Below are 54,152 nucleotides of genomic sequence, written 5' to 3' on the forward strand. Positions count from 1 at the left end.
CTGCGATAGGATCGCCTCGGTGGACCTGCGAGACCGCAGCGCCTGCATCGCAGCCTCGCTGAAGCTCGACAGCTTCCACAAAAGCCCGATCAGTGATCGGGTTTTTTTATGCCCGCCATTCAGTGCGCCACCCTTACAGTTTTTTCTATCACTGCCGCCCGCGCTCGACTATTGTGGCAACTGTCCCCGTACACTTCTAAACTGTGCCGGTATGTTTCACACAAAAATAAAATACCCGTGAAATCGAGTGCTGCGTCATGACCAATCTGTTGCTTTACCAACGTATCGCCCAGCAACTGGCTGAGGATATCCGCCGCGGTGTCTATCAACCGGGCGAGCGCGTGCCTTCGGTGCGCAAGATGAGCTCCCAGCTCAATGTCAGCCACGCCACCGTGTTGCAGGCCTACGCGAACCTGGAAGACCAGGGTTTGATTCGCGCGCGGCCGCAGTCCGGGTATTACGTGCACCAGACACCGGCGCTCACCGCGCCTACGCCGGATATTGCCCGGGTCGAGCGTCCAGGGTTGGTCACCCGCAGCAGCATTATTCAACAGGTGTTGGTCGAATCCCGTCGCGAAGGCGTGTTTCCGCTGGGGGCTGCCGTGCCGAGTGTCGACTACTTGCCGGTGCGTGCATTGCACCAGCAACTGGCCAAGGTCACGCGCTTCCAGAGCCCGCGGGCGTTCAGCTACATGTTCAGCCCGGGTTTTGAACCGCTGCGGCGCCAGGTGGCGATCCGTATGCGGGATGCCGGGGTGGTGGTGGACCCGTCCGAAGTGGTGATCACCCACGGGTGTGTCGACGCATTGCAGATGTCGCTACGGGTCCTGACCCGTCCCGGTGACTTGATCGCCGCCGAATCGCCGACCTATTACGGCTTGCTGCAACTGGCGGATTTGCTCGGGCTGAAGGTCATCGAAATCCCCAGCGACCCGGCCACCGGCATGAGCCTGGAAGCCCTGCAACTGGCGGCCAACCAATGGTCGATCAAGGCCCTGGTGCTGACCACGCGCCTGAGCAATCCCCTGGGCGGCACCATGCCCGAAGAGCGGCAGAAACAGTTGCTGCGCTTGGCGTCGGATTTCGATATCCAGGTGGTCGAGGACGATATCTACGGCGAACTGATGTTCGAACTGGGTCGCACCAAGGCACTCAAAGCCTACGACCGCCTGGACCGGGTTATCTATTGCTCGAGTTTCTCCAAGACCTTGTCACCGGGCATCCGCATCGGCTGGATGATCGCCGGCAAGTACCAGCAGGAAATCCAGCGCCTGCAAATGTTCAGCACCCATTCGGCCTGCAGCGTGACCCAGATGGGCACGGCGGCGTACCTGGAAAACGGCGGTTACGACCGGCATTTGCGCTATATCCGCCAGGAATACCGCAAGAACCTCAGCGCGTTCCAGCTGGCAGTGCAACAGTATTTCCCCGAAGGCACCCAGATGACCCGGCCGACCGGCGGCTTTATCCTGTGGGTCAGTTTGCCGGGACGGGTCAATACCCAGGAACTGCACGTGCGTGCCTTGCAGCAAGGCATCAGCATTGCACCGGGGCTGATCTTCAGTAATACGGAACAGTTCAACCACTGTATTCGCCTGAACTGCGGCACACCGTGGAACCGCGAGGCCGAACGCGCGCTGATGACCCTCGGCATGCTGGCGAGCCAGCTGTGTCAGGAGACTGCGGCGGGTTTCTAAGGCATGGAAAGGGGACACGAAGGGTAGCTGGCTAATTACCATGCTTGTCATACCGCCCTCAACAAGCGAGCATATGGCCTTCTGCCGTTAATGCTGCTGGCGATATGACTTATACCTTTCCTGCTGCGCTGCTGATCTGCGTGTTAAGCCTGTGTAACGCTGGCGCCGTCCTGGCGGCTCCCGCCGGTGAAACGGCACCTGCTGCCAGCACCCCGCAGAAGGCACCGGCGAAGAAAGCCGCTGCGGTAAAGAAGACACCGGTGGCGAAGAAAGCGCCCGTAAAGAAAGCAGCACCGGCTAAAAAGCGTGCGCCTATTGCCAGCAAGTCAAAATCAGCCCATGAAGTGGCCAAGACTCAATTGCCGCCTGCGGAACTGGATTTGAGCCTGCCGTCGAACATGGTTCGCCACCTGCAACCTCTCGGCACCATGCCGCAGCCGAAGAACGTGCCGCTGCTGCCGCCGATGTTTGCCGAGAAGCCCACCGATAACAGTGCGTTCCAGATCAACGGGCGCCTGCTCAGCAATGAAATGCAGCTGCAACTGCGCAACGAAGAGCGCCGCGAGGTAGAAGGCGCGGCGCTGGATTTCCAGTTCAAGCAATAAACCCGACGACTGAAAGTGACGCGCCCCTCTGACCTTCTGTCGCAGACTGGTCAGTCACTTTTGTTTTCGGTGAAAAACCCCTATTAGGCCAATTTAAAACGTCTGTTTAAGCGCGTAGTCTTACGTGGCCATCAACACTGAGCTGTCGAGGATCCGTTCGTCATGAAATGCCGTGAAGGCTGTGGCGCTTGCTGCATTGCCCCATCCATCAGTTCTCCGTTGCCGGGAATGCCTGCCGGCAAACCGGCGGGCGAACGCTGCCTGCATCTTTCGGTCGAACAACTGTGCCAGTTGTTTGGCCAGCCTGAGCGGCCAGCGGTGTGCAGTTCGTTCCAGCCGGATATCGAAGTGTGTGGCAACAGCCAGGCAGAAGCGATCAAGTTGATCGGCTGGTGGGAACAGATGACGGCGGCTTAGTGGGCTGTTCAAAGTACTGAACTTCAACAATAAGGAATAAGACCATGGGTTCACTGAAACGAATTGCGGTGTTGTGCGGTTTTACCGTGTTGTTTGCCGGCGCAGCGCACGCTGAAGATTGGCAGATTGCCAAGGATGAGGACGGCATCAAAGTCTCCTTGAGTGACATCGCAGGCTCCAAGTACAAAGCCTATCGCGGCGTTACCGTGATCAAGGCGCCAATCGCCAAGGTGCTGGCCTTGCAAGAGGATGCTGCCGGGGCCTGCAAATGGATCCACGAGTGCAAATCACAAAAATCACTGAAGCAGGACGGTGACCAGAACTGGACCTACACCCAGTTTAACGCTCCGTTCCCGGTGTCTAACCGTGATTCGATCCTGCATATCACCACCAGCAAGGCGGCGGACGGTACGGTCACCCGCAAGCTGGAAGAAGTGCCGACTTACTTGCCGGAAGAGAAGGGCTTCGTTCGCGTCGCCCAGGTCGACGGCTTCTGGAAACTGGTGCCCAAGGGCGATAACCAGACCGAAGTCACTTACCAGGTCCACACCGAGCCAGGCGGCAGCGTGCCTTCGTGGTTGGCCAACAAGTTCGTGGTGGAGGCTCCCTTCAATACGTTGAAAGCCTTGCGCGAACGCGCCGAGCAGTAAGCGCAATTCATCCGGTGCCTCCTGCCTCGAGTGGAACGATTTCCTAGCCCTCAAGGTCCAGATAGAGGTAAGCCCACCCATGGGTTTTATCGAGGAGGCTCTGATGCCAAAGTGGAACGTTTCCTTCACTGATGATCATGGTGAGTCGGTAGTCGAGCAATTCGAATGTGAGCAAAAACCGACCCTTGAAGAGGCTGCGCGCCTGGTTCGCGCTCGCGTGTCCCCGGTGCTGAAGGAATTGGATCTCAACGATCTCGAAGGGCGTGTTGCCGAACCCACAGTGAAGATCCTGAAAGATCAAAACAGCATTAAAGACCTCAAGGTCGACCCCGCCGCCTGAACATTCCCTGTATACCCTTAAACAGACGCTGGTGGAGCTGAAAACTTCGCGTTACTCTGCAATGGAGATCAGCGAATGAATCGCTAAGGTCTGGTCTTGTCAGCTACATGCTTGTCTCCCAGCGGCGACTTCATTGCCGTAACCCCCGCGCCCTTGCAGCGCGGGCCTTGGGAAGCACGGAAAGTCTATCCATCGGTGTGAGGAGGACGTTTCATGAGCACAGCCTATCAAGAAGACATCAGCACCAACGTGTTGCGCCGCATGAAAGAGGGCGGCTTTGACTTCTCACGTTTCCACCCCATCGAGTTCTACGCCATTTTCCCGGATGAGGAACGTGCGCGCCGGGCTGCGGGTCGGTTTCGTGGGGAATCCCTGAATGCCCAGGTCAGCGCGCGGGATGACGGCGCCTGGTACCTGGAACTGAGCAAAATCATGTTCGCCACCTACGACGGCATAGGAGACTTCGAGCAGGACTTTGAGGCCGTGGTCGAGCCTTTGGGCGGGATCATTGAGGGATGGGGCGTGAAACAGGAGGTGCGTGGGTTACCCATGTAGCGGCATGAGCATCAACACAGCGTATCGGCTGACCTTTGGGTCGGCCGTTTTTGTTTCTGGCTTGGGAAAAATCCGGCGCAAAAAAAACCACCCGAGCAGGGTGGCCAAAGGGAAGATCGGAGCGAAGGGGAACCGATCGGTACATGCCGTATCACGTTACCCATCAAGCAAAGGTTCAGGCTGTAGGACATGTCCTGTTCAGCCGATGGAGGTGATTATCCGCAGGGTTTGCCGCGCGATGAAATCAACTCTGACTATGCTGGTGATAGTCATGGCCTGCATTGCAATGAGGCGCTGCCCATGACAGCGGGCATTTGCTGCACCGGGACGGTGCGGTGAGACCTGCGCCTATCTTCAACTGATTGATACTTAAGTGTTTATGCCGCTGGCACGGGCCTTGCGATGGTTCTGGCGTCCGGGTGACAAGGAGTACGGCATGATCCGCACTTATTACGATGAGATGTACGACGGGGCAGGGCAGGTGCGCCCCCATTACCGCGAGTTCGCCCGCTGGTTGGCCGAGACGCCTGCCGAGCTGCTGGCTCAGCGCCGCCGTGAAGCCGATTTGCTGTTTCACCGTGCCGGCATCACCTTCACGCTGTACGGCGATGAGCAAGGCACCGAACGCCTGATTCCCTTCGACACGATTCCCCGCAGCATTCCGGCCAGTGAGTGGCGGATCGTCGAGCGCGGCTGCATCCAGCGGGTCAAGGCGCTGAACATGTTCCTCGCCGACCTGTACCACGAACAACGGATCATCAAGGCCGGGATCATCCCCGCCGAGCAAGTGCTGGCCAACGAGCAATACCAGTTGGCGATGCAGGGCCTGGACCTGCACCGCGATATCTATTCCCATATCTCCGGCGTCGACCTCGTACGCGATGGCGACGGTACTTACTACGTTCTCGAAGACAACCTGCGCACCCCCAGCGGTGTCAGCTACATGCTCGAAGACCGCAAGATGATGATGCGCCTGTTCCCCGAACTGTTCGCCGCCCAGCGCATCGCGCCCATCGACCACTACCCCAACCTGTTGCTCGACACCCTGAAAAGCTCCAGCCCGCTGGATAACCCCAGCGTGGTGGTACTCACCCCGGGGCGTTTCAACAGTGCGTTCTTCGAGCATGCGTTTCTGGCCCGGGAAATGGGCGTGGAACTGGTGGAAGGTGCCGACCTCTTTGTGCGCGATGACCGAGTGTTCATGCGCACCACGGACGGCCCCAAGGCGGTGGATGTGATCTACCGCCGCCTCGACGACGCCTTCCTCGACCCGCTGGCGTTCAACCCGGACTCCATGCTCGGGGTGCCAGGCCTGCTGGCGGCGTACCGCTCGGGCAATGTGGTGCTGGCGAATGCCATCGGTACCGGGGTGGCGGATGACAAGTCGGTGTACCCCTTCGTCACCGAGATGATCCGTTTTTACCTGGATGAGGAACCGATCCTGAAGAATGTTCCGACGTTCCAGTGCCGTAATCCCAGTGAACTGTCCCACGTGCTGGCCAACCTTCCGGAGCTGGTGGTGAAGGAAACCCAGGGCTCCGGTGGCTACGGCATGTTGGTCGGCCCGGCGGCCTCGGCGGCGGAAATCGAAGCCTTCCGCGCACGCATCAAGGCCAAGCCCCACGCCTATATCGCGCAGCCAACCCTGTGCCTGTCCACCTGCCCGACCTTCGTTGAAAACGGCATCGCCCCACGCCACATCGACCTGCGCCCGTTCGTGCTGCAAGGCAAGGAAACCCGTGTGGTGCCCGGTGGCCTGACCCGCGTGGCGCTGCGGGAGGGTTCGCTGGTGGTCAACTCGTCCCAGGGCGGCGGCACCAAAGACACCTGGGTGGTTGAGGATTGAAATATGTTGAGTAGAACTGCCTCGGATTTGTATTGGATGTCGCGCTATCTGGAGCGTGCGGAAAACCTCGCGCGGATGCTCGATGTCAGTTATTCGCTGTCGCTGATGCCCCAGGACGGGCGTGGCGATGGCCTGCATGAACTGGCGATGCCGCTGTTGATCACCGGCACCCTCGACGATTACCGCGAGCGTCACGGTGAGCTGCACGCCGAGCGCCTGCTGCACTTCTTCGCCCTGGAGGCGGCCAACCCCGCCAGCATCTACAGCTGCCTCGGTGCGGCCCGGGCCAGTGCCCACGCCGTACGTGGGCGAATCACCGCCGACATGTGGGAAAACATCAACGCCACCTGGCTGGAAATTCGCGACATCGCCCAGCAGGGCCTGAGCCGTTATGGCATGAGCCGGTTCTGCGAGTGGGTCAAGGAACGCTCCCACCTGTTCCGTGGCGCCACCTACGGCACCATCATGCGTAACGACGCCTTCCGTTTTATCCGCCTCGGTACCTTTATCGAACGCGCCGACAACACCCTGCGCCTGCTGGATGCCCGCTATGAAATGGCCGGTGACCAGGCCGAAGCGGTCACCGATGGCACCGCCCACGCCTACTATCAGTGGAGTGCGTTGCTGCGCGCCTTGTCGTCGTTCGAGGCCTACACCGAGATCTACCGTGACGCCCCGGGCGCTCGGCAAGTCGCCGAGCTGTTGCTGCTGCGCGCCGACGTCCCGCGTTCGCTGCGGGCGTGCAGTGAGGAGATTGATCAGATCCTTGGCAGCCTGCCCGGCATCAACGGTCGCCCGGCCCAGCGCCTGGCAGCCGAGATGGACGCACGGCTGCGTTATACCGCCATCGACGAAATTCTCGAGGAAGGCCTGCACGCTTGGCTGACCGACTTCATCCCGCTCGTGCGCGAGCTGGGCGATGCTATTTACAGTTCCTACCTGGAGGCGGCATGAGACTTTCCATCAGCCACGAAACCACCTACCACTACGAAGACCAAGTGCGTGCCAGCATCCAGTACCTGCGTCTTACGCCCCACGACAGCGAGCGCCAGCACGTCCTCAGTTGGCAGTTGGACTTGCCACGGCCGGTGCGGGCGCAACTGGACCCCTTCGGCAACATCCTGCACGTGCTGACCCTGGATGAGCCCCACGAAGCCATCATCATCGGCGCCCGTGGCCAGGTGGATATCGATGAATTGCGCGAGGCGGAACATGAAAGCCAGTCGGCATTTCCGTTCCTGCGCTGCACCCGTTTGACCGAGCCGGACGATGCCCTGCGCAGCTTTGCCGAAAAGCATTGCCACCAGCGCCGCGACCGCAGTGCGTTGATTGATCTGATGCATGCGCTGAACCAGTACATGACCTACTCACCCGGCTCTACCGAGGTCGACACTTGTGCGGCCAAGGCGTTTGCCGGGCGTGCCGGGGTGTGCCAGGACCACACCCACGCCTTCCTCGCCTGTGCCCGTAGCCTGGGGATTCCGGCGCGGTATGTGTCGGGGTATTTGTACAGCGAAGACTGCGAGCACCTGGCCAGCCACGCCTGGGCCGAAGCCTGGCTGGATGACGCCTGGTACAGCTTTGATGTGACCAACCAACTGGCCCGGCCGGAACGGCATCTGAAGCTGGCGGTGGGCCTGGATTACCTGGACGCCTGCCCGGTGCGGGGCATGCGCCGTGGGGGAGGGCATGAGCAGATGCATGCCAAGGTATTTGTGGCGCCGACACCGGTGATTTCGGTGCAGCAGCAGTAGGATTCCGGGAGAGAGGCAGCTGTGTGTAGCAGGAAAGCTCTCTGTGGCAGGAACGCTTTTTGTGGCGAGGGAGCAAGCTCCCTCGCCACAGGTTTACCCGAGCCTTAAGGCTGCTTTCTGCCTGCCATATGCTTCAAGTACCCCACCAGCAGATCCAGGTCCGCATCCGGCAGCACGCTGGCCGCAAATGCCGGCATCTTCGCCTGTGGCCAATGCCGCATGCTTTGCGGATCACGGATGTAGCGCTTGAGGAAATCCCCGGCGAAATATTCAGTGGGGTTGTAGGGAATATTCAAGTCCGGCCCCACCTGCGCATCGCCAGCACCGTTGAGGCGATGACACGCAAGGCAGTTCTTCTGGAACAGCGCGAAGCCTTGATTCACTGGATCGTCCGCCGCCAGTTTCGGGTCCGGTAACAACGCCGGAAAGCGCTCCGCCACCGTCTTCATCTGTTTGATGCCGGAGATCTGAAACGGCCATTGCTCAGGGCTGATAGGCCCGGCCTGCGGGTCCGTCCACACCAGATAAAACGGCCCGGCACTGGGCTTGCCGTCTGCCAGTGGCGGCCACGGATGCGCCGGGTCTTCCACCGCCAACCAGGCCTGCGCGCCGCGTTTTGACAACAGCGGCGCCGCCGTCAGTTCCGCGGCAAAGCCGTCAAGCGCCACCGCCTGCAGATGATTTTCCGGCGTGATGCCCGGCAACAGCGCTGCCAACGGTACCGCGCGATACGTCATGTTGCGCTTGTAGGAAACGTCATCAACGATCTGCACCGTCTGTGCATCCGGGCGCTTGAGCAGCTCGGCGGTTTCCCAGGTTTTACGGGTGTGATCCAACTCGATGGTCAGCTGTGCGGCAGACGCCGGCAAGGCGAGCAGCAGGCTCAGGAGGACGATGATCTGTTTCAAGGAAGGGCCCGTGTTTGAGTGGCGATGCGGGTTCACGATACCGCAAAACTAGCTGAAACCGGCACGCAAAACGGCAGCCCCTGACGGGATCGCTATGCGCAATATCCCGAAAGGTGCTGCCAAAGGCTTCGATCCTGGCGCTGTGTCTGCGCAGAATGTGGGGTGTGAGAGGTCACCCAATGACCTTGGTGAGGTTGGGCAAGATCAGAATCAGTGTGGTGGCGAAAAGAATAAGTCCCGCCTGACGAACTTTCGAATGCTTGAACATGGCTGACTGCCTTTTGTTGTTATTCCTGAGCGTCAAATGCGTGCCGGTCGATTCAACTATGACGGTGCTACATGACTCTTTTCTTACAGTTCTTACAGGTGCCCCAGCAAAACCCGGCGGCAACCATTTACTTCTCCTACAGATTCAACCTTAGAGCCCTGGTTCTGCTTGACTTAGATCCATTTCATCTCATTACCTGGAGAAAACTTATTAAAAAGGCATGAGGCCAATTGCCAGCCAGACGCCAGCCCTAGGGCTAGACAGCTAAAACGATTAATCAGCCGAATCCCGTAGCCTCCTACCGTTCGTCTGAGCGTGTGCGTCAAGGTCAATGAGCGGTTCGGTCATTGAATCCGCCGCCCCGGCGCCTAAGGTAAGGGCACGATCCGTTGCCCAGTAATTCGAGGACGTCATGACCCAAGCTTTGATCTTTGATGCGATACGCACGCCCCGTGGCAAAGGCAAGCCGGATGGCGCCTTGCACAGCGTCAAGCCGGTGAACCTGGTGGCCGGGTTGTTGACTGCGCTGCAACAGCGCACTGACCTCGATACCCGGCAAGTGGATGACATCGTCCTCGGCTGTGTCACACCGATTGGCGACCAAGGTGCCGACATCGCCAAGACCGCCGCATTGGTGGCGGACTGGGATATCAGCGTCGCCGGTGTGCAGATCAACCGGTTTTGCGCGTCGGGCCTGGAGGCCGTGAACCTCGGCGCGATGAAAGTGCGCTCCGGCTTTGAAGACCTGGTGGTGGTCGGCGGCGTCGAGTCCATGTCCCGCGTGCCCATGGGTAGCGACGGCGGCGCCTGGGTACTCGACCCGCAAACCAATATGCACAGCCACTTCACCCCACAGGGCATCGGCGCCGACCTGATTGCCACGCTGGAAGGCTTCACCCGCCAGGATGTCGATGCCTTTGCCTTGCACTCACAGCAGAAAGCCGCGCGGGCCAGATCAGACGGTTCCTTCAGCAAGTCGCTGATCGCCGTGCAGGACCAGAACGGCATCGTGCTGCTGGATCAGGACGAGTTCATCCGGGCCGACTCTACCCTCGAAGGCCTGGGCAAGCTCAAGCCCAGCTTTGAAATGATGGGCCAGATGGGCTTCGATGCCACCGCCTTGCGCGTCTACAGCCACGTCGAGCGTATTAACCACGTGCACACACCGGGCAACAGTTCCGGGATCGTCGACGGCGCGGCGTTGATGCTGATCGGCTCTTCCGCCCGTGGCCGCGAACTCGGCCTGCAACCCCGGGCGCGCATCGTCGCCACGGCGGTCACCAGCACTGACCCCACCATCATGCTGACTGGCCCCGCACCGGCTACCCGCAAGGCCTTGGCCAAGGCTGGCCTGCGGGTAGAAGACATCGACCTGTTCGAGGTTAACGAGGCGTTTGCGTCGGTGGTGCTCAAATTCATCAAGGACATGGGCATCGACGCCGCCCGGGTCAACGTCAACGGCGGCTCCATCGCCATGGGCCATCCGCTGGGCGCCACCGGCTGCGCGATTCTCGGCACCTTGCTCGACGAACTGGAGGTGCGCCAGCAGCGGTATGGCCTGGCCACCCTGTGTGTCGGCGGCGGCATGGGTATCGCCACCCTCATCGAACGCCTCTGAGCCTAAGGAATCAGTCATGACCGATGCCATTCGTTACGAAAAAGGCCAGGACCAGATCGTGGTGCTGACCATCGACATGCCCGGCCAGAGCGCCAACACCATGAACGGGGTGTACCGCGAGGCCATGGCGGCCACCGTTGCCCGCCTGGAGGCCGAGAAGGATTCGATTGCGGGCGTGATCATCACCTCGGCGAAAAAGACCTTTTTTGCCGGCGGTGACCTCAATGAACTGATCAAGGTCGACCAGCCCCACGCCAAGGACTTCTACGACAGCGTGCTGGTGCTGAAGGCGCAACTGCGCACCCTGGAAACCCTCGGCAAACCGGTGGTGGCCGCCATCAACGGCGCGGCACTGGGCGGTGGTTGGGAGATTTGCCTGGCGTGCCAGCACCGCGTGGCGCTGGACCACAAGTCGGTACAGATTGGCTTGCCGGAAGTCACCCTTGGCCTGCTGCCGGGTGGCGGCGGCGTGGTGCGCATGGTGCGGATGCTGGGCCTGGAAAAGGCCTTGCCCTACTTGCTGGAAGGCAAAAAGATTACGCCGCAACAGGCGCTGCAAGCCGGGTTGATTGACGAGCTGGCGGCAGATCGTGACGAGCTGCTGGCCAAGTCCCGGGCGTGGATTCTGGCCAACCCCGAGGCGAAACAGCGTTGGGACATCAAGGGTTATCAGATCCCTGGCGGCACGCCGTCCAACCCGAAAGTCGCGCAAATGCTCGCCATTGCGCCATCGATCCTGCGCGCCAAAACCAACGGCTGCTTCCCGGCCCCGGAGAAAATCCTCTGCGCCGCCGTGGAAGGTGCCCAAGTGGATTTCGACACCGCCCACCTGATCGAGACCCGCTACTTCACCGAGCTGGTTACCGGGCAAGTGGCAAAAAACATGATGGGTACCTTCTGGTTCCAACTTAATGAAATCAATGCCGGCAGCTCGCGACCCCAGGGTTTTGCGCCGTATGTGACACGCAAGGTCGGCGTGCTTGGCGCCGGGATGATGGGCGCGGGCATTGCTTATGTCAGCGCCTCGGCGGGCGTTGAGGTGGTGCTGAAGGACGTCAACCTGGCGGCGGCGGAGAAGGGCAAGGCCCACTCGGCAACGTTGCTCGACAAGAAGGTCGGCCGTGGGCAATTGACCACTGAGCAGCGGGAAACCATCCTCGCGCGGATTATTCCTACCGAATCCGATGCCGACCTCGCCGGCTGCGACCTGATCATCGAAGCCGTCTTCGAAGACCGGGAACTCAAGGCCAAGGTCTCCGCCGCTGCGCAGAGCGTGGTGGGGGCCGACGCAGTCATCGCCTCCAACACCTCCACCTTGCCCATCAGCGGCCTGGCCACGGCGGTGCCCGACCAGGGCAAGTTTATCGGACTGCACTTTTTCAGCCCGGTGGACAAAATGCCCTTGGTGGAAATCATCAAAGGTACCCAAACCAGCGACGAAACCCTGGCCCGAGGTTTCGATTTCGTCCTGCAAATCAAGAAAACCCCGATTGTGGTCAACGACAGTCGCGGCTTCTTCACCTCACGGGTGTTCGGCACCTTCACCAACGAAGGCATCGCCATGCTCGGCGAAGGCGTGGCGGCGCCGATGATCGAGACCGAGGCACGCAAGGCCGGCATGCCTGTGGGACCGTTGGCGGTCTCTGACGAAGTTTCCCTCAGCCTGATGAGCCATATCCGCCAGCAGACGGCCAAGGACCTACAGGCCGAGGGCAAGCCGTTACCCCAGCACCCGGCATTTGCCTTAATCGACCTGTTGCTCAACGAATACAAACGCCCGGGCAAGGCCGCGGGGGGTGGCTTCTACGATTACCCGGCGGGCGGGCAGAAACACCTGTGGCCTGAGCTGAAAAACCGCTTTGAAAAGCCTGAGCAACGGATCTCGGCCCAGGACGTGCGTGACCGCTTGCTGTTCATCCAGGCCATTGAAACCGTGCGCTGTGTGGAAGAGGGCGTGTTGATGTCGACGGCCGATGCCAACGTCGGCTCGATCTTCGGTATCGGTTTTGCCGCCTGGAGTGGCGGGGCGCTGCAATTCATCAACCAGTACGGCCTGAACGACTTCATCGCCCGCGCCCGTTACCTGGCCGAGCAATACGGTGAGCGCTTCACGCCACCAGCGCTGCTGTTGGAGAAAGCCGCACAGGGTGAAGCGTTTCGGTGATCAAAATGTGGGAGCGGGCTTGCTCGCGAAAGCGGTGTGTCAGTCACCACACTCGTTAACTGATCCACCGCATTCGCGAGCAAGTCGAATCGTCGCACCGCCGCTCCCACATTGAGCATGGTGATGGGGCTTGCCTTGGAAGGGTATTTCAAGGCAGGCTCTGGGGTGTTCATTATTCCCATCGCCGTGTCAGGTATTTTTTATGTCGTTACGCGTGTGCATCCTGGAAACCGATATCCTGCGTCCTGGACTGATCGATCAGTACCAAGGGTACGGGCAGATGTTCAAGCGCCTGTTTTCCAAACAGCCGATTGCTGCCGAATTCGTCATCTATAACGTGGTGCAGGGTGAATACCCGGCGGATGACGAAGTGTTCGACGCGTACCTCGTGACGGGCAGCAAGGCCGACTCCTTTGGCACCGATCCCTGGATCCAGACCCTCAAGACCTACCTGCTGGACCGCCATGCCCGCGGCGACAAACTGATCGGCATCTGCTTCGGCCACCAGTTGCTGGCGCTGCTGTTGGGCGGCAAGACCGAGCGGGCGACCAAGGGCTGGGGCATGGGCATCCATGACTACAAACTGAACGCCAAGGCACCGTGGATGAGCCCGGTGGTGGAAGAATTAACGCTGTTGATCAGCCACCAGGACCAGGTCACCACCTTGCCGGAAAACGCCACAGTGATCGCTTCCAGCGAATTTTGCCCGTATGCGGCGTATCACATCGAAGACCAGGTGCTGTGCTTCCAGGGCCACCCGGAATTTATCCACGACTATTCCCGCGAGCTGCTGGAGATTCTTCAGACAACCCTGGGGGAGAAGGTCTACACCAATGGTGTGGCCAGTCTGGAAAGAGACCACCACGGCGTGACCGTGGCGGAATGGATGATGCGGTTTGTGGCGCACAAACCCGAAACAGGCGCTGCCTGAAACCGTCCAGGGCAAGAAGCACGGTCTTCAAGGCAAAGCGGATTAATGTGGGAGCTGGCTTGCCTGCGATAGCATCACCTTGGTGTCACTGACAAACCGAGGTGCCTGCATCGCAGGCAAGCCAGCTCCCACACTGTTGATCTTCAGCAAATTGAGCCGGGTTTGTTACAGCCAGCCTGAACGCTTGAAACTCGCCCACAAACTCGTACACCCCACCGCAATAAACCCCAGCACCGCAAAATAGCCGTAGTGCCATTGCAGCTCCGGCATGTTCTGGAAGTTCATCCCGTAGATCCCGGCCACCGCCGTCGGGAACGCCAGAATCGCTGCCCATGCGGCAAACTTGCGTTGCACCACACTCTGGCGCGACGCTTCCAGCAACACCCCAATCTCGATGGTCTGGCTGGCGATATCCCGCAGGGTGGTCAGGTCTTCCATCTGCCGGGTGACGTGAATCTGCACATCGCGAAAGTACGGACGCATGTTCTTGTCGATAAACGGGAAGCTCAGTTTCTGCAACTCCTGACTGATCTCCACCATCGGCGCCACGTAGCGCTTCAGCCGCAGCACATCGCGGCGCAGGCCGTGGAGCTTCTGGATATCCGCTTCACTCAGGGAGTTGCACAACACGTTGCGCTCCAGCTCATCGACCTCGGCATGAATCGCCTCGCTCACTGGCTGGTAGTTCTCGGTAACAAAGTCCAGCAGCGCATAGAGTACGAAATCTTCCCCATGCTCCAGTAACAGAGGCCGCGCCTCACACCGCTGGCGTACGTAGCCGTAGGACGCCGAGTGGCCGTTGCGGGCGGTGATGATGTAGCCGCTGCCGGCAAAGATATGGGTTTCGATAAACTCCAGCTTGCCGTTATCGCGCACCGGCGAATAGGTCACGATAAACAGCGCGTCGCCGAAGGTTTCAAGCTTGGGACGGCTGTGTTTTTCCAGGGCGTCTTCGATGGCCAGTTCGTGCAGGTTGAACTGGCGTTGCAGGTTGGCCAGCTCCAGGGCGCTGGGCTCTTCCAGGCCGATCCACACAAAGTGGTCGGGCTTGGCGGCCCAGGCGGCGCCTTCGTCGAGGGTGATATCGGTGACTTTCTTTCCGGCGCTATAGACGGCGGCCGCAACAACTCTACCCATAGTGCTGATCGCTTCTTCTTGAATGGCAGATGACAAGTGTCAGGCAGCTTAGCCTGCCCTGCCCAATCAGAGTCAGCAAATTCGGCGGGGTTCACCAGCGATTGCGGGCGCGGTTTGCAACTCGCGATCCATCGCTTCGATGCAATCGCGCATTTGCTCGCGGCAGGTCTGCATTAGCAGTGGCATGTCATCCATCGTCAGCCCCTTCGTAGAAATTGGCGGCAGCGAGCGAATCAGAATATCGCCACTGTTCCAGCGGCTGAGCTTCATCTGCTTCACATAGGTGCTGACACACACCTGCACAATCGGCACGCCCGCGGCGATCGCCATCTGGAACGCGCCTTTCTTGAACGGCAGCAGGGTTTCGCCGAAATTGCGCGTGCCTTCCGGGAACACCCAGATCGAGGTGTCTGCATGCTGCAAGGTGTGGGTGGTGGTCAGCATCGAGCGCCGCGCCTTGTGGGCGTTGCCCCGGTCAATCAACACATTGCCCGCCAGCCAGAACAGTTGCCCAAACAACGGCACCCACTTCAGGCTCTTCTTGCCGATACACACCGTGCGATAGGGCACCACGGTGCCGAACACAAAGAGGTCGTAGTTGGATTGATGGTTGGCGATGATCACGCAACTGCTGGGCTTGTTGCGCAGCGAGTCGACCTCAGCCTTCACCCGCAGGCGCAACAGCCACATCGCCGGCACGGCATACAGGCGTGCGCAGTAACGGCTGTTGTCGGGATTGAACGGCCGACAGATCCCGAGCAGCACGCCCAGTACACCCGCAATCATAAAGTGCAGCCCCATCAACAACATGCGTAACAAAAAAAGCATCGACACAGCCCATCGGGACAAAAGGTGGCGCAGTGTACGGATGTGCACTGTATTCGGCAATTGCCCCTATAGAGTCGGAAGATAGGCGATGTTTAAGCGCATGTTTCAACGCGCCGTGACAGACACCGCCTAGAGCGGTTGTAGGCAATCCGGAATTCTTTGTAAGAAAAAGCCCGACTCAAGGTCGGGCTTCGATTCAGCAGGCGTAGGTTTGATTAACCCAAGTGGCCCTGGTCCTGAATGATCGCGTCATCCAGGGCTTCCAGCAGCGCCTTACGCACCTTCAGCTTGGTGTGCTTGTGGGCATTCATATTGATCTTCTTCAGTTGGCGAGCGGCTTCCAGCGCGGCTGCCTGCAATTCTTCCGGCGCGACCACCTTATCCAGGAACCCGGCGCTCAATGCGTCCTGCGGGTTAAACATCTCGGCATTGATCACCGAACGGTGGAAGGCCGACTTACGCAGACGATCCCGCGCCAGTTCGATCCCGGCGTGGTGCATGGTCATGCCGATCATCACTTCATTCAGGCCAATGCTGAAAGGCCCGTCCACACCGATCCGGTAATCTGCCGACAGCAACAGGAACGCGCCCTTGGCCACCGCGTGCCCGGGGCACGCCACGATCACCGGGAACGGGTGCGACAACAGGCGACGGGCCAGGGTCGAACCCGACGTCACCAGGCTCACCGCTTCTTTAGGGCCGGCGGTCATCACCTTCAAATCATAGCCACCGGACAAAATCCCCGGCGTGCCCGTGATGATCACCACCGCCCGATCTTTCTCGGCCTGATCCAGCGCTTCATTAAACGCACTGACCACTGCCGGCGAAATGGCATTCACCTTGCCGTTGCTCAGGGTCAGGGTCGCGATACCGTCTTCGAGGTGGTAGGCAATCAACTCACTCATGACGCGATTCCTTGTAATGCTTGTAATAGAAGGACAGACGGCAGACGTTACCCACCGCGCCCGCCCCGGTAAAGCGCCGTGACTGACTACCCAGTCAGACTTTTCCCCCACGCCCGCCCGCAGGCGGCCTTCGGCAAGGCGCAGCAGCTACTATAGACAAGCGCCGCGAGTGCCCGAGAATGGCAGAATTGCCTTGGTGTGCATGACGCCGCAGAGGTCTGGAACGGCATAACCGCCTAAGCGCATGAAAATTCTGAAAAAAACCTTTGCCATCGGAAAAGCTTTCGACTACATTAGCGCGCCTCGACAGACTGAATCAGTTTGACGAGATACGGTGAAGTGTCCGAGTGGCTTAAGGAGCACGCCTGGAAAGTGTGTATACAAGAAATTGTATCGAGAGTTCGAATCTCTCCTTCACCGCCAAATTGAAAAAACACAAATCCTTGATTTTCTTAGAGAAAGTCGGGGATTTGTGATTTTTGGCGTCTGAAAAATGGACTCATGGGACCACCATGGGACTGGCGCTCTATTTTGGTGCGCTAGGATGAGGCCTGCTGATAATTAGCAAGGACGGCTAGAATGTGGCTAAGACGCTGCATCGTTGCTGATGAGACGTTGCCCCGGCTCGTGGGGGATGCGGCGATGCGTTTGGGACCGTGCGCAGTGGTCAAATTCGATTCGTTTCATTGCTTGCCCAATCGCCTTGTATCGGTATGCCGTTCCTGTGGCTAGTAACCTCAGTTCCATGAAGAAGCTCTCCAGGATTAACGATGTAATTAAACGTTATTTACCGCATTGCTTACAACGCGGCGCTACCGAGTTTGTTTGAGATTAAAGTTGGCTAGTTGATATCTAGATTTTGCGGGGGGGGTAGGTTGAAAGCCTCAAGCTTTCGCAAAAAAAAGCATTGGCTTTCAACTAAATAGCTTAACTAGTCTGGTTTTTAATCTATGGCAGGGGGCTTTGCTTTGAGGGTTTAGTGCTCGCCATAGCTATCCACTTCATTGATTGAGGCGTTGATTTTGGTGTTAGAGTGTTTATTTCCAGGTCAGCGCTGATTTCAACTACAAAGTTTTTTATGTAGTCGAAAAATTCTTGGCCTTGCCCATGAACTGCCATGTTGACAGTAATGCCATTTTTTATCCCAAGAATCATCGTGTCTTTCAGGCTGATATTTTGATCTAGAATTTTGATCTTGTCTTTAAGCTCAAGAATCTCCTTTTCGTGACTTTTTTTCAGGCTCTCAAGTTCTGTTGTGAGCTTGTGAAGCTTACTCGATGGATCCTTTTCCGAGATTTTGTCTTTTAAATGGTTAAGTATCAATGTTGCGGCGATTATGCACGGAACACCTATGTTGAGTGCCCATTCTTGTGTTTTTGAAAGGTCCTTAAAGTAACTAAAAACGAAATAAGAGATTACTGAGGAGAGTAGAGCGTAAATGATACTGATAATGCTCATTTGTCAGGCTCACTTATCGCTAATAGTTATCTTCTTTTCATTTAAGAAATCAATGAAGTCGCTTGGGCTGGGTGCCATGATATTTACTACTGGTATAAGTAGTGCGCTTTTGATTTGAGAGTCTTCACATATGAAGTCTGAACTAAATAAAACTTCGACGTTTTTCCCTTTGATTGCTAGAAGTGTGAGCTTCATGATCGGGCGTGATGTGTTGTAATCGTTGATAGCGTCTAGAATCGCTGCTCTTGTGGTTGCCTTTTTTAACGTGTACCTGAATGGGAGGTTGAATTTGTTTAATGTGAATAGTGGGCTGGAGATTTGTGTGCCCATAAATCTCATTGAAGAAAATTTAAATGTAAAGTTTTGATGGTATATCTCTCCGTCTTGTTCGTAAGAGTTACGCTCTTCAAACTCATTAACTCCCTCGATATCCGTTAAAGCTCTATAGATCGTTCTTTCAGTCATGACTTTCTCTGAGGTTATGTGCATTGGGTAGATTTGGTAATTGGTTAGATATGTGGTACAGCTTCTAGGCAACCAGTCAAGATTGCCATGAATTTTTCGGCAGAGTAAACCAAGATCCGGCGCTTGCCCATACCATACGAATGGGCGTCCTTAAAATTTCTAGTTAGATACGAGTGTTTGTTTGCGGTGGACAATGCAGCTGATTTCTGAAAGTAGAATCCTAGTTTTTCCAACCCGCCGTGGCGATATGAATTTCACGTCGCAATCACATCCGTCTTGTATATCCTCTACTCAGAATCTCAAGGCTAGCTGCAACATTCCTATCACATCAGGCCCGTCCTCGTTGATCCAGGTCCCATAGTGCTGACGGATCATATTGCCGTTGGTGTGTCCCATTTGTTCGGCGATCCAATCGATTGAAGCAATGCCTGTGGTCAGCAACTGGCTGGCGTAGGTATGCCGGCACTGGCCAGGCCCACGGTAACGGACCCCGGCCGCAAGCAAATGCGCCTTAAAAAACCGGTCGCGCACCACAAAATCGTTGGCATGCGGCAGGCCGCTTTTGGTGTTCAAGAACACGAAGTGCAGGGTGTGCTTGCGTACGGTCTTGTTGTCCCGTTCAACGATCTCCACAGTTTCCGCCTTTCGCGTTCGCGTCAGCGCATCAATCTTGCGCAGTGCGTCCCAGGCGGGAGCCAGCAGGCGAACCTTGCGCATTGAGCGTCGGGTTTTGGTGACGCGGTAAGCACCGCGCACCTTCGATCGGCGAAAGGTCACCGTCCCCTGTTCCAGGTCGACGTCTTCCCACGCCAAGGCGATGGTTTCAGAAACCCGGGGCCCGGCCCACAGCATGAATTGCACCATCAACAGTTCATAGGTGCGGGTGGTCGGGGTTTCCAGGATCTGTTTGATTTCTGCCCGGGTGAACGGATCCGGTGCTTCGGGATCGGGCAGGCGAACCATCAAGCCTTCGGTAGGGTCGTGGGCGACTTTCATCCGCGTGCGATAGAGCCGGAACACCTGGCGCACGTTGCTGATAATGTCGCGGATGGTCTTGTTCTTGAGAGTTTTGGACAGCGTGCCCTGAATCCACTCCTGCAGGTCCAGGTGATCGATCGCGTTGATCTGCACTTTGCCCCAGCGTGGCCGCACATGCACTTCGGCCTTGTTGGCGTATCCGCGATAACTTGATGCGGCCACACTGTTGGCCTTAATCCGCAGCCACAGGTCCAGGTAGTGACCGAAGGTGTTTTCCACCAGCTTGGCCGAGTTGGGGAAATGGCGTGCGTAATCAAAGGTACCGGAGTCGATCTCGTATTCTATGATGGCGAGTAAGCGCTTTGCCTGACCTACCGTGGCCGGTTTGTTACCCCCTGGTATCGATTCACGGCATTTTTCGCCGTTGTATTGAAAATAGATTCTCACGGAATTACCGCGAGCTTCGACCCCACTCATGTAAACCCCTAACGCTGTACTCGTATAGCGACAGTCTGACGATCGGAAACAAAAAGGCCCGTTTCCGGGCCAAGTATCTGGAAGCGCATCTTCTGGTGGACGCGGCTTATGGCTTGGGCTTGGGGTTGCGTAGATGGGCATTCAGCCGTTGGCGTTGCCGGCTGCATTGCTGGTGGTTGCCCTGGGCGCGCCACCGACCGCATACGTCGCAAACGCTGGTGTAGTCGATGTTCCAGGGAAAGCGTCGTGCGCGACTTGCATGGGATTGCTTAGGCATGGCGCGCAGTCCCCCGGTATGCGGTGTTGGCGAGCAGTTGGGCGACGACAGCCGCATCCGTTTCGCTTAGTTCGCCCAGGGTGCTGGCCATCTGACTGAGGCTTTCGAGGCGGGTCCGTGATTCAGGGGTTTTGTGTACCAGGTAGCCAATGACGGCCGCGCCGATAATCGCGGTGGCCACCAGGTGCCGCGCCGGTGTGGTAGCCTTCGCGGCGCTGCTGCTTAGGTTCTGTGCTTGCATGGTATAGCCCTCTGTTGCGGTCGGGTGTCGAGGAGCTGCAACTCCTCGGCACTGTTTTTAAAGGTCAGTCCTTGCGGGCCAGGTGGATCACCAGGCCATCAAACTTCGGCTCATGTTCACTGCATGATTGCCATTCCAGCACCTTCAAAATCTGTTGCCGGCTGCAGTCGTCCACCAGGATTTCGCGTTGGCCACCGGCTGCGCGCACTTCCAAAATCTCCAGTAAGCCATCCTCCCCATAAGCCTCGGCCTGGATGATCGGCGCGCTTTCTCCCGTGAAGTCCAGACGGTCCTGAACTGACTGGAGCTTGCTGTTTTTGCCGTCGCCGGCACTGCCCATAAACACTTGGATTTGCATCGGTCTTGCTCTCCTTTACGCCTTGAATGTCCAGCACTTAACTGTGGTCGGCCGGGGTTGTGAACATGGGTTTCGGGTGTTGAAGGCAACACGTACAGCGCTGTGCACCGCCTTGTTGCTGTCCAGAAACTTGCGGGAACGGGACTCTTTGAGCAGATCGCGCAACGTGGCCACGTCGGCCAACTTCTGTTTGTGTTCGGCGGCGCGCTCGCAGAATTCGTTAAGGTTGATAGCGATCACAGCGGGGTCGCTGCTGTGGTCGACCACCGGGTCTTCGCTCAAGGATTCGAGGTAGTCGTAGACCTCCCAAAACTCGGCCACGGCGGAATGGTCGGAGCTGATCGAGGCCTGGCGCTCAATAGCCATCCGCACGATCTGACGCTGGGTGGCAGCGACCTGGGGATCGCTCAATTTCAGCACCAGGCGCAGGCAATCCAACAGCGAGAGCAGTTGCGCGTGGTTCTTGCTGATGCGCTCGACACGGAGGTAACCGCGCAAGTCATAGCCGCAGCTGCTGCAGTTGCCCTGGTCGGTGGCGTAGGCGGTACCGCAAGCAAAGCAATGGGTATGCAGGCGGCGCAGCTTCGCTTCGTGTTCGGGCATACGCTGGGCGAACAACTCAAGCACCGCGGACTCTTTGCCCACCGCCCGCAACAGGAAGTGGCTGAGGGTTCCCCCATCCAGGGCGTTCAATTGATCAGCTGCCGCACGGCTCTGCGGGGTGACTGTTGGGCGCACAAAGTGCAGTTTCACAATGCGCGTCATGATCGCTTCGTGAGCGACCACAGCCGCGTTCTGGCTGATTGCGATCGTTCCCCGGAATGGTGGCTCGTATGTCTCGTTACCGGCCGTCTTGACGCCCTTGGTAGCCAGGGTGCCCCCGCCGAAGAAGTCTTTCAGCTCGTCCCACTCAAAGGTTTTAGCGTGCGCTCGATCATCGCTGTGGCGATCTGCTTCCAGGAACACAACCGGCATGCCAGAGACCTGGCCCATCAGGCGCGAGCGTCCGGCCTTGGTCGATTTCATGGGGTCGAAGCCCTCATAGCCTTCGCGGCCGAGTAACTTCCAGAGCAGATTCAGCAGGGTGGTTTTACCGGCGCCGGCCTCACCGGTGGCCTCCAGAAACGGGAAGGACTGGTAACGGGCGCGGATCTGTTCGCAGAACAGCGAGCCGAAGAAGAACACCAGCGCGACGAAGCCCTGGGCGCCGAAACAGGTCCACAGCAGCTGCACCCACTTTTCATCAAAGCCCTTTGCTTCGCGCTGCAGCTTGATGGGGACGCCTTTCTGCAGGGTTTTCAGGCGCAGCTTGCCGAACTCGAAATAGTCTTCGCTGTTGACCTTGTAGGTGGTGCCGTCCTTGATCGCGATGTCACCGTAGACGTAGCAGGCGTATTCCTTGCTGTAGCCCACGTAGTCGATGGTCGACACAGTTTTGATGCCGAACAGTTGGTCCTTCATGAGCTTATCGAGCTGCTGGCCACTGCCGGTAAACATCGCACCTGCCGCCATGCCGAGCAGTCGCTTTTTGAATTCGCTCGCGGCCGACAGCTGGCCGCTGGTGAAAGTGTTTTTCACGCTTTCGGAGTCGTGCGGGAAGTCCACGCGCAGGTAGTACCAGGACTCGTCCGTTACTTCGTTGCGCTGGAAATAAAGGGCTTGCGGGTAGCAGTTGGCAATCTCCACAACACTACCGGATTGCTGTAGCGCCTTTTCGCGCTGTTGTGCCTGGTTGAGCAACTGGTCGTCGTGATTCTCGCTGTCCTCGATGTCGGACATGGCCCGGTTGAATTTCTCCATGTCCAACTTGAACCAGTACAGACGGTTGGCAAAGCCCAGGTGAAATTCCCCGCGCTTGTTCCAGTCATAGATGAGCAAGGCTTTTTCCGCCGCGCTCTCAGCCAGTAGTAGGGCGCCCTGATGGCGAGCTTGTTTGAGGTCGGTGGCGATTTGGTCAGCGCGTTTAGTGTCGTCCTGAATGAAGCTCCAACGCTGGTGAAGGTCGTTCCAGTCCGCTTTGCGGCCGTCGCGTTGCGGGATCTGCGCAGACTCACAGACAAAGCCCAGGGCGCGGGCTTCGCGCACCCAACGTCGGGTGTAGGCGTTGGCGCTGGGCTCGTTATCGAGCGCCCAAACCAGCTTGGGCAACTTCCCGCCCTCTCGGGTCTTAACCAGTGCCTTGAGCGAGTCCCCAGGAAATGCATTTGAAGACATGGCCGACACCGCTGCGATGTCGTTGTGCACCAGGGCGATGGCGTCGAAGATGCCTTCAACAATCCAGATTTCCTTGGCTTCAAGAAGGTCGACACAGGGCGGGCACCACCAGACGCCGCGATAGCTATCCTTGGACTTGAAGCGGGCTTTCATCTTGCCGAAGCGGTGTGGCTGATCGATCAGACGTTCCCACCAACCGCCTTTTTCCAAGGCGAAGCGCACCGTTGCGCTGCCGGCGTTGTGTTCAGCGGAGTAGAACGTTTCCTGGGTGAACCAACCCTGGATCAGCTCAAACCGAAAGCCCCGTGCGAACTCCAGGTAGGCGCGTGCCGTTGCGTTGGGGTGCTGGTCTGTCGCCGGTGCTCGCTTGCTCCAATCTTCGAACAGGTCGTCGTATAGCTCTTTAACGTGCAGGGTGTGGCCACACTTTTCGGGGCGTCCACAAATCACCATCCATGGCGTATCAAAGCGGGAATACAGCTCTTTCTTTTTGCACTTTGGGCAGGTGCCGCCGCGCATGTAGTCGGTGCCCGTGCGGTGCTTGAGCCCGAAGTCGGCCTGAAGGCGTTGCAGCACGTCGTGACGAAGGTCTTCTTTCATGGGGTTACTTCACTGCTTTGAGGCTGTGGGACAGGGCTGCCATGAGGCGTTTTTGCGCAGCCATGACCGGGATATGGGCGAGAATTGCGCCGTGGCGCAGACCAGCCGCTACAAGGCGGAATTGGTCGGCGTACCAGTGTTCGTTGAGGCTCAAGCGATACTGCTCACGCAGGTTGGCCAGCAACGCTTCGGCCTCGGCCGGGGGCAGTTGTGTGGTGACAATTACGGCGTTTGCCATCGTTAAACCTCAATTTCGGGCGCAGCTCACCCAAACCCACGGGAGGTGGGGCCGGCGATTGGTTGGGGTTGGTGTTACGAGTTCGCGGAGCGTTGGCGGTGTGCCAGGTCCAACAACTCAATGTGGGCAAGGTCGGTCAGTTTGGTTGCTACCGGTTCGGCCACGTCGAGGTTCTCCACCAGATGAATGACTGCTCGGTTGCGTAGCGTCGACAGGTCGCCCAGGTGTTCGGCTTGGTGGCGCTTAAGGAACGCCAGTGCAGCGTTCTGCACGCACTGTTGGTAGTCCAAAGCATTGGTTTGAGTGTTCATTGGCCTTTACCTGACTTGGCGCGGTAGAGATCGATGGCGGCATGAATTTCGGCAGTACGTGCAGCTATGTGCAAGACGTGCGCGTTCAGTATCAATTCGGCCTCGTCTTCGGTGATTACGCCGTCTTCGATAGCCTGAGCGATAACCTGGTCGACCGTGCCCTGTTTTGCTGAGGTCTGTACTGCCCGTGCGTACATCTCAACGTTGTCGAGGTTTTCCGGTTGGATGACCGGCACGAACATGCCGCCGTACATGGCCGCTACGTAGTTGGCTAGGTGCTGGGTGCCTGTGACTTGTTCCAGCTGATAGATCTGTAGGTCTGTCAGCGGACGGCAGTTATTGTTCTCGTAAGCGTGGTTATCAAACTTCTTGAGAGGTAGGCCGATGCGAGCGGCGGCGCGTTCGCGGCCACCTTCAAAGGTGCAAATAATTGCACTGACGACTTCACGTCGTGTTTTTAGAACCTGACTTTTCATCTTCTGCTGTTCCCTCAGTGCACCGGCCATTACTGTTCGATCACGCCGTCTTTGATTCCGAGTAATACGGCTGCGCGATGAGCCTCCCCACGGCGGCATTGGCTTTGGCCATTCAGCACCGCGTAAACGGTGCTGGGGTTAAGGTTGTTCCGTTCAGCAAAATTTCTGGCAGTCTGGCCACGCTTCTCCAAGGATGCACGCGCCTGCTGGCGAGCTTGCTCGGTGATGGGTGAGTTGGGCATAGTGCAATTCCTTGCGTTTTCGTGTGATGACAAGCGCAGGATGTGGCAAAAATCTGCCAATGTAAATATCTGGATGGAAAAATATTGACACTCTCCGAAGAGATTGGCGCAAGGTTGCGCCAACAACGAGCCCAGGCTGGGCTGACGCAAGATCAACTTGCGGAACAACTTGGTGTCTCGAAAAGAACTCAAGGAAACTACGAATCCGGCGCCAGTGACGCACCAGCCTCCTACTTGAGTATGGCTGCAAGCGTGCTCGGATTTGACGTGCTTTACATAGTTAGCGGAACTCGTACCACGCTGAAAGTTGATGCGTTGTCTGAGGTTGAAGACAGCATTGTTCAGCAGTACCGCAGCATTCCTGTGGACGATCAAAAAGCCATCCGGCGCTTTCTTAAAGCCATTGCTGACGATGCTGCCAAAGGGGTGAGTTAATCCCTCCATTCCCGCCTCGCCACTCGCTTGCCCCCATATCATTGCGACAGCAATGGATTTATGGAGTGGTAAGCATGTTGGATCGCACAAACGCGGATGTTGGTTACGTTGAAATGGCAGCATCTGCGCGGTATGAGCTTTCGCACATTGAGCGTCGTCTGATTGGTTTGTATCGTCAGTTGAGCCTTCGCGACCAAGAGCAATTGCGCAGACTGACCGAAGCGCTGATAAGCAATCCGGATCAGTCCGACGAAGATTGATTCCTGAGCCGCCGGCATGCAGTTGTCGGCGGTTTGCATCATGCGACTGCCTGCGATCCGAGCTTTTCGAATAGCTCCCGCTGCTGGGCCCTAGGCATGTCTCGAAGACGATCAATCAGCAGCCTGTCGAACGTCTGTGCAGACGGGCTGAGTGTGTGGGAGAACGTGAGATTTGCGACCCAGCTGTGCCCACACTTTGCGTCAAGGCACTGGCAATAAAGCTTCGCGAAGTCGGTAGATAGCACCTCACGCGACGCAATCCGGCCTTTGTGCCCGCATTTACAAGTAACTCTCATATTCCCTCCCCAGGGTGCAGCTATTTGCCACTATGGTCGCATGTGGTGCAGGATATTTCTCTATCTTTGAGCGATCAGATAACGCTTTCCCCTGAGTTATCTATCTTTTTCCAGTTGATGTGCCTGTCGTGTCGAAGGCTGTCATTCAACTGACTGAACAGCTGACAGATCGGTCTGATCTCGTTGCTGGTGTACACGCGATCGATCTTCTCAATATCGCCAAAACCGCCGTTATTCTCCGGGATGATCCCGGCCAGGGCGGGGTTCATGCGCCAGGCAGCGATCACGTCATTGCGGGTAATGTTCTTCACCTTCTCCAGCTCGTCCTTGGCCTGGAAGTCGCCCACAGGGATGATCTGGATCGCGTTTTCCTTGCCGTTGGGGATGTTGACGAACATAGAGCGGAAGTTGCCCACGCCCTTGCTGGCGCTGATCTGTGCGCGCAGGTTCTCTTCGTCTTCCTCGGTCAGGTCTGGGTCGTTGGTGTAGAAGATGTAGCCCGCGTGCGCGCCGTTGCTGTAGTAGCGTCGGCGGAACAGGGTCGCGGCTTCGTTGAGCAACAGCGCCTGCATGCCGCCCAGGTAGTCGGGCACGCCGTAGATGTTCTGTTCCACGTCGTAGTCCAGGACGTGTTCAATCTCGTCCTGGTCGAAGTCCATGAACTTGCTGTCCGGCAGCAGCATTCTGAAACCGCCGTCGACCTTCACGCGCATGTTGATCGCCGGCAGGTGCTGCATCTCCAGCACCTCGCCGAAGGCATTGGTGTCGCGATAGAAATACGCCTCGCCGAACACCATGTAATCCAGGCTCGCCCGTCCCATGGTCTGCGTGCTGCAGCCCTCGGAAGGGATGAATTCACGCAACAGCAGGTTGCGTTTGAACTTGGGAATGGCGCCGTGGTGCGCGTTGGCGCGCAGCAACTTGGCCAGGCCCGCCCGCGATACCGGCGGTTTGTAGATTTCGCCGTCGTCGCTGAGAAACACCCCCAGATACTCGCCGATGTTGCCGGACAGCACCTGTTCGGGTTCCCCGAACGTGAACGCCCGCATGGGCTGCTGCTGTCGTAACTGCTGACTGGCTTGGGGCTTTCTGCGTTGTGGTTTGGGCATTGTTTCCGCTCGTGACGTAGCGGCTACGGCGCCGCTTGTTGGTATTCAGGGGTTCGTTGGCCAGGGCGTGCATGACGGCCCAGGCGATATCGGCGTGGCCGGTGGCGTCGGTGCGCGAAGCGCTGTAGGTGACCTGGCCGCTGTTGGTGGTGCCGCGCTTGATGGTTAGGAACGCCTGGGCGATGTCCGTCCAGCCGGCGTCCCACTCAATGCGGCTGCCCTGGATCGTGTCCTGGGCCTTGAGTACCAGGGTGTTTTTGGTCTCAAGGCTGTAGTGAATCGGGGTTGCCTTCGCGTAGAAGTCGCGCACCAGGTCGAACACGCCATAGCCCACGCCGGTGATATCGATCCCGATGTGTTGGACGTTGAAACGCTCGGTAAGCTTTTTGACCTGGGCGGCTTGGTAGGTGAACGAATGCCCCCGCCAGCTGTGCTTCTCCAGGATTCGAAACTTCGCCCCGGGCTCCAGCGGCGGGGCGACCACCACGCAGGTGGCGTCGTCGCGGGTACGGCTGGGATCGTAGCCAAGCCACACCGGGCTGTTGCCGAAAGGGCGATCCAGTTCTGGGTTGTAGTCCTCCCACAACGACAGATCGGAATAACAACGCTCCAGATCCTTGAGGCCGAAGGCGCTCTGGCTGCTGTCGATGAACTTGCAGTAGAACAGCTGCTGGAATTTGTCTTCGTCGTACTCCAGCTGCAGTTGCTCCAGGTCGAAAAGATCGCAGCCGCCGGCGATAGCGTCGTCGATGGTAATGGTCTTGCGCCATTGGCCATCGGGGCACAGCGCGCCCTGGGTGTAGGCCGCCTCGGTGGGCCAGGTGCCGCCGGCCTTCTTGCCGCGCTTGCTGTTGCGGAATTCCTCCCCGGACCAGAACGGGTATGCCTGGTGCGACACGGCGCTGGGCGTCGAGAAGTAGGTTTTGCGCCACTTCTTGTGGGTGCCCATGGCGCTGGCCACGGTGCTGAGTTTTTCGAAGTCGCGAATCCAGAAATATTCGTCCACATACACATGGCCGTGGTAGCCCTGGGCGGTGCTGCTGTTGGTGCTAAGAAACCGCAGTTCGGCGCCATTGCTGAGCGCGATCGGGTTGCCGGTCAGCTCGATGTCAAACCACTGCTTTGCAAACTGGATGATGTAGCTGCGGAAGATTTCCGACTGCGAGCGGCTGGCCGACAGGAACACTTGGTTGTCGCCCGTTAACACCGCGTCCATGAACGCTTCGCCGGCGAAGTAGTACGTCAGGCCGACCTGGCGGCTTTTCAGGATGTTGCGGATCCGGCACGTCAGCGGGTTTTGCTTGGCCGCGAACAGCTCCTGCTGATAGCGGTACATCTTGCTGATGAACTTATCCAGGAAGTCGACTTCGGTCAGCTCGCTGACGTCGTTTTTCACTTTCTTTTCGCGCTTCTTTGCACCGCTATCGCCACGGCTGGAGCGCTCGCTGCGTTGACCTGGGCGACGTTCCTGGGGCTCGCTGGCAGATTCCCCGATCGGTGCCGGCGCCGGTTTGACCGCCTGCTTTAACAGCCGCTCGCGAACGGTAGTCAGCCGGTCCAATTCGTTCAGCTCGTCCTTGGTCAGGCTGCTGGCTTTGTCCAGGAGGAGGGTGATTCGCCGGCCAACGGCGGTCAGCGGTTCTTCGTCCGACAGCATGTCCTCCCACCCACCTTGGCGGATCCAGTAGTAGACGATGCGGATGTTGGGCAGGTTGAGCTGCGCCTGAATTTCTTTGGCCTTACAGCGGCGCAGAAACAAGCGTTTGGCGGCTTCTTTAACTTCGGTCGAGTAGTACATGGGCCGCAGTCTATGCGGCGAAAACGCTGGAAACGCGGGGTTAAATTCCGCGTTTCTCCTATATGCCGAATCTAGGAGAAACGCGCATTTGAACCGTTTGTTTAGGGGTTGGCGGCTCCCTATCTTGGCGGCTCATTCAACCGATTGAGCGCAGTTAACGCCCATGCCCCGTTCCCTTGTTTCGTACTGGAAACGTGTCGCCACCAGCGGCACCACCGCCGATGGTCGCGAGATCCTTCCCCAGGAACTGCGCGACATCGCTGAAACCTACAAGCCTTCGAAATATACGGCAGTGATCTGGTGCGACCACGAGCGTTGGAGCGGTTCCCACGGCACCGTCTTTGCCGTGCGCTTGTTGGAGGAGGGCGAAGATCTGGAGCCCGGGCAAATCGCTCTGGAGGCACAGCTCAAGCCGAATGATCGCCTACTGCAGCTGAATGATCAGGGCCAAAAGCTCTTCTCCAGCATCGAGATCACCCCAAACTTCGCCGGCAGCGGAAAAGCCTACCTGACAGGTCTGGGCGTCACCGATGAGCCGGCCAGCCTGGGCACCCAGGAACTCTATTTTTCGAAGCAGACCCACAAAAACTCTTTCTATGCCGCGTCCGTTGAACTGGGCTCTTTTGAGGCTGAGCCACAGAGCGAGGTCGGCAAGCTTATCGGCTTGCTCGCTGGCTTGTTCAAGCGCTTTTCCACGGATGACGAGCCCGTCGAACCCACCACCCCAAACGAGAGCAAACCCCCAATGGATGAAGCTACAGCAACGGCCCTTAAAGCCCTGCTGGCTCAATTGCTGATTGTCGCTGCCGGCATTCAGGCTGTGATTGAGCCCGTCGCGGAAGACGCCCCAGAGCCCGAAGCCGCCCCAATCGACGACGTAGCAGCAGCTGTTGACGATATCGTCACCACTGCCGAAGACGACCGCGAATTCAGCCGTAAAGGCAGCGCCACCAACAAGGCATTGCTCGCCAGCATGGCGAAGTTGGAGCAGCAGTTTTCCGCACTGCAGAACACCTCGACCGGTCGCCAGTTGCCACGCAATCCAGGCCCGGTAAACACCCCACGACGCAAGGTGCTCTGACATGGCCCAGCCATTAAGCGCCCGTGGCGCCAAACAATATGCTGAGCTGCAGGCTGCAATCGCCGAAGCCTATGGTGTTGAACGATCGAGCCGGATGTTCAGTGTTGAACCGTCGATTGCTCAGGAGCTGAACGACGCGATCACCGCTAAGGCCGACTTCCTGGAGCGCATCAACGTCACTCCGGTCAGCGAGATCAAAGGTGAGAAGGTGTTCATCGGTGTGAACGGCCCAGTCACTGGCCGCACCAACACCAAGACAACCGATCGCGAAGCCAAGGACGCATCGGCGCTGGATAACACCCAATACGAACTGGCTGATACCCAGTCGGACGTTGGTCTTCCGTACGCCAAAATCGACGCCTGGGCGAAGTTTCCCGACTTCAAAGAGCGCTATTCCGCCGCCGTGCAGAAGCGTATCGCGCAAGATCGGATCGTTATCGGCTTCCATGGCACTCACGCTGCTGTTGATACTGATTTGGAGAAATTCCCCAAGCTGCAGGACGTGAACAAAGGCTGGCTGCAGCAACTTCGCGAGCAGGCCCCACAGCAGGTGCTCAAAGAGGGCAAGACTGCCGGTAAGGTCACGCTGGGCGCCGGTGGCGACTACGCCAACCTTGATGCCCTGGTGCATGACACCAAGCAGATGGTGGACGAGATCCTGCGCGAAGACGGCGACCTGGTCGCGATCATCGGCACCGATTTGCTCGCTGCTGATAAGGCCAAGTTGTACACCAAACAGGGCGACACCCCGACCGAAAAGGAGCGTATCGAAAACGCTCAGGTCATTGCGACCTATGGCGGCCTGCCGGCGTTCAGCGTGCCGAACTTTCCGGTCAACGCGGTGCTGGTCACCAGTTGGGACAACCTCTCGATTTACTACCAGGACACTAGCTGGCGTAAGCAGACGATCGAGAATCCGAAGCGCTCCCGCGTCGAGGACTACAACAGCCGCAACGAAGGCTACGTGATCGAGCAACTGGAAAAGATCGCGTTCACCGAAAACGTTGAGCTGGTGGTCGCGTGAGCCTGGCCCTGGCGCACAAGCGCCGCACCCTGGCCTTGGGCAGCACTGCAGTAGTGGCGCTCGCCGCTGCTGCAGGCATGGCCTATTCCCCGGCCGATGCGCTGAGCAGTCCCGCTAATGCGCGCAAGCATCTGCTGTTGCAGGAAGCGGCACTGGATCAGGACCTGGCGCGAATCAGCGCTATCAACGGCCTGGCCGGACGCCAGGCGCTGAAGCGTGAAGAGCTGCTGCCCAAATACCAGGAATACGTCCAGCGCTACTGCGAGTCAGGCCTGAACTTTCCCAACCGCGTCGCGGTGCAGGTGATGGTCTGGCTGTTCGACACCGTCCAGTTCGAAGACGCCCTGGAGCTGGCTGACTTCCTGATGGAGCAGGGCCAGGCAATGCCGGAGCGCTTCAAGCGCCGGGATATTCAGACCTTTGTGGCCGACGCCGTGTGTGAGTGGGCCTACGCCGAATACAACGCCAACCGCAGCCCGGAGCCCTATCTGTCCGACCTGTTGCCCCGTGTTGACGGCGAATGGCAGCTGACGGAGCAGATCCCGAGCAAGTACCACAAGTTGATCGGCATGCGCGCCATGGAAGCCGAGCAGTGGGAAACCGCGCTCAAGCATTTGGAGCGCTCCACTCAGCTGTACGCGCAGGCCGGCAACGACACCCGCATAAAAAAGGTTCGCAAGGCCTTGGCAAAACAAGCAGCCACTAACCCGGCTACCAAATAACCGACTACCCCCCCCCAGCGGGGACCTGTGGAAGTGAGCCGCCCATTTATGGACCGTCCCACTGAAAACAGGCTCCCCGCCCTATTTGAGCGCCCAGCAATGAGCTTTTCCGGGAAACCCACCACCTTTGTAGAACAGACAATCGAGAACGACTGCTTTTGGCCGAACCTCTCTCTGTCCGAGTTCCAGAAGGAATACCGCCTGCCGGCGGAGTACCTGGTAGAGCTGCTGGGCGGTGATTTGACCATGGCCATGATCGAGGTCAACGGCGACCTGGCCAAGTGCAAGGCCCGCTGGCAGGCCTTCGGCATCACGAATGTTGAGTCCGCGGATACGGTGCTGCTGCAGGAGCGTGCATTCAAGGTGAAGCTGTACAAGCGCGCCGTTTACTGCCGCACCAAGGCCAATTTGCTGCCGCAGTTCGCCACGGTCACGCGCCGGGAAAGCGCCGAGAACATCGGAAAGGAAGCCCCAGAGCGGGCTGAAACATTCTTGGCCTTCAGCCAGCAGGCCGTTCGCGCCCTGCAGGGCCGTGGCCGCATCACGGCGTCACTGCAGTGATCCAGCTGCAGGCGCTGACCGCCTACCTCATGGCCCGCAACCTGGTCGCCCCGGAGCAGTTCGACAGCTGGACCGAACAGGTCAGCCTGGAATTGATCTGGAAGCCCGACCGCGACGGCCTGCATATGGCTGATATGCGCTATCGCGCTGTGTTCTCGCTGGAGCGCTTCACCGGTCACCCGGCCAGGCTGATGGCCCTGGTCGGCAGTTGGCTGGAAACACACGACTCCAACCGCGACCGCCACGAACTGCCGGCGCCGCTGTTTGCCGTTGAGCCCCTGGACCAGGACAGCTTCGACGTGGAGCTGTCGCTGGAATTCATCGAGCCGCAATACCTGGCCGAGGACCCCGCCGGCGAGATCGAAGCGTTCAACAAGAGCTGGGCCTTTGTGCCGTTCGATCTGTGGGTTGCTGAACAGGGCGAGGTCGGCCATGGCCGCTAACCCACTCGACCTCGATGTCAGGGGCTTGCTCAACGTCGACGCCCAGTTGGCGCTGCTTGATCTGTCGCCACAGTTGCGCCGGCGGCTGCTGAACAACGTGACCAAGCGCGTGCGCTCAATGAGCCGCAAGCGGGTACGTGAACAAAAGAACCTGGACGGCAGCCCCTTCGCCGAGCGCAAGGGCTCTGCCAAGGGCAAAAAGAAGATGGAAGCCGGCCTGGCCAAGCTGCTGCAGGTCACCCGCGTCAGTTCCGATGAAGCCGAGCTTGGCTGGAAAAACGCACTCACCCGGTGGGTCGCTTCCCAGCAGCACAACGGCGTTAGCGAACGACGTACCGCCGCGCAGATGCGGCGCTGGAACAAAGTCCCTCCGGGTATCGCCTGCACCGACAAACAAGCCAAGCGCTTGCGCCGCCTGGGATTCCGCACCCGGCAGAAGGGCAAAAAGACGCTGACCAGGCCCTCAGTGGCATGGATTCAAGAACACGTGAACTACGCCAAGGCCGGTTTGCTGATCCGCATTTTGAACGACGAAAAGGCCGAGACATCAGGCGCGCAAAGCTGGGACATCACCCTGCCAAAACGCCAGTTCCTCGGCGTAGAGACCGGGAGCGAAACCCGCGAGCTGGTTAACCAGGTCTTCCAACAAATCCTTAATTCACCCCGCTAACGAGGCACAGCATGGCACTTGGCAAAGTCAGCGTTAACAATCTCAATCTAGGCCAGGGCGCCGTGACTGAGATCGAACGCTATTTTCTGTACATCGGCCCCGGTCCGAAAAACACCGGCAAATTGATCGCCCTCAATACCGACAGCGACCTGGATGCCGCCCTGGGTGTGCCAGCCAGTGACCTGAAAACCCAGATCACTGCAGCACGCTTGAACGGTGGCGATCGCTGGGCCTGCCTGGCGGCGCCGATCGCAGCGGATGGCGAGTGGGCCGAGGCCCTGGAAATGTCCCAGCAGCAGGGCTTTTCCGTCGAAGCGGTAGTGATCACCAAGCCGGTGGCCACCGGTGCCGAGCTGTCGGCAATGCACGACGCGGCGGTGTCGATGAATGACACCTATGGTCGTCGTGTTTTCGTCATGGCGGCCACGGCAGGCCTGTCGCTGAGCCCTTTCCAGAGCTGGGCGGAATACCTGGTAGCCCAGAAGGCAATCACTGCCGGACTGGCTGCGCCTCGGGTGTTGGTGGTACCGCAACTGCACGGCAACGACCTGGGCGTGTTGGCCGGTCGCCTGGCCAATGCAGCAGTAAGTATTGCTGACAGCCCTATGCGCGTGGCCACTGGCGCGCTGCTGGGCCTGGGGCCAGTGCCTGTGGACTCCGAAGGCGTGCCACTGCCGTCCTCGATCCGATCGGAGCTGGATAAAGCGCGTTTCTCTGTCTCCCAGACCTATTCCGACTACCCGGGCGTGTACTGGGGTGACGGCAACATGCTGGACGCCCCTGGCAGTGACTACCAGGTAATCGAATACCTACGCCTGGCCGACAAGGCCGCTCGCCAAGTCCGTCCACTGCTGATTCGCCGTGTAGGCGATCGGCGCCTGAACAACACCCCCAACAGCATGGCCGTGAACATCACCGCGCTGATGGCGCCTCTGCGCCGTATGGCCAAGTCGGTGAAGTTCGCCGGCGAGGTGTTCCCTGGCGAGATCGAATCGCCGAAGGACGGCGACATCGTGCTGGTCTGGAAGAGCAAAACCGCCGTAGAGGCGTTCATCAAGATCAAGCCCCACAACTGCCCGAAAGACCTCACGGCGAACATCGCCCTGGACCTTTCCAACGACGATTCGGAGTAACCCCCCATGTCACGTATTGGCGGCAAGAACTTTGACGTGAACCTGGGCGACCTGCAGGTCCACGTCGAAAGCTGCACCCTGGACATCACCGACAACAGCAAGACCGCGCAAACCCGGGGCGTGCCTGACGGCTACGTCGACGGTGACGTGGCAGCCGCGGGCGACCTGGAGCTGGATTCCACCAACTTCAATCTGTTGATCGAGGCGGCCCGCAGTGCCGGCAGCTTTCGCAAGCTGGAGGCCTTCGACGCGGTGTTTTTTGCCAAGGCTGGCGACGACGAGCTGCGCATCGAGGCGTTCGGCTGCAAGTTGAAGGTCTCCAGCCTGCTGAGCATCGATCCCAAAGGTGGCGAGAAGACCAAGCACAAGGTGCCATTCGAGGTCACCAGCCCGGACTTTATCCGTATCAACGGCGTGCCGTATCTGGATGCCACCGAGATCGAGGGCATTAGCTGATGGTCTGCCCGTTCGATCGCGCCCAAGCCCTGGAACAACGTCAGCGGGACCAGGCTATCAACGCCCAGTTGGCCCAGGCCCGGCGTGAGTCAACGGGCCCAAGCCTTACCCACTGCCAGGACTGTAATAACAAGATTCCTGCAGCGCGCCAGGCGCTCGGCGGCAAAACCCGCTGCGTCCTGTGCCAGTCCTTTTTCGAGAAAGGAGTGCAGCGATGAGCACGAATCAGGCGGCCCAGGACACCGCCATCGCACTGGCGAAGGCGTCACCTGCGATCGGTGTAGCGGCAACTGGAGCGACAGGGGCCGTCGACTGGTCGGCTGTCGCCTACATGCTGACTGCCGTTTACATGGTGCTGCAGATCCTGCTGTTGGTTCCGAAGTATCGCCAGATGTTGCGCGACTGGAAGGTGAAGCCATGAGCCTGCGCGGCAAGATCGCCGCCGGCGCCATTGCGCTCTGCAGCTCCACGCTGGTGGTGTTCCTCGGTACCTGGGAAGGCAACGGCCAGAACACCGTGTATGCCGACAAGCTCGCCCAGGGCCTGCCGACCGTGTGCAAAGGCATCACCCGCCATACCAGCCCTTATCCGGTGGTGGTCGGTGACTACTGGTCTGACGCGCGGTGCGACGAGGTGGAACAGCTGGTGATCAGCAAGGGCCAGTTGCAGTTGGCCGACTGCATCACCAACCAGGACGTGGGCCAGAACACCTTCGACGCGCTGAGCAGCCATAGCCACAACTTCGGCGTACCCAGCACCTGCGCCAGTCGTGCCGTCGCGCTGATCAATACCGGGCGCATCAAGGACGGATGCAACGCGCTGGCGTGGGCCGCTGACGGCAAAACTCCGGTGTGGGCCTACGTCACCACCGCGCCGGGACAGAAGGAGTTTGTCCGGGGCCTGCACCGGCGCCGGCTGGCCGAAGCACAGCTGTGCAAGGCGGGTTTGTAATGCGCGAAGCCATTTTCCCCCTGGTGCTGTGCCTGGTGGCCTGGTTCGCCTTTGACCTGCTGGAAGGTCAGCGCGATATCGCCCGCAGCGAGCGCGATGCAGCGCTGTTCGAAGTCACCGGCCTGCGCGAAGCGGCGCGTGTTAGCGGCGAGATGTTGGCCGAGCGGGACGCTATTGATCTTCAACGCACTCAGGAACTGAACGATGAACGCACCGAAAACGACGGCCTGCGCCTTGCTGTTCGCGCTGGCCTTAAACGGCTGCAGCTCAACGCCACCTGCAGCGTCCCCGCGTCCGGTACCACCGGCGCCGGCGGCTTGGCTGATGGCGGATCCGCCGAACTCACAGAAGACGCTCGACAAGATTATTTCACCCTCAGAGATCAGCTTGCCCTCAGCAAGCAAATGATCCTGGGCCTGCAGGACCACGTGCGCCGGGTTTGCCTGCGCTGATTCACCCACTTTAAAACCTGAACGGAGCAACACGCATGACCGATAAACGCGAGATCACCCTGGAAGTAGGCGACAAGGAATTCACCTTTGAGCTGACCCCGCAGGACGTGACCAAGTACTTCAACGCCGTGACCCAGACCAACAAGGTCGCGCCGGCGAACAACCTCCTGGTGAACACCGTTAAGCAGGAAGAACGCGCCTCCCTCAAGCCGATGCTGGGCAACCCAGTATTGGTCATGCAGCTGGCCGGCGCGCTCCTGGAGGAATACAGCCCAGACGTTGAAGTCACCGTAAAAAAGCCCTCGACCACGCCGAACGACTGACCGAAAACGGCCTGGGCCAACTGCTGGCCTTGGCCGGTCGCTGGCTACCAGGTGCCGCGCCCACCGCCGAGGTGATGGGCACGGCCAAGTGGCTGGAGGACGAACACTGGCGGCGGATGGAAATCGCCATCGCCAACGGCATCGCCCACGCATTGAACGGATGACCACAGATGGCTGACAAAAGCGCCCGCCTGGCCTTCATTTTGAACCTGACCGATAAGGTCACCGCCCCGCTGGGCAAGGTCAAAACGGGCTTTTCTGACCTGGCAGCACAGAGCCAGAAGAACATCACCCAGATGGGCGTCGGCCTGGCTGGGATGGTGGGCGCCGGGATGGCCATCAGTGGATCCCTGGAACCTGCCCTGGAGATGAACCGTGCCCTGGGCGAGGTCCGATCGTTGGGCGTGGCCGAAGAGGCGTTGGACGCACTGAATAAAAAGTCCTTGGAGTTCTCGGTGGCCTACGGTGAAAACGCCCGGGACTTTGTGGCCTCGGCGTACAGCATTGAGGGCGCCATTAAGGGGTTGAGCGGCAGCCAGCTGGCTACGTTCACCAATGCCAGCAACCTGTTGGCCAAGGCCACCAAGTCCGACGCCGATACCATGGGACAGTACGTCGGCACCATGTACAACCTGTTCAAGGGTCAAGCCGATGCCATGGGCAAAGGCCAGTGGGTGGACATCCTCACCGGCCAGACCGCGACGGCTGTGAAGCTGTTCCGCACCAGCGGCGAGCAGATCGGCGAGGCCTTCAAGGCCGCTGGCGGCCTGGCCAGCACTGCAGGTGTGAGCCTGGCTGAGCAAATGGCTGTCCTTGGCACCCTGGGCAGCACCATGGACGGGGGCGAGGCCGGTGGCCTGTACAAGTCGTTCTTCGAGAACGTCAGCGGTGCATCGGAAAAACTCGGCATGTCCTTTGTGGATCAGCAGGGCAAGTTGCTGCCGATGATGGACATCCTGGACAAGCTCAAAGGCAAGTTCGGTGACCTGTCGATCGAGGCAAACGGCAAGAAACTGCGCGATGCCTTCGGCGGCGAAGCGGCCCGCTTGATCACCACCCTAATGGGCGATACCGATCGTTTGAAGAACGGTATGGACCAACTGGGCAACGTGCGCGGCCTGGAAAACGCCGAGAAGATGGCCATGGCCATGGTCGATCCGTGGCAGCAGTTCGGCAGCGCCGTGCAGGCGTTGCGTATTGCGTTCGGCCAATCCCTGATGCCAATCCTGCAGCCGCTCATGGCCAGGCTGACCGGCGTAGCCACCACCCTGACACGCTGGTCTCAGTTGTTTCCCAACATCACCCGCGTGGTCAGCATTGCGAGCCTGGTAGTCCTGGGACTGACTGCAGGTATGGCAGCCCTGACCTTTGTGGTGGGCATCAGCAAGATGGTGTGGCTGTCATTGGTCACGGTCTGGCGATTGGTGCAACTGCTGCAACTGCGCTCTGTGGCTGCTTTTATCCTGCAGGTGGCCGTCATTGCGCTGTACGTCACCGGGTTGGTCCTGCTGTACACGACGCTTGGCATTATCCGTGGGGCCATGCTGCTGTGGCAGGGTGCAATTTGGCTGGTCAACGTGGCACTGACGGCTAACCCGGTTGGGGTGATCGTGATGGGCATTGCCCTTCTGATCGGTGTCGTAGCGGCAGCGATTATCTACTGGGACCAGTGGACCGGCGCCTTGATGAACACCGAGGCGTTCAAGTGGATCAGCAGCCAACTGACGGCGCTGTCTGACTGGTTCAACTCCATGGGCGGTTGGTCGGGCATGGCCAGCGCCGCGTGGGACGGCATCGTCAATATCTTTAAATCGGCCATCAATGGCTTGATCGAGATGCTGAACAAGATCCCGGGCGTGCAGATCGATGCCGCGTTTGGCGACATGCCGGCGGCACCGCAACTGCCCACCATCACCGCACCGACGGTCGAGGCACCGTTGCTGCCACAGCTGGTGAGCGCTCCCCAGCAACCCATCCAGGCGCCGCCCCTGGTGATGGCTGCCGCACAGAAGGCGCCCGCGCCGGCCATGCCCGCGCTCAACGCATTGCAGCCCCAGGCACAGCCGCCAGCGTTGGTCCTGGCCCCGGTACCGAAAACGCCGGCGCCGATCCCCCAGCCCCTCGTGGCTCCTGAGCCACCGCGCACAGCGCCGGCACTGGTGGCCGCGCCTGCCTTGAAGACACCGGCGCCGATCGGACCGCAGCTCAACATCCCGCAGCCGAAGCAGCCGCCGGCGTTGGTGACTGCGCCGGCACCTACTGAAAAGGCCGAGCAAAGCCAGCAACGCATGAACGGATCTGTGGCCGGTCTGTCACCGAAGCGGCCCGACGCCGTGCCCCGGGGCGGCCTGCTGAGCAGCATCCAGAACAACAACCAAACCCAGAACAAGGGCACCCACGTGGAGAACGTCAACATTCACACCGGTAAACCGATGAACCCGCTGGAGCTGGAAGGCATGTTGGCCATGGCGGTGGGCGGATGAGCGAATACATCGACCTGTTGATCGTCGACAACGACCTGTCGCTGGACCCGTCCCGTCAGCCGCTGCTGATCGAGGACCGGGCCAGCATCGCCCAGGACATCGCGCACATGATCCGCGAAAGCGGCCTGCTAGTGACGCTGGTGGCTGAGCGTAGCCGCCTGCGCCAACGCGACTGCATCCAGCAACTGGAACTGCTGGTGGAGGCGGACGAACGCCTGGTACCGGGCACCGCACTGATTAACCAGGTGCAGTCCGGCCAGTACCTGGTCACGGCCAAAACGCTGAAGTTTGGCGACATCGAGGTGACCCTGTGAGCGACGTAGATTTTAAACAGGCGCTCGCTGACGCCGGCATTCCCACCACCGAGGATGGCTTGCGTAAGGCCTGGGAAAAGGAAGTAGCCGCCCAGGGCAGCAAGATGAGCAACACCAGTGCCTATTCGCCATTCTGGCGTGTGATCACGGCCCTGGTGACTAAACCGGTCATGTGGTTGATCAGCTTTGTCAGTGACACGGTCCTGCCCAATTTCTTTGTAAAAACTGCCCGGGACAAGTGGCTGGACATGCTGGCCTGGGCGGTCAACGTCGAGCGCAAAGGTGCGACCAAGGCCCAGGGCATGCTGTTGTTTACCCGGGACGTCGCCGGCGGCGTACTGGAGCTGCCCGCCGGCGTCCTGGTGCAATCCGCGGCTATCAACGGCCATATTTACCAACTGATCACCACGCAGGCTGCAACCTTTGCAGACGGCCTGCAGCAGTTGGAAGTCCCGGTAGAAGCCCAAGAAGTTGGCAGCGGCTACAACCTGGCCCCGGGTTACTACGCGATCCTGCCGGTACCCATTGCCGGCATCGCCCAGGTGGTGAACGTCGACGGCTGGTTGATCGCACCTGGTGCTGATCCTGAACCGGACGATCAGCTACGTTTGCGGGTGCGCAACCAGTTCTCGGCGGTCAATCAGTGGCACACCGATTCGGTATACCGCGCCATGATTTCAGCCTTCCCGGGCGTGCGGCCCGATGGTGTGTATTTCCTGCACGGCGCACCCCGGGGCCCGGGCAGTGCCAATGCCTACGTGCTGTTTGATGCAGACGTGCCGGCGGCGACATACCTGGAGCAAATCAACGCGCATATCCGCGACCAGGGCAATCATGGCCACGGCGATGATCTGTTGGTCATGGTCATGCCTGAAACCCAGCACGCGCTGAGCTTGACCGTATGGCCACGTCAGCTACTGACCGCAGAGCAGCGCACCAAGCTGCAGACGGAAGTGGAACTGTTCATTCGTGCAGCCTTCCGCGAAAGCAGCGCCGGCGACTATCAACCAACGCTGACTTATCCACAGTCGCGCTTTTCATTCAGTCGCCTGGGGGAAGAACTCCACCAGCAGTTCGCGGGCATCGAGTCGCTGCACTTCGATAACGCCGACATCGTGTCAGAGCTGACCATCCCCCGGATCAGAAGCCTGCAGGTGGTGTTGGCATGATCAAACTGAATTTGCCGTTCTGGCTCGATGGGCCACAGCTCACCAAGCTGAAAGCCGCCGCCCAGTCCTGGTGGGAGAAAGTCGAAGGCTGGCTGCAATGGCCGCTCCTGCAGATGGACGCCGAGACATGCCACCTAACCGTCCTCGATCTGCTGGCCTGGCAGCGGGACACCACCCGCTTCAAGGACGAGCCTGAAAGTTTGTATCGCTTGCGGGTCAAGTTCGCCTTTATCAACGCCGTCGACGCTGGCAGCACAGCGGGGCTCAAACGCATCCTGCAGCGTCTGGGCGTGGGTTACGTCGAGATAGACGAGCGTATGCCAGATCGGGACTGGGACGTGGTGCTGCTGCGCCTTTCCGACTCCCAGCTATCGCAGAACCCCGAGCTGCTGCGCGTGCTGATTCAGCAGTACGGCCGCACGTGCCGGCGCTATGACTTTGTGACCATCACCCCCGTATCGCTGCGCATCGTCGCGGCTGACTTTAACGACGATCAGCAGACGCTGATCGCCCGCCTGTAGGAGTCCCCAATGGGAGCCAGTATTACCCTTGCAGGTGAAAGCCTGATCGCCCAAAAAACAGGCGCACAGCAGCGCCTGGATGTCGTGCGCTTTGTCTTCGCCAACGTGCCAGGCCTGAACCCAAATGCTCCGGTCGACCGCGCAGCCGGGAAACCGCCGGCGGCTCAGATCGTCCACACCTACTCGATCCCGAAACAGAACATCGGCTTTGTGAACCCCAACCAGGTGGTTTACAGCTCGATGTTGGGCAGCGATATCGGCGACTTTGACTGGAACTGGATCGGCCTGGAAACCGCCGAGAATGTGTTGCTGGCCGTCGCCTACGTGCCTGTGCAGCAAAAGCGAAAGAACATTCCGCCGCTGCAGCTGGGCAACAACGTCACCCGCAATATCCTGGTGGTGTTCGACGGGGCCCAGGCGCTGACCGGCATCACCATTGATGCCAGCACTTGGCAGCATGACTTCACCGTGCGCCTAAAGGGCATCGACGAGCGCGAGCGGCTGAGTAATCGCGACGTATTTGGTCGGGCCTGTTTCTACCGTAGCGGCCTGCAGGTGGAGAAGGTTGGGGCCGGGTATCAACTCAAGCCCGGGCTTGCCTACATCGAAGGCATCCGCGTGGAGCTGGTCAGCGTCTTGCCGATCGCGCCGCCGGCGGTACCGGCACCAGTGTGGCTGCATGTGTCATTGCGCCGTGAGTTGAACGACGTGCAGGCCAGTTGGAAAGTGGTTTTTGATCCCAACCAGGTCGACTACCTGGACACCGACGGTGCCTGGCACTACTGCATTCCCTTGGCGCACCTGGTGAACGCGAACCAGATCAACGATCTGCGCACGATTGCGCCAATCGACGGCCCGCTGGTGGATCACTTTGCCGCCAAGGTGGGCCATTACCCTGACCTACGGTCGGGGTCCGCCACCAAGTTGGTCAACCCCCGCGCTATTAACGGTGTGCCTTTCGACGGTACCCAAGACATCACGGTGCAGGACGCCACCAAACTGCCGCTGACTGGCGGCACGATGATCGGTGATGTCGTCTACGCCGCCGGCAACTATTTCGGCAGCGCCTGGGCGCGTGGGATGACGTTCACGTCCGGCGGCAACATCGTGGGCAGCATCGGCGGTTACGGCTCGTCGACCGGCTTTAAAACCCTGTTCATGGGCTTGGGCACTGATGGGTATATCTACGGCAACGGTGTGCGTGTTTCTGACGCCGGCGTGGCCATTACCGGGAAACTATCTGGCGACGGTGGCGGACTGGTTAACCTCAACGCTGGTGCCCTCACTGCAGGAACGGTGCCCCGCGTAAACCTGTCCGGCTCCTATGACATCCAGGTCACCGGCAATGCTGGTACGGCCACCCGTTTGGAAACGGCCCGCCTGATCAACGGCGTGGCGTTCGACGGTACCCAAAACATCGCGATTGGCGACGGCTCCAAGTTGCCACTGAGCGGCGGGACGCTGACCGGCGGCGTGCGATTCAACATGCCCATGATCGGCGGGCCATTTGTCACCTGGAAAGAGCGCCAGACGGCCATTCAGATTGATTGTCCGTCAAACGGGGCAGTTGCATATTCCATATGGAAAGCCACCAACTGGAGCGAGCGCCATCTAGCGTGTATGGATGTGTGGGCCGGCGGCTCTTCGACCACAGCTCCTGAGGTCGTCATGCATGTCGGCGATACGGTTGCAGCCTTCACGTTCAATGGGGTAGGCCATCTTACGATCAAAGGCTCTTACTACGGCGACGCCGGCCAACTCACAGGTTTGAATGCTAATGCATTGACGCTTGGTACGGTGCCCAAGGCCCGGTTGAGCGGCACTTACGACATTGCGGTGTCGGGCAATGCCGCTACCGCTACCAAGCTAACCACGCCTCGACTGATTAACGGTGTGTCGTTCGATGGCACCGCCAACATCGCGATCGCGGATAACTCAAAGTTGCCGCTCAGTGGTGGTTATCTGACCGGAACGGCGCGGTTTGATTTTCGTGCAATGGCGGGCGCGTTTGTTGACTGGCGTTCGCGCTCTCCGGCTGTACAGATTGATTGCCCTGATAACGGCAACGCCTACTCGATATGGAAGGCAACCAACTGGACCGACCGTCACTTGGCATCCATGGATGTTTGGGCTGGTGGTGGCTCCGCGACCCCCGCAAGCGTGGTGATGCACGTCGGTGCGTCCAACAGCGCGCTGACCCTCAGTGAGGGCGGAAACTTGACTATCGCGGGCTTCTACAGCGGCAACGCTGCGGGCCTGACCAATCTCCCCCAGGCCACCCCCGAGATACCTGGTGCGGTGCTCAAGAACAACGCATACCTTGGCCCAAATGGCTGGTGGAAGTGTGCACAGACCGGCCTGATCCGTCAGTGGGGTATCACCCTGGGGGCCTCTGACACGGTGACCCACCGCAGTTTTCCGATCGCTTTCCCGAACCGCTGCGTGTCCTTGGTTGCCTCCCGGACCAGCCTTTTCTATTCGGACGTTGCCACAGGCACGAACACGTTGATCGTCAGCAACAGCCAATTTTCCGTGATTTCTGGCCCGTTCAACTCGCCAGATGACATTTATTGGGAGGCCACAGGCTACTAATCATGAGCATATTTTTTCACGCCAAAACCGCAGGTTTTTACGACACACGCGCCCACGGCGAGCGCACCTTGCTGGTAGCCGACCCGAAGTGGAAACATCCGATGATCAGTGTCCCGGACCCCAGCTGGATGGGCGCCGAAGGCTCGAAGGACAGCGCCCCGACGATCAAAGTGAAAGACCCGAAAGCCATACCGCCCCTGGTCGAGGTTTCCAACCCGGGCTGCAGCCTGCCACCTGCCGGCGAACTGTTGGAAATTACCCTGGGCGAGTACCAATCGTTGTTTGCCGCCCAGGCTATGGGAAAAGTCATTCAAGCGGTGAAGGGCAGGCCCGTGGCTGTCGACCCGCCGCCGTTGACCTGGGAGCAGCGCAAATCCGAGTACGTGGCCAGCGTCCAGATGTTCCTCGACAGAACGGCGAAAGCCTCCGGCTACAGCGACCTAAAAGACGTGATCACCTACGCGGATGAACCTTCGGTACCGAAGTTTCAGGCGGATGGGTTGGCGTTCCGCACCTGGCGCTCACTGTGCTGGGCCTACTGCTATGAGCAGTTGGCCGCCATCGAGCAGGACAAGCGCAAGGCACCGACCAGCGCCGAGTTGGTGGCCGAATTACCTGCCCTGGTACTGCCCAATGCCTAACGCGAATTGGGCGCCGGTGACAATGCGCTGGCCCGCGAAGGCCACCGAATGGATGGGGCAATTGTCAGCCGCTCAGGGGCTGGCCGGCGGCGAGCTGGCCAGCACGGCTAAACGCCTGGCCGACTTGAGTAGCAAGACCAGTACCAGCCCGGGGCCGGTCGGTGGTGCTGCCCAGGGCGCAATCGCTGCTGGACGTGCTGCGCTTGCTGATCAAATGGGCGAGGCCCCGGCCTGCCTGGTGGTGACACCGTTTCAAAGTGGGATTGGGCAAGGCCGCGGCTACCAGCGTTTTCTGTCTGCACCGAACATGCTGCAGCAGCTGGCCAACAAACTGGTGGACGTGAGCGACACAGGCCGGCCCGATGGCCAGCAGTACGCCCTATGCCTGATGTTCCTGGCCTCCCGCTTTGATCAGTTGGCCGAGAGCCTGGCGCGGTTCAATGCCTTGCTGCCGATGCCTGACCTGGTGCGGGCCGAGCGCCGAGCGCGGCACCTGTCCAAGCTGGAGACGGAAAAGTGGGAGATCCCCACCGCCGGCGCGTTGCCGCGCTGGCAGGATCTGCCCCTTGAGCGCTGCACTGTGGTTAAGGCGGCGCAGCAATCCATGGCCGGACAGATCGCCGTCCTGGAGAGCTACGCCGCCGACAGTTCGCCCATGGCCGACCTCTCGGCCCTGGCCAACCGCAAGGCCGCGCAGCAACAGGGCCGTGACAAGCAGTTGGCAGATCTGAAAGCCCTGCTGGCTGATGGCAGCCCTGACAGCAGCATGCGCGCGCGGCTGATCGGCCCGGGCAACGCTACCGAGCTGAGCCGCCGGCTGCTGGCCGGTGACGCCCCGGGGCACGAATGGGTGTTATGTGCCGGCGCGCTGCTGGTGGGATCTGAGCAGGGTCTGAGCTTTGTTCGTGAGCTGGTGGGCCTATGACGCTTCTACTCGACGGGCAAGAGGTGCGCGGGAAGAACCTCAAAGTCACCGGCAACCTGCGCATTGAAAGTGACGATCTGTCAGGCCAGACCAGCAACACCGACAAGGGCCACAAGGGTTTCAAGCCCAAAACCCTGACCGTCAGCCTGATGATTCCTTTTGTTGACCAGGTGCAATTGCGCGACCTGATGCGCCTGGTTGAAGCGACCGAAGGCGGTGGCCAGCTCAAGACGTACCGCATCGTCAACGACACCGCTGCCGCGTTCGGCATGCGCCAGGTGACTTTCACCGAAGGCGTGAGCGCCCGGGAAGACGACAACCTGCGCGGCTGGCTGATCCAATTCACCCTGACCGAAAAGCTCTCCAACCCGGAAAAAGTGGAAGGGCGCCGATCGGGCAACGCAGTGACGGCGCAGTCTGGCCCGGGCGGCGCGGTCGGCGGTACCGGTGGCGACACACCAGGTGGGCCCGAGGAACTGACCGGCTTTGAAGCGACGCTGAAAAAGGTGGATACCTGGTTAGGCGGGAGTCCCAAGGCATGAAGCTGCACAAGGAATTGACCATCAGCGGGGTGCCTTATGTCCTGGTCAAAAACGAAGTCCGGCTGGATGCGAAAAGCCCAGGCCGGGCGACGTTCACGATCCAGGCTACGGCGCCGGTCAAGGGGCTGGTGACACTCGATATCGGCTACAACAGCAGCCCGCTGCAGCGACACTTCATTGGCTACGTCGAGCGCAGCAGCACGGCCAGCAGCACCCAGCAAGTGCTGTTCTGTCGCGAGCTGGCCGCGATCCTGGCCAACCCGGTGCCGCTGAACCTGCGTCACGTCGACCTGTGCGCCGTCCTGGTCGAGATCGGCCAGCACACGGGCTTGCGCTTTCGCGTCCCGGAACAGCCGTATGCCAGCGTCAAGGCGCCGTTTTTCTACAGCCTGGCTGCTGGCTATCAAGCCATGGACAGCCTGGCCCGGGTTTTCAACATCCCCGACTTCATCTGGCAGCAACAGGGTGACGGAGAAGTGTTCGTGGGCAGTTGGGCCGACAGCTTCTTCGGCGTTCGCTCGCCGCTGCAGCTGCCGGTGGAACTGTTCGACGATTACCAGGGCAACCAGAGCGCGATGATTGCAGCCCTTCCCGGGTTGCGACCAGGTGCAACAATTAACCACGGCGAGCGCATCACCAGTGTGGCGCTCATCGACAACCAGATGGCCATCCGATGGACGACGCAATCCGCCGCAGCGTAGAACGACAATTCCCCGAACTCACCGGCGGTTACCACCTGCCACGCTTTGCCCGGGTTGTCGCCGTGGCCGATGCCCCCGTCGGCGCCGGGATCTGCGACGACTTCCGCCCACGCTACGCGGTCGACATCGAGGTCATGGGGCCGGACGGCGAGCCAGATACCAAGCTGCCGATCCTTGCCGGCGTGCCTTTGCCGCTGCCCACCGGTGGCGAGGAAATGGGCATCTATGCGTTCCCCGAGGAAGGCACCCAAGTTGTGGTGTGCTTTGCCTACGGCCTGCCGCACAAGCCTTATATCCAAACCATTCTGCCCCACGGCCTGAGCATGCCCAGCGTCCCGAAGGGGGACCAGGTGTGGCAGCACAGCGAAGCCTGTCAGCAGCGTGTCGACGCGGACGGCAACTGGCTGCGCCAGACTGACGGCAAGATCCTGGACAAGGCGATCGAGCGGGAAGTGGAGGCGATGGGCAACATGGAGACGTTCCAGAATCACACCAGGACGGTGGACGACCATTCAACTGAGTCAGTAGGAGGGGTCAAGACCATCGAGGCGTTGGGCGCGCTCAAGCTGCTGTCGGGCGGATCTGCGAGCCTGGCGGCGGTGGATGACTTCCACCAGGCGACCGGGCGTGACTTAAATCTGGTGGTGGGGCAGAAGCACAACGCCACAGTGGGTGGCGATATGGAGGAAAGGATTGAGGGACTGCGCAAAAGCGTGGCTGCGGTCAGTCAGCGGTTTGTGGCGCCCAAGACCTGGCTGGGTTCAGAGGGGGTCAACGTCCTCCAAGTGCTTTGTGATTTGCTCGATTTGGTGCAGCAGATGAACACTCAACTATCTACTCACACTCATTTGGCTGGGGCTTCTCCAAATCCTAGCGACGTAGCTGCCTTTATATCAAAAGCAGCAACGGTATCCGGTCTATTTATAAAGGTCAAAGCCATTACCTTGTAGATCGCCACATAATAAATTGTTAAGTATGTCCGTATAGGGCGGAGAAATAGTATAAACACGATTCTTGGATGATCGTGTTTATACGGAAGTTTGCAAAAAAATATCTTATTAGTCCATGGAGTCTTTGACTAGTTCTAAAAGTTCGGGGGAGTCTAGTATTGCCCATCTTAAAAAGGCAGAATACTCTTGGTTGCGACTCATTAAATTCCTGATTTTTTCCAGTGAGTGCGCTTTCTCTGCCGGTAGACTATCTTCGCTTTCGTAGATATTCATCTGTTCGACTAGCTTTGCATAACGTCTAAATACTCGTTTTCTGAGATATGTCGCAGTTACGGCTTTATTTCCAGTGTTGTCTTCGTTAAAGACTTTTCTTATTAGGTTTGCTGTTTCAATGGTTTTTGGGTCGTCGTCGCTAGGCTCAATAATTACCGTTGCTGAAAATGGTGTAAGTGGTGGGTGATGTTTTATTAGCCTGAAGGCGTCAATCGCGTGATTGGTGCAGTTTATTAGGTTGTTGAAGAGGTGTCGCTTAAGGTTGTTGCATCTGCCACATGAAAAAAACAAGTTATTCCAGTCAAACATTTTCAGTGGATCACCCTGGTGGGCGTCAAAGTGTTCGACGTTTAGACTGAGCGGATCCTTGGTTTCACATATGTAACATTTGTCCGAAAAGTCACGCCTTAGTGCTTCTATTACATCTGGTGCTGTCCATGATTTATTTTTAGCAAGAGAAGCTGGAGCGGGGGCGCTGCGGATAACGTTGAACATTTAAACGCCCTCGGATTTCCGCTTGATTACTTTATTAACCGCTAGCTCGTAATACATCCTTGACTCTGCGTCGAGATGCTCCACGTGCGGCTCGATCTTGAGAAGAATAGATTCTGCTTCGGATAGTTTAAATTTTTTGGTTGCCGTAATGCTTGCTAGTTTTTTTATGGTTTCCTCGAGTTGCTTTGAAACTGGAGGAACACCGAGAAGCCCCTCTACAACTGCATCAATTGAGAACATGGACATGTCACTGCTTTCGTTACCAGTGCTCAAATCGTAAATAAGAGCGTTGTCGATTGAGGTAACTACGAAGGGAGAGTGTGTTGTGGCTATGAATTGAATATTTGGGAATGAAGAGCTTAGAAATGGAAAGATTTTCCGCTGCAAAGATACGTGTAGATGAACGTCGATTTCGTCAATTAATACTACTCCACTCAGTTTTTCTGGAGTGACTTCTAAATATTGAGTTCTTACTAGGAGGTCTGCGTAAATATCGAAGATTGCTAAATATCCAGAAGAAAGGGATTGAAAGGTATAATCCGACTTTCCTTCTTGTTGGATTTTGAATCTTAGCATGTCGGTATCAAACTTAAGGTTTATTGATTCGTCTTCAAATAGATAGCGAAAGTTTTTCAGCAGGCTGTCAAACCATTTGTCTATTTCTTCGGCTCTTTCCCTTGAATCATCTAGCTGGTTGCTTAGCGCGGAGCGCACACGTAAATTGACAAGGTGTTGCTCTAAGTTGGTGCTTAGGTTTTCATCTATTTTAATGCTGTTAATATCAACTTTAGACCCGCTAGCGTAAGAGACGCTGTTTATGCTGGCTTTTCTGTTTGCTGAGAAGATACTGATTAGTGCAGTGCGCTGCTTATATTCTGAAATAAAGTTTTTTGGGGTGTGGTAGGTTATTTTAAACGGGTCTGAAATGTCAGCTAGTCTGGCGGCGTGATTATCTAGGTTGAGTAAGAAATTTCCCCGTTGATCTTCTGTGAAAACAGGGTTTTCGAGCGCGGCTTGCATGTCTTTTATTGTTTTTTCACACTCCGAGATATGGAGGATGTTGCCTTGTGCAATGTTTTTTCGGATTGTTATGAAAAGGGCTTCGAGGAAAGATGTTTTGCCTGCGCCATTCCCACCTACGATTAATAGATTTTGACCTTTAAGGTTTATTTCAAAGGCTCGATTGGTGTTAGGTAAAGTTCCGCTGATATTATTTATGGGTTTCATATTAAGTTAGTAATTCCATTTGCTAATGGTTGAATTTTACGAAATGAATGCCATTATTTTTGTGTAAATTATCACAACACGGAAAAAAACACGCAAAAAAGCACTTATCCCCCTCCCGCCGACGGGGTTTGCGTCCCTTTTTTTTGCAAAGCCGGATGTAGTGCAAACGCACCTGCTGCCCAGGCGGGTTGCGGGCTGCTGCGAGAACATCACCTTTTCATCGTTTGCAATGATTTGCAGAAAAATGAAGCGTCTTTACCCAACAGGCTGCAAGCTGATCACCGAGTGCTTTAGGCCTAGAGCGTCGATTTCACTGAGCAGGACCGATGAAAAAGCTGATTTCTGGGCTTTTTCCAAAAACGGGGACAGCGCGCCATGGTAAAACTTGGTGTTTGGAGGGTAAGCATGAAAATACCGGAAAGCCACGAACGGAAAGGGCTGTAGTCAAATTTTTGATTTTCACGATATCGGCGTAAGGATATGGGTATGGACAACGTTGCTCCGGCGCTCATCGGCTTCAGCTCGGCAGTTCTGGTGGGCTTTTTTGGGCATTTCGTGGCGGAGGACTACCGTCGATTTAGAGATAGCCAATCCATAGCCGCGGCCCTAGCTGGTGAGATGAGTTCAATAATTTCGTCACTTCAAGACCTACATCTTGGCCTTAGCGGAATGAAAGCGGTACTGGATAGAGAGCAGGCAATCCATTTGCCTGAAATACCTGATCAGTCGAGTTCGATATTCGAAGCAAACGCCGAAAAGATCGGTTTGTTAGGTGCTGATTTCGCTGGGAAGGTCGCTTTTACCTACGACCAGATAAGAGCGTTCAGAACGTCATTCCAATTGCTCTCGAAAAACCATACAACCAGCCCGTTGCTCTGGAGCAGCGCGATTGTTGGGCGTTGTTTACGGCTCATTGATGTCAATCAGGCAGAGGCGATGGTCCTTGTGGAAGACCTGAAAAACTATTCAAAGAGCTCATACGCGAAATCTAGGACCGTAGGTGTGGTGGTAATCACAGGGTTAACACTCTTGAGCCTGAGCAGCTTATTTGGGGCGGTATTCTGCCTACAATCTTGAGGAAGGAAGTTAACGTTGAATAAACAGCGGTAAGCCGTCCAATCGCCGTCGATTCTACTTTTTCGCAATCCTTTTTAGGCGGGCCAGACCTTGCTTGATGTGGCCGGCATTCTCGCCAATCGTTTCTAGCGTACCTCTTACGTTGTCGCCCGTTACCACTGAGCCTTGTTCCTCCAGTCGGAGGGTAAGCTCCATCACTGCCGCTTCAAGGGCCAATTGATTTTCATAAATCCTCTCAAGCACATCTGAGAGCGAATATTCATGCGTCATGTGAAGACTCCTTGTCGTGAACCTACAGACTAGATCCCAACGCGGGGACACGTCTATCTGTTGGCTATTTTGGAACCAGGGCTGGGAAAAAGGTAATTTTGGTTAGGAAGGTCATTAACGCTGCTGTAGCCCTCGCAATTCGAGGGCTGAGCGCATTACCTTGAGGGGTAATATTTGGTAATAGCAAAGGTAATATTCGGCCAAGTGCCCGTTTTTGGTGGGCATGAAGGTTGGTAGGAATTACTCGCTGAAAAGGTAATGACCTAACCTATAAATTACCAAATTATTACCTTTCTCTATATCCTTCAACCCGTTGAAAATAAAGGGTTTTATCCTAGTTTCTTCGACGTATTACCAATATTACCTTTTTCCCATGCCTCAACATAAATCGACTGGGATGCCGTTTTTTACACCATCTCTGCCATCGCGCACTAACTTGGTGCAAAAGCCATGGGACTACCATGGGACTGAGAATGCCAGTTTTTTGGAGACATAGCATCGCTGCAGCCCTCGTAAACCGGGTACTTGCATGATGAAAGTTACTTTGCGGGTAGTTTCGAATCTCTCCTTCACCGCCAAATTCGATGTAAACAAAACCCCTGGTTTCGAGAGAAATCAGGGGTTTTGTGGTTTCTGGGGTTTGAATAGGTGGTTGTGGCAGGGGAATTAAGCCAATGGGTTTAGGAACACTGCGTAGCCATACGTCGCCCAATAACATCCAGCAAATCACAACCGTCGCGCAAAGGAATCGAACACAGCAGCGAAAAATCGCTAAGCACAACCGTGTCGCTGCTGATTTCCGCACGCAGTGCCAGATTTTCAAGAACTTGAGTAACAGCACGAATTCGATACCCAGCAGCGTCAAGTAGTACGTCCAGCGGCGCAGTGGTATCTACAAAAAGGGCAGGTGTCTCGCAATCGTTGCTGGTGAGGGCCATGTATTGGTTCATATGTGATGTCCGTTCTCTTAATGGAGGAGAGCAGCCACACATTTGTCGCCAAACAAAAGGTGGCAGCCGTACGCGGGTTGGCGAACCGGAACAAGACGGACAATGCCGGCAGACCCGAAGGTCTCCCGCGCACAGCTACCATTGGGTAGCTTATTGCGCGCAGGAGCATCCCGCAAATTAGCCGGGAGGCTTCTGCCGTCTTATAGTCGAGTCGCCAAACCCGGTCGCTATGAGAGCGACCGGCGAACTATATGCCCCACCTCACAAACCCGGCAGGGCATGCCTTCCGATTGATCTGTAGGAAATCACTCCGATTGACCAGCTGCACGCTCTCAAGCCTGCACATACACCCAAGCCGTCAACCCCGAAGCCAACCCCACCGAAACCCGCTTATAGTCCGACACCTCATACGCATCCGCCGCCGTCAGTTCCTGCTCGGTGATCTGAAACACCATCCCCTCAACACTGTCCTCATTCCGCCCGCTCGGCGACACAATCGGATGATGGGTCTTGCCACTGGCCGCCAACACTTCAGGATCGGTAATCTCCACCCAGCTTGTCGAATACCCCAGCATCGCATCCTGCTGACCCACCAACTCCCGCCCAAAGTTGGACAGTTGCACAGCCTTGTCCTGCAACGTGCCGTAAGAAAACAACAGCACGGGAAATTCGGTCGAGCGTTCCATCTTTATTCCTTGAAAAATTAAGCCAGCAAATCTTCGTAAAACGCACCATAAGCTCCGCTCCGGTGCGCAATTTGTATCTCCAGAATCCACAGCCCTTCATTGGGATACTGGTCAAAATCCCCAAGATCACCGCCACGGTAAATCGCATGGGGAAAGTCGCTGACGCGGTGCCCTTTGATGTCCAGGTTCAGCACCCAACCCATTTCCTTCGCTTGCTCTTCGGCAAAACGATACAGCTCCAGGCCGACGACTTTGTCGTTCCTCCAGCGCCGCTCAACCCGATCAAACAGCGCTTTTGCCGCGCTCGCACATGCCTTCATCTCGGGGTTGTTGCCGGTGCTGAACGTCGCCCCCGCATCGCCTTCATGGCCTTGCCACACGGCGCCCATGTCGATGAAGTAGATGTCGTTTTCCCCCAGCACCGTGTCGCCGTCGGAGCGTTCCTTGAAGGTCTTGAGGGTGTTGGCGCCAAAGCGCACCAGCAACGGGTGCCAGATGCGCTGCATGTCGAGGTCGGCGAGGACTTTTTTGCCGAGTTCGCGGGCTTCGGATTCGAGTATGCCGGGGCGGATGAGCCTGGACAGCGCTTCGATGGCGCGCCAGGTCATGGCCTGGGCGTAGCGCATTGAGTCGATGCTGTAGGCGACGCCCACAGCTTCCTTGGATGATTGTGCGGTCACCGGCTTTTCCTCGGCTTTATAGTGTCAGGCGTTATGCGTTTTACTATATAGCGATGGCAGGATGGAACCTAAATATGCAACCACGCCATCCCGCCCAACACCACACTCACCCCACCGGCGGTATACGCCATGCGCTTCAACCATTCCTTCCTTGTCAGCAACGTAATCGCCGCCAACGAAATCGCGATCTGAATCGCGGTCATCGCCTGTGCCCAGCGGTGATGCTGATGCAGCGCCTGCTCTGACTTTTCATCCCATTCCTTCGAGGTGGCTTCGAGCTTTTCGGCTTGTTTGCGCACGTCTTCCTTCTGGGTTTTATAGCGCTGGATCTCGTCAGTGTAGTGCTTGGCATCAACCCCTGGAATATGGGTCGCCAGCTCGGCGAGGTTCTGCCGGCTGGATTTGGCCTGGTAGTAGTTCCACTGGTTGGCGGCTTCGGTCTTGAAGATGGCGGCGTTGTTTTTGTCCATCGCCGCTTCGCTTTCGGTGGAGCCAGCCTGGTAGCTGAGCATGGCGCCGACCGTGGCCATGATGGCGGTCATCACGGCGATGCGGCTGGCGAAATTGTCCCCGCTGCGGTGGGCATGTTCGGTGGCATGTTCAACGTGTTTTTCGTGGGGGCTGGGAACTTCGAAGGCTTCGGACATGGGGGCGTCTATGAAGGGATTGAGGGACTCTGATTCTTCACCAGCGAAGCTGTCTCAATCCTGTACGTAATGCTGCAAACCGGCCACCAGGGCATCAAAGGTGACGCGGCAGCGTGGGCTGTTACGCAGGTCTTCGTGCATGGTGACCCAGGTGTCCAGTTGCAGGGCAAATGCGTCCGGCAGGACTCGGCTCAGGCGGGTGTCTTGCCGGGCCAGTTTGACCTGGCAGCCACCGATACCGGCGCCGGCACGGATCAGGGCCAGTTGTGCGAGGTCGCTGTCGCTGCTGAGGGAAAAGGCGCTGCGGTCGAAGCCTTTGACGGCCAGGCTGCGGATG

General features: G+C 58.1%; 64 protein-coding genes and 1 tRNA gene (1 of these 65 running past the window's edge). 39 read left to right on the top strand and 26 right to left on the bottom strand.

Features of this window, described 5'->3' with window-relative positions:
• Positions 1–257 precede the first annotated feature (257 nt).
• From LIY45_RS16870 to LIY45_RS16910, 9 genes are all read left to right on the top strand, one after another.
• On the top strand, positions 258–1,697 hold the full coding sequence (locus LIY45_RS16870) for a PLP-dependent aminotransferase family protein (protein WP_008434911.1): 1,440 nt from the start codon (positions 258–260) through the stop codon (positions 1,695–1,697).
• A gap of 104 nt (positions 1,698–1,801) precedes the next feature.
• A complete protein-coding gene (locus LIY45_RS16875; protein WP_226476965.1) occupies positions 1,802–2,302 on the top strand; it encodes a translation initiation factor 2 in 501 nt (166 codons plus the stop codon).
• A gap of 162 nt (positions 2,303–2,464) precedes the next feature.
• Positions 2,465–2,719 carry a YkgJ family cysteine cluster protein gene (locus LIY45_RS16880; RefSeq protein WP_026077765.1) on the top strand — a complete coding sequence of 85 codons (255 nt, stop codon included), beginning with the start codon at positions 2,465–2,467 and terminating at the stop codon, positions 2,717–2,719.
• Positions 2,720–2,763: 44 nt separating this feature from the next.
• Positions 2,764–3,369, top strand: a complete 606-nt coding sequence (locus tag LIY45_RS16885; RefSeq protein WP_017475779.1) for an START domain-containing protein — start codon at positions 2,764–2,766, stop codon at positions 3,367–3,369.
• Between the two features lie 79 nt (positions 3,370–3,448).
• Positions 3,449–3,709 (top strand): hypothetical protein, encoded by a 261-nt coding sequence (locus LIY45_RS16890; RefSeq protein WP_017475778.1) that lies wholly within the window; start codon positions 3,449–3,451, stop codon positions 3,707–3,709.
• A 213-nt stretch (positions 3,710–3,922) separates the two neighbouring features.
• On the top strand, positions 3,923–4,264 hold the full coding sequence (locus LIY45_RS16895; RefSeq protein ID WP_003193463.1) for a ribonuclease E inhibitor RraB: 342 nt from the start codon (positions 3,923–3,925) through the stop codon (positions 4,262–4,264).
• A gap of 436 nt (positions 4,265–4,700) precedes the next feature.
• Positions 4,701–6,110 (top strand): circularly permuted type 2 ATP-grasp protein, encoded by a 1,410-nt coding sequence (locus tag LIY45_RS16900; protein WP_017475776.1) that lies wholly within the window; start codon positions 4,701–4,703, stop codon positions 6,108–6,110.
• A 3-nt stretch (positions 6,111–6,113) separates the two neighbouring features.
• The gene (locus LIY45_RS16905) at positions 6,114–7,064 is read left to right on the top strand and encodes an alpha-E domain-containing protein (RefSeq protein ID WP_226476966.1); all 951 of its coding nucleotides are present in this window, start codon (positions 6,114–6,116) and stop codon (positions 7,062–7,064) included.
• Entirely contained in the window at positions 7,061–7,864 is an 804-nt protein-coding gene (locus LIY45_RS16910) for a transglutaminase family protein (RefSeq protein ID WP_010165966.1), read from the top strand. The genes LIY45_RS16905 and LIY45_RS16910 overlap by 4 nt, the downstream gene beginning before the upstream one ends.
• Before the next feature lie 104 nt (positions 7,865–7,968).
• On the opposite strand, the gene LIY45_RS16915 is transcribed toward LIY45_RS16910, so the two are convergent.
• Positions 7,969–8,772 (bottom strand): cytochrome c, encoded by an 804-nt coding sequence (locus tag LIY45_RS16915; RefSeq protein ID WP_226476967.1) that lies wholly within the window; start codon positions 8,770–8,772, stop codon positions 7,969–7,971.
• Between the two features lie 680 nt (positions 8,773–9,452).
• Between LIY45_RS16915 and LIY45_RS16920 the strand changes: the two genes are divergently transcribed.
• The 3 genes from LIY45_RS16920 to LIY45_RS16930 all read left to right on the top strand — a co-directional run bounded on the left by LIY45_RS16920 (position 9,453) and on the right by LIY45_RS16930 (position 13,753).
• Entirely contained in the window at positions 9,453–10,658 is a 1,206-nt protein-coding gene (locus LIY45_RS16920; protein WP_226476968.1) for an acetyl-CoA C-acetyltransferase, read from the top strand.
• Positions 10,659–10,674: 16 nt separating this feature from the next.
• Positions 10,675–12,822, top strand: coding sequence for a 3-hydroxyacyl-CoA dehydrogenase NAD-binding domain-containing protein (locus LIY45_RS16925; RefSeq protein ID WP_226476969.1), 2,148 nt, complete (start codon positions 10,675–10,677; stop codon positions 12,820–12,822).
• 202 nt (positions 12,823–13,024) lie between these two features.
• Complete coding sequence (locus LIY45_RS16930; RefSeq protein WP_226476970.1) at positions 13,025–13,753, top strand: amidotransferase; 729 nt, start codon at positions 13,025–13,027, stop codon at positions 13,751–13,753.
• Positions 13,754–13,918: 165 nt separating this feature from the next.
• Here LIY45_RS16930 and LIY45_RS16935 read toward each other — a convergent pair whose 3' ends face one another.
• The 3 genes from LIY45_RS16935 to LIY45_RS16945 form a co-directional block, all read right to left on the bottom strand.
• Entirely contained in the window at positions 13,919–14,890 is a 972-nt protein-coding gene (locus LIY45_RS16935; RefSeq protein WP_017475769.1) for a magnesium and cobalt transport protein CorA, read from the bottom strand.
• Between the two features lie 72 nt (positions 14,891–14,962).
• Positions 14,963–15,718 (bottom strand): 1-acylglycerol-3-phosphate O-acyltransferase, encoded by a 756-nt coding sequence (locus LIY45_RS16940; RefSeq protein ID WP_226476971.1) that lies wholly within the window; start codon positions 15,716–15,718, stop codon positions 14,963–14,965.
• Between the two features lie 215 nt (positions 15,719–15,933).
• Positions 15,934–16,623, bottom strand: a complete 690-nt coding sequence (locus tag LIY45_RS16945) for a crotonase/enoyl-CoA hydratase family protein (RefSeq protein WP_076015114.1) — start codon at positions 16,621–16,623, stop codon at positions 15,934–15,936.
• A 333-nt stretch (positions 16,624–16,956) separates the two neighbouring features.
• Here LIY45_RS16945 and LIY45_RS16950 point away from each other — a divergent pair.
• Positions 16,957–17,046: transfer RNA gene (locus LIY45_RS16950), tRNA-Ser, on the top strand.
• Between the two features lie 525 nt (positions 17,047–17,571).
• Here the strand turns inward: LIY45_RS16950 and LIY45_RS16955 are convergent.
• The 11 genes from LIY45_RS16955 to LIY45_RS17005 form a co-directional block, all read right to left on the bottom strand.
• Complete coding sequence (locus tag LIY45_RS16955) at positions 17,572–18,081, bottom strand: hypothetical protein (RefSeq protein ID WP_226476972.1); 510 nt, start codon at positions 18,079–18,081, stop codon at positions 17,572–17,574.
• A 9-nt stretch (positions 18,082–18,090) separates the two neighbouring features.
• Positions 18,091–18,546 carry a hypothetical protein gene (locus LIY45_RS16960; RefSeq protein ID WP_226476973.1) on the bottom strand — a complete coding sequence of 152 codons (456 nt, stop codon included), beginning with the start codon at positions 18,544–18,546 and terminating at the stop codon, positions 18,091–18,093.
• Between the two features lie 291 nt (positions 18,547–18,837).
• On the bottom strand, positions 18,838–20,001 hold the full coding sequence (locus tag LIY45_RS16965) for a DUF3596 domain-containing protein (RefSeq protein WP_226476974.1): 1,164 nt from the start codon (positions 19,999–20,001) through the stop codon (positions 18,838–18,840).
• A gap of 106 nt (positions 20,002–20,107) precedes the next feature.
• On the bottom strand, positions 20,108–20,278 hold the full coding sequence (locus LIY45_RS16970) for a hypothetical protein (RefSeq protein ID WP_226476975.1): 171 nt from the start codon (positions 20,276–20,278) through the stop codon (positions 20,108–20,110).
• Complete coding sequence (locus tag LIY45_RS16975) at positions 20,271–20,519, bottom strand: hypothetical protein (protein ID WP_226476976.1); 249 nt, start codon at positions 20,517–20,519, stop codon at positions 20,271–20,273. Before LIY45_RS16975 ends, LIY45_RS16970 begins: the two co-directional genes overlap by 8 nt.
• Positions 20,520–20,583: 64 nt before the next feature.
• Positions 20,584–20,877: a hypothetical protein gene (locus LIY45_RS16980; protein WP_154990533.1), complete on the bottom strand. Its 294-nt coding sequence runs from the start codon at positions 20,875–20,877 to the stop codon at positions 20,584–20,586.
• Positions 20,878–20,892: 15 nt separating this feature from the next.
• Entirely contained in the window at positions 20,893–23,691 is a 2,799-nt protein-coding gene (locus LIY45_RS16985; RefSeq protein ID WP_226476977.1) for a toprim domain-containing protein, read from the bottom strand.
• A gap of 4 nt (positions 23,692–23,695) precedes the next feature.
• Positions 23,696–23,929: a hypothetical protein gene (locus LIY45_RS16990; protein WP_122456916.1), complete on the bottom strand. Its 234-nt coding sequence runs from the start codon at positions 23,927–23,929 to the stop codon at positions 23,696–23,698.
• A 74-nt stretch (positions 23,930–24,003) separates the two neighbouring features.
• On the bottom strand, positions 24,004–24,240 hold the full coding sequence (locus LIY45_RS16995; RefSeq protein WP_226476978.1) for a hypothetical protein: 237 nt from the start codon (positions 24,238–24,240) through the stop codon (positions 24,004–24,006).
• Positions 24,237–24,716, bottom strand: coding sequence for a YmfL family putative regulatory protein (locus tag LIY45_RS17000; RefSeq protein ID WP_275263648.1), 480 nt, complete (start codon positions 24,714–24,716; stop codon positions 24,237–24,239). Before LIY45_RS17000 ends, LIY45_RS16995 begins: the two co-directional genes overlap by 4 nt.
• 29 nt (positions 24,717–24,745) lie before the next feature.
• Entirely contained in the window at positions 24,746–24,958 is a 213-nt protein-coding gene (locus LIY45_RS17005) for a DNA-binding protein (RefSeq protein ID WP_106576223.1), read from the bottom strand.
• 42 nt (positions 24,959–25,000) lie between these two features.
• Between LIY45_RS17005 and LIY45_RS17010 the strand changes: the two genes are divergently transcribed.
• Both LIY45_RS17010 and LIY45_RS17015 read left to right on the top strand, forming a co-directional pair.
• On the top strand, positions 25,001–25,393 hold the full coding sequence (locus LIY45_RS17010; RefSeq protein ID WP_226476980.1) for a helix-turn-helix transcriptional regulator: 393 nt from the start codon (positions 25,001–25,003) through the stop codon (positions 25,391–25,393).
• Positions 25,394–25,467: 74 nt separating this feature from the next.
• Positions 25,468–25,653, top strand: coding sequence for a hypothetical protein (locus tag LIY45_RS17015; protein ID WP_226476981.1), 186 nt, complete (start codon positions 25,468–25,470; stop codon positions 25,651–25,653).
• A gap of 38 nt (positions 25,654–25,691) precedes the next feature.
• Here LIY45_RS17015 and LIY45_RS17020 read toward each other — a convergent pair whose 3' ends face one another.
• The 3 genes from LIY45_RS17020 to LIY45_RS17030 all read right to left on the bottom strand — a co-directional run bounded on the left by LIY45_RS17020 (position 25,692) and on the right by LIY45_RS17030 (position 28,856).
• Positions 25,692–25,949, bottom strand: a complete 258-nt coding sequence (locus LIY45_RS17020; protein ID WP_043047335.1) for an ogr/Delta-like zinc finger family protein — start codon at positions 25,947–25,949, stop codon at positions 25,692–25,694.
• Between the two features lie 74 nt (positions 25,950–26,023).
• The gene (locus tag LIY45_RS17025) at positions 26,024–26,866 is read right to left on the bottom strand and encodes a phage portal protein (RefSeq protein ID WP_260525362.1); all 843 of its coding nucleotides are present in this window, start codon (positions 26,864–26,866) and stop codon (positions 26,024–26,026) included.
• Positions 26,805–28,856, bottom strand: coding sequence for a terminase family protein (locus tag LIY45_RS17030; RefSeq protein WP_226476982.1), 2,052 nt, complete (start codon positions 28,854–28,856; stop codon positions 26,805–26,807). The genes LIY45_RS17025 and LIY45_RS17030 overlap by 62 nt, the downstream gene beginning before the upstream one ends.
• A gap of 163 nt (positions 28,857–29,019) precedes the next feature.
• On the opposite strand from LIY45_RS17030, the gene LIY45_RS17035 reads away from it, so the two are divergent.
• The 23 genes from LIY45_RS17035 to LIY45_RS17145 all read left to right on the top strand — a co-directional run bounded on the left by LIY45_RS17035 (position 29,020) and on the right by LIY45_RS17145 (position 47,510).
• Entirely contained in the window at positions 29,020–29,937 is a 918-nt protein-coding gene (locus LIY45_RS17035) for a GPO family capsid scaffolding protein (protein WP_177131668.1), read from the top strand.
• Position 29,938: 1 nt separating this feature from the next.
• Positions 29,939–30,961, top strand: a complete 1,023-nt coding sequence (locus LIY45_RS17040) for a phage major capsid protein, P2 family (RefSeq protein WP_099312194.1) — start codon at positions 29,939–29,941, stop codon at positions 30,959–30,961.
• A complete protein-coding gene (gene gpM / locus LIY45_RS17045; protein WP_226476983.1) occupies positions 30,958–31,683 on the top strand; it encodes a phage terminase small subunit in 726 nt (241 codons plus the stop codon). Before LIY45_RS17040 ends, gpM begins: the two co-directional genes overlap by 4 nt.
• 99 nt (positions 31,684–31,782) lie before the next feature.
• Positions 31,783–32,244 (top strand): head completion/stabilization protein, encoded by a 462-nt coding sequence (locus LIY45_RS17050; RefSeq protein WP_226477028.1) that lies wholly within the window; start codon positions 31,783–31,785, stop codon positions 32,242–32,244.
• Positions 32,241–32,687 (top strand): phage tail protein, encoded by a 447-nt coding sequence (locus LIY45_RS17055; RefSeq protein WP_226476984.1) that lies wholly within the window; start codon positions 32,241–32,243, stop codon positions 32,685–32,687. Before LIY45_RS17050 ends, LIY45_RS17055 begins: the two co-directional genes overlap by 4 nt.
• Entirely contained in the window at positions 32,677–33,357 is a 681-nt protein-coding gene (locus LIY45_RS17060; protein WP_226476985.1) for a phage virion morphogenesis protein, read from the top strand. Before LIY45_RS17055 ends, LIY45_RS17060 begins: the two co-directional genes overlap by 11 nt.
• A gap of 11 nt (positions 33,358–33,368) precedes the next feature.
• Entirely contained in the window at positions 33,369–34,490 is a 1,122-nt protein-coding gene (locus tag LIY45_RS17065; RefSeq protein WP_226476986.1) for a DUF2586 domain-containing protein, read from the top strand.
• A gap of 6 nt (positions 34,491–34,496) precedes the next feature.
• Positions 34,497–34,946 carry a phage protein gene (locus tag LIY45_RS17070; RefSeq protein WP_099312207.1) on the top strand — a complete coding sequence of 150 codons (450 nt, stop codon included), beginning with the start codon at positions 34,497–34,499 and terminating at the stop codon, positions 34,944–34,946.
• Positions 34,946–35,164 (top strand): TraR/DksA family transcriptional regulator, encoded by a 219-nt coding sequence (locus tag LIY45_RS17075; RefSeq protein ID WP_226476987.1) that lies wholly within the window; start codon positions 34,946–34,948, stop codon positions 35,162–35,164. Before LIY45_RS17070 ends, LIY45_RS17075 begins: the two co-directional genes overlap by 1 nt.
• Positions 35,161–35,367 carry a hypothetical protein gene (locus tag LIY45_RS17080; RefSeq protein WP_063033543.1) on the top strand — a complete coding sequence of 69 codons (207 nt, stop codon included), beginning with the start codon at positions 35,161–35,163 and terminating at the stop codon, positions 35,365–35,367. Before LIY45_RS17075 ends, LIY45_RS17080 begins: the two co-directional genes overlap by 4 nt.
• Positions 35,364–35,897, top strand: a complete 534-nt coding sequence (locus LIY45_RS17085) for a lysozyme (protein ID WP_226476988.1) — start codon at positions 35,364–35,366, stop codon at positions 35,895–35,897. Before LIY45_RS17080 ends, LIY45_RS17085 begins: the two co-directional genes overlap by 4 nt.
• On the top strand, positions 35,897–36,349 hold the full coding sequence (locus LIY45_RS17090; protein WP_226476989.1) for a lysis protein: 453 nt from the start codon (positions 35,897–35,899) through the stop codon (positions 36,347–36,349). Before LIY45_RS17085 ends, LIY45_RS17090 begins: the two co-directional genes overlap by 1 nt.
• Positions 36,350–36,384: 35 nt before the next feature.
• Positions 36,385–36,672: a putative phage tail assembly chaperone gene (locus LIY45_RS17095; RefSeq protein WP_063033540.1), complete on the top strand. Its 288-nt coding sequence runs from the start codon at positions 36,385–36,387 to the stop codon at positions 36,670–36,672.
• A gap of 170 nt (positions 36,673–36,842) precedes the next feature.
• Positions 36,843–39,155: a phage tail tape measure protein gene (locus tag LIY45_RS17100; protein WP_226476990.1), complete on the top strand. Its 2,313-nt coding sequence runs from the start codon at positions 36,843–36,845 to the stop codon at positions 39,153–39,155.
• Positions 39,152–39,469, top strand: a complete 318-nt coding sequence (locus LIY45_RS17105) for a DUF2590 family protein (protein ID WP_226476991.1) — start codon at positions 39,152–39,154, stop codon at positions 39,467–39,469. Before LIY45_RS17100 ends, LIY45_RS17105 begins: the two co-directional genes overlap by 4 nt.
• On the top strand, positions 39,466–40,638 hold the full coding sequence (locus LIY45_RS17110) for a baseplate J/gp47 family protein (protein WP_226476992.1): 1,173 nt from the start codon (positions 39,466–39,468) through the stop codon (positions 40,636–40,638). Before LIY45_RS17105 ends, LIY45_RS17110 begins: the two co-directional genes overlap by 4 nt.
• Positions 40,635–41,159: a phage tail protein gene (locus LIY45_RS17115; RefSeq protein WP_099312221.1), complete on the top strand. Its 525-nt coding sequence runs from the start codon at positions 40,635–40,637 to the stop codon at positions 41,157–41,159. Before LIY45_RS17110 ends, LIY45_RS17115 begins: the two co-directional genes overlap by 4 nt.
• A 9-nt stretch (positions 41,160–41,168) precedes the next feature.
• The gene (locus LIY45_RS17120) at positions 41,169–43,751 is read left to right on the top strand and encodes a phage tail protein (protein WP_226476993.1); all 2,583 of its coding nucleotides are present in this window, start codon (positions 41,169–41,171) and stop codon (positions 43,749–43,751) included.
• A 2-nt stretch (positions 43,752–43,753) separates the two neighbouring features.
• Complete coding sequence (locus LIY45_RS17125) at positions 43,754–44,392, top strand: hypothetical protein (RefSeq protein WP_226476994.1); 639 nt, start codon at positions 43,754–43,756, stop codon at positions 44,390–44,392.
• Positions 44,385–45,317 (top strand): hypothetical protein, encoded by a 933-nt coding sequence (locus LIY45_RS17130; protein WP_226476995.1) that lies wholly within the window; start codon positions 44,385–44,387, stop codon positions 45,315–45,317. Before LIY45_RS17125 ends, LIY45_RS17130 begins: the two co-directional genes overlap by 8 nt.
• Positions 45,314–45,859: a DNA-binding protein gene (locus LIY45_RS17135; protein ID WP_226476996.1), complete on the top strand. Its 546-nt coding sequence runs from the start codon at positions 45,314–45,316 to the stop codon at positions 45,857–45,859. The genes LIY45_RS17130 and LIY45_RS17135 overlap by 4 nt, the downstream gene beginning before the upstream one ends.
• Positions 45,856–46,560 carry a hypothetical protein gene (locus tag LIY45_RS17140; protein ID WP_226476997.1) on the top strand — a complete coding sequence of 235 codons (705 nt, stop codon included), beginning with the start codon at positions 45,856–45,858 and terminating at the stop codon, positions 46,558–46,560. Before LIY45_RS17135 ends, LIY45_RS17140 begins: the two co-directional genes overlap by 4 nt.
• A complete protein-coding gene (locus LIY45_RS17145) occupies positions 46,533–47,510 on the top strand; it encodes a hypothetical protein (protein WP_226476998.1) in 978 nt (325 codons plus the stop codon). The genes LIY45_RS17140 and LIY45_RS17145 overlap by 28 nt, the downstream gene beginning before the upstream one ends.
• 108 nt (positions 47,511–47,618) lie before the next feature.
• On the opposite strand, the gene LIY45_RS17150 is transcribed toward LIY45_RS17145, so the two are convergent.
• Positions 47,619–48,278: a hypothetical protein gene (locus LIY45_RS17150; protein ID WP_226476999.1), complete on the bottom strand. Its 660-nt coding sequence runs from the start codon at positions 48,276–48,278 to the stop codon at positions 47,619–47,621.
• Positions 48,279–49,505, bottom strand: a complete 1,227-nt coding sequence (locus LIY45_RS17155) for an ATP-binding protein (protein ID WP_226477000.1) — start codon at positions 49,503–49,505, stop codon at positions 48,279–48,281. It lies immediately after the preceding gene.
• A 486-nt stretch (positions 49,506–49,991) separates the two neighbouring features.
• Between LIY45_RS17155 and LIY45_RS17160 the strand changes: the two genes are divergently transcribed.
• Positions 49,992–50,582, top strand: a complete 591-nt coding sequence (locus tag LIY45_RS17160; RefSeq protein ID WP_226477001.1) for a hypothetical protein — start codon at positions 49,992–49,994, stop codon at positions 50,580–50,582.
• A 54-nt stretch (positions 50,583–50,636) separates the two neighbouring features.
• On the opposite strand, the gene LIY45_RS17165 is transcribed toward LIY45_RS17160, so the two are convergent.
• The 6 genes from LIY45_RS17165 to LIY45_RS17190 all read right to left on the bottom strand — a co-directional run.
• Positions 50,637–50,852 carry a hypothetical protein gene (locus tag LIY45_RS17165; protein WP_226477002.1) on the bottom strand — a complete coding sequence of 72 codons (216 nt, stop codon included), beginning with the start codon at positions 50,850–50,852 and terminating at the stop codon, positions 50,637–50,639.
• Positions 50,853–51,532: 680 nt separating this feature from the next.
• Positions 51,533–51,802, bottom strand: a complete 270-nt coding sequence (locus tag LIY45_RS17170) for a hypothetical protein (protein ID WP_004371186.1) — start codon at positions 51,800–51,802, stop codon at positions 51,533–51,535.
• Positions 51,803–52,134: 332 nt separating this feature from the next.
• The gene (locus LIY45_RS17175) at positions 52,135–52,488 is read right to left on the bottom strand and encodes a gamma-glutamylcyclotransferase family protein (protein WP_226477003.1); all 354 of its coding nucleotides are present in this window, start codon (positions 52,486–52,488) and stop codon (positions 52,135–52,137) included.
• Between the two features lie 17 nt (positions 52,489–52,505).
• Positions 52,506–53,168 carry a M24 family metallopeptidase gene (locus LIY45_RS17180; RefSeq protein ID WP_226477004.1) on the bottom strand — a complete coding sequence of 221 codons (663 nt, stop codon included), beginning with the start codon at positions 53,166–53,168 and terminating at the stop codon, positions 52,506–52,508.
• A gap of 68 nt (positions 53,169–53,236) precedes the next feature.
• Entirely contained in the window at positions 53,237–53,815 is a 579-nt protein-coding gene (locus LIY45_RS17185; RefSeq protein WP_017475763.1) for a DUF4337 domain-containing protein, read from the bottom strand.
• 54 nt (positions 53,816–53,869) lie between these two features.
• Positions 53,870–54,152 carry the end of a LysR family transcriptional regulator gene (locus tag LIY45_RS17190; protein WP_226477005.1) on the bottom strand. It continues 602 nt past the right edge of the window, so 283 of the gene's 885 nt are visible here — the last part of the coding sequence; its start codon lies beyond the right edge, outside the window — the gene reads right to left on this strand; it ends in the stop codon at positions 53,870–53,872.

The sequence above is a fragment of the Pseudomonas sp. MWU16-30323 genome, assembly GCF_020515595.1.
GTDB lineage: Bacteria > Pseudomonadota > Gammaproteobacteria > Pseudomonadales > Pseudomonadaceae > Aquipseudomonas > Aquipseudomonas yamanorum.

Bases quoted from the DNA above. Each gene is read 5' to 3' on its own strand.
- LIY45_RS16910 (WP_010165966.1), top strand. From the start codon at position 7,061: ATGAGACTTTCCATCAGCCACGAAACCACCTACCACTACGAAGACCAA.
- LIY45_RS16870 (WP_008434911.1), top strand. From the start codon at position 258: ATGACCAATCTGTTGCTTTACCAACGTATCGCCCAGCAACTGGCTGAG.
- LIY45_RS17120 (WP_226476993.1), top strand. From the start codon at position 41,169: ATGGGAGCCAGTATTACCCTTGCAGGTGAAAGCCTGATCGCCCAAAAA.
- LIY45_RS17015 (WP_226476981.1), top strand. From the start codon at position 25,468: ATGTTGGATCGCACAAACGCGGATGTTGGTTACGTTGAAATGGCAGCA.
- LIY45_RS16935 (WP_017475769.1), bottom strand. From the start codon at position 14,890: ATGGGTAGAGTTGTTGCGGCCGCCGTCTATAGCGCCGGAAAGAAAGTC.
- LIY45_RS17150 (WP_226476999.1), bottom strand. From the start codon at position 48,278: ATGTTCAACGTTATCCGCAGCGCCCCCGCTCCAGCTTCTCTTGCTAAA.
- LIY45_RS17030 (WP_226476982.1), bottom strand. From the start codon at position 28,856: ATGTACTACTCGACCGAAGTTAAAGAAGCCGCCAAACGCTTGTTTCTG.
- LIY45_RS17140 (WP_226476997.1), top strand. From the start codon at position 45,856: ATGAAGCTGCACAAGGAATTGACCATCAGCGGGGTGCCTTATGTCCTG.
- LIY45_RS17085 (WP_226476988.1), top strand. From the start codon at position 35,364: ATGAGCCTGCGCGGCAAGATCGCCGCCGGCGCCATTGCGCTCTGCAGC.
- LIY45_RS17145 (WP_226476998.1), top strand. From the start codon at position 46,533: ATGGACGACGCAATCCGCCGCAGCGTAGAACGACAATTCCCCGAACTC.
- LIY45_RS16885 (WP_017475779.1), top strand. From the start codon at position 2,764: ATGGGTTCACTGAAACGAATTGCGGTGTTGTGCGGTTTTACCGTGTTG.
- LIY45_RS16940 (WP_226476971.1), bottom strand. From the start codon at position 15,718: ATGCTTTTTTTGTTACGCATGTTGTTGATGGGGCTGCACTTTATGATT.
- LIY45_RS17095 (WP_063033540.1), top strand. From the start codon at position 36,385: ATGACCGATAAACGCGAGATCACCCTGGAAGTAGGCGACAAGGAATTC.
- LIY45_RS16990 (WP_122456916.1), bottom strand. From the start codon at position 23,929: ATGGCAAACGCCGTAATTGTCACCACACAACTGCCCCCGGCCGAGGCC.
- LIY45_RS17050 (WP_226477028.1), top strand. From the start codon at position 31,783: ATGAGCTTTTCCGGGAAACCCACCACCTTTGTAGAACAGACAATCGAG.
- LIY45_RS17060 (WP_226476985.1), top strand. From the start codon at position 32,677: ATGGCCGCTAACCCACTCGACCTCGATGTCAGGGGCTTGCTCAACGTC.
- LIY45_RS16895 (WP_003193463.1), top strand. From the start codon at position 3,923: ATGAGCACAGCCTATCAAGAAGACATCAGCACCAACGTGTTGCGCCGC.
- LIY45_RS17185 (WP_017475763.1), bottom strand. From the start codon at position 53,815: ATGTCCGAAGCCTTCGAAGTTCCCAGCCCCCACGAAAAACACGTTGAA.
- LIY45_RS17040 (WP_099312194.1), top strand. From the start codon at position 29,939: ATGGCCCAGCCATTAAGCGCCCGTGGCGCCAAACAATATGCTGAGCTG.
- LIY45_RS17100 (WP_226476990.1), top strand. From the start codon at position 36,843: ATGGCTGACAAAAGCGCCCGCCTGGCCTTCATTTTGAACCTGACCGAT.
- LIY45_RS17165 (WP_226477002.1), bottom strand. From the start codon at position 50,852: ATGACGCATGAATATTCGCTCTCAGATGTGCTTGAGAGGATTTATGAA.
- LIY45_RS16945 (WP_076015114.1), bottom strand. From the start codon at position 16,623: ATGAGTGAGTTGATTGCCTACCACCTCGAAGACGGTATCGCGACCCTG.
- LIY45_RS16900 (WP_017475776.1), top strand. From the start codon at position 4,701: ATGATCCGCACTTATTACGATGAGATGTACGACGGGGCAGGGCAGGTG.
- LIY45_RS16995 (WP_226476978.1), bottom strand. From the start codon at position 24,240: ATGAACACTCAAACCAATGCTTTGGACTACCAACAGTGCGTGCAGAAC.
- LIY45_RS17075 (WP_226476987.1), top strand. From the start codon at position 34,946: ATGGTCTGCCCGTTCGATCGCGCCCAAGCCCTGGAACAACGTCAGCGG.
- LIY45_RS16955 (WP_226476972.1), bottom strand. From the start codon at position 18,081: ATGAGCATTATCAGTATCATTTACGCTCTACTCTCCTCAGTAATCTCT.
- LIY45_RS17160 (WP_226477001.1), top strand. From the start codon at position 49,992: ATGGACAACGTTGCTCCGGCGCTCATCGGCTTCAGCTCGGCAGTTCTG.
- LIY45_RS16920 (WP_226476968.1), top strand. From the start codon at position 9,453: ATGACCCAAGCTTTGATCTTTGATGCGATACGCACGCCCCGTGGCAAA.
- LIY45_RS17070 (WP_099312207.1), top strand. From the start codon at position 34,497: ATGTCACGTATTGGCGGCAAGAACTTTGACGTGAACCTGGGCGACCTG.
- LIY45_RS17090 (WP_226476989.1), top strand. From the start codon at position 35,897: ATGCGCGAAGCCATTTTCCCCCTGGTGCTGTGCCTGGTGGCCTGGTTC.
- LIY45_RS17135 (WP_226476996.1), top strand. From the start codon at position 45,314: ATGACGCTTCTACTCGACGGGCAAGAGGTGCGCGGGAAGAACCTCAAA.
- LIY45_RS16985 (WP_226476977.1), bottom strand. From the start codon at position 23,691: ATGAAAGAAGACCTTCGTCACGACGTGCTGCAACGCCTTCAGGCCGAC.
- LIY45_RS16970 (WP_226476975.1), bottom strand. From the start codon at position 20,278: ATGCCTAAGCAATCCCATGCAAGTCGCGCACGACGCTTTCCCTGGAAC.
- LIY45_RS16975 (WP_226476976.1), bottom strand. From the start codon at position 20,519: ATGCAAGCACAGAACCTAAGCAGCAGCGCCGCGAAGGCTACCACACCG.
- LIY45_RS16875 (WP_226476965.1), top strand. From the start codon at position 1,802: ATGACTTATACCTTTCCTGCTGCGCTGCTGATCTGCGTGTTAAGCCTG.
- LIY45_RS16960 (WP_226476973.1), bottom strand. From the start codon at position 18,546: ATGACTGAAAGAACGATCTATAGAGCTTTAACGGATATCGAGGGAGTT.
- LIY45_RS17005 (WP_106576223.1), bottom strand. From the start codon at position 24,958: ATGCCCAACTCACCCATCACCGAGCAAGCTCGCCAGCAGGCGCGTGCA.
- LIY45_RS16930 (WP_226476970.1), top strand. From the start codon at position 13,025: ATGTCGTTACGCGTGTGCATCCTGGAAACCGATATCCTGCGTCCTGGA.
- LIY45_RS16965 (WP_226476974.1), bottom strand. From the start codon at position 20,001: ATGAGTGGGGTCGAAGCTCGCGGTAATTCCGTGAGAATCTATTTTCAA.
- LIY45_RS16890 (WP_017475778.1), top strand. From the start codon at position 3,449: ATGGGTTTTATCGAGGAGGCTCTGATGCCAAAGTGGAACGTTTCCTTC.
- LIY45_RS17115 (WP_099312221.1), top strand. From the start codon at position 40,635: ATGATCAAACTGAATTTGCCGTTCTGGCTCGATGGGCCACAGCTCACC.
- LIY45_RS17080 (WP_063033543.1), top strand. From the start codon at position 35,161: ATGAGCACGAATCAGGCGGCCCAGGACACCGCCATCGCACTGGCGAAG.
- LIY45_RS17170 (WP_004371186.1), bottom strand. From the start codon at position 51,802: ATGAACCAATACATGGCCCTCACCAGCAACGATTGCGAGACACCTGCC.
- LIY45_RS17020 (WP_043047335.1), bottom strand. From the start codon at position 25,949: ATGAGAGTTACTTGTAAATGCGGGCACAAAGGCCGGATTGCGTCGCGT.
- LIY45_RS17155 (WP_226477000.1), bottom strand. From the start codon at position 49,505: ATGAAACCCATAAATAATATCAGCGGAACTTTACCTAACACCAATCGA.
- LIY45_RS17130 (WP_226476995.1), top strand. From the start codon at position 44,385: ATGCCTAACGCGAATTGGGCGCCGGTGACAATGCGCTGGCCCGCGAAG.
- LIY45_RS16880 (WP_026077765.1), top strand. From the start codon at position 2,465: ATGAAATGCCGTGAAGGCTGTGGCGCTTGCTGCATTGCCCCATCCATC.
- LIY45_RS16980 (WP_154990533.1), bottom strand. From the start codon at position 20,877: ATGCAAATCCAAGTGTTTATGGGCAGTGCCGGCGACGGCAAAAACAGC.
- LIY45_RS17035 (WP_177131668.1), top strand. From the start codon at position 29,020: ATGCCCCGTTCCCTTGTTTCGTACTGGAAACGTGTCGCCACCAGCGGC.
- LIY45_RS17175 (WP_226477003.1), bottom strand. From the start codon at position 52,488: ATGGAACGCTCGACCGAATTTCCCGTGCTGTTGTTTTCTTACGGCACG.
- LIY45_RS17065 (WP_226476986.1), top strand. From the start codon at position 33,369: ATGGCACTTGGCAAAGTCAGCGTTAACAATCTCAATCTAGGCCAGGGC.
- LIY45_RS16905 (WP_226476966.1), top strand. From the start codon at position 6,114: ATGTTGAGTAGAACTGCCTCGGATTTGTATTGGATGTCGCGCTATCTG.
- LIY45_RS17105 (WP_226476991.1), top strand. From the start codon at position 39,152: ATGAGCGAATACATCGACCTGTTGATCGTCGACAACGACCTGTCGCTG.
- LIY45_RS16925 (WP_226476969.1), top strand. From the start codon at position 10,675: ATGACCGATGCCATTCGTTACGAAAAAGGCCAGGACCAGATCGTGGTG.
- LIY45_RS17125 (WP_226476994.1), top strand. From the start codon at position 43,754: ATGAGCATATTTTTTCACGCCAAAACCGCAGGTTTTTACGACACACGC.
- LIY45_RS17000 (WP_275263648.1), bottom strand. From the start codon at position 24,716: ATGAAAAGTCAGGTTCTAAAAACACGACGTGAAGTCGTCAGTGCAATT.